Origin of the sequence: Actinophytocola xanthii (genome assembly GCF_001921205.1) — a bacterium.
Lineage (GTDB): Bacteria > Actinomycetota > Actinomycetes > Mycobacteriales > Pseudonocardiaceae > Actinophytocola > Actinophytocola xanthii.
The window spans coordinates 1-57425 of record NZ_MSIE01000053.1 but is presented as its reverse complement, the minus strand read 5'-3'; the positions used below and the strand labels follow the sequence as shown (position 1 = coordinate 57425).

At 71.3% G+C, this 57425-nt stretch carries 54 protein-coding genes and 1 pseudogene (1 of these 55 running past the window's edge); 36 read left to right on the top strand and 19 right to left on the bottom strand.

Annotated elements, in window-relative coordinates; translation table 11 throughout:
• On the bottom strand, positions 1-239 hold the 5' portion of the coding sequence (locus BU204_RS40260; protein WP_075128482.1) for a hypothetical protein. It extends 160 nt beyond the left edge of the window; only the first 239 of its 399 coding nucleotides appear in the window; its start codon is at positions 237-239; its stop codon lies beyond the left edge, outside the window.
• Between BU204_RS40260 and BU204_RS40255 the strand changes: the two genes are divergently transcribed.
• A complete protein-coding gene (locus BU204_RS40255; protein WP_075128481.1) occupies positions 238-534 on the top strand; it encodes a pentapeptide repeat-containing protein in 297 nt (98 codons plus the stop codon). The two genes, BU204_RS40260 and BU204_RS40255, sit on opposite strands and share 2 nt — an antisense overlap.
• 94 nt (positions 535-628) lie before the next feature.
• On the opposite strand, the gene BU204_RS26550 is transcribed toward BU204_RS40255, so the two are convergent.
• Entirely contained in the window at positions 629-1915 is a 1287-nt protein-coding gene (locus BU204_RS26550; RefSeq protein WP_075128480.1) for a S1 family peptidase, read from the bottom strand.
• Positions 1916-2024: 109 nt separating this feature from the next.
• On the opposite strand from BU204_RS26550, the gene BU204_RS26545 reads away from it, so the two are divergent.
• Entirely contained in the window at positions 2025-2444 is a 420-nt protein-coding gene (locus BU204_RS26545) for a universal stress protein (RefSeq protein ID WP_083661659.1), read from the top strand.
• Here the strand turns inward: BU204_RS26545 and BU204_RS26540 are convergent, their stop codons facing one another.
• Complete coding sequence (locus tag BU204_RS26540) at positions 2445-2906, bottom strand: hypothetical protein (protein ID WP_075128479.1); 462 nt, start codon at positions 2904-2906, stop codon at positions 2445-2447.
• Positions 2907-3294: 388 nt separating this feature from the next.
• Here BU204_RS26540 and BU204_RS26535 point away from each other — a divergent pair, with 388 nt between their 5' ends.
• Complete coding sequence (locus BU204_RS26535) at positions 3295-3903, top strand: pentapeptide repeat-containing protein (protein ID WP_075128478.1); 609 nt, start codon at positions 3295-3297, stop codon at positions 3901-3903.
• 59 nt (positions 3904-3962) lie between these two features.
• On the opposite strand, the gene BU204_RS41500 is transcribed toward BU204_RS26535, so the two are convergent.
• A complete protein-coding gene (locus tag BU204_RS41500) occupies positions 3963-6839 on the bottom strand; it encodes a glycohydrolase toxin TNT-related protein (protein ID WP_233160632.1) in 2877 nt (958 codons plus the stop codon).
• Between the two features lie 133 nt (positions 6840-6972).
• On the opposite strand from BU204_RS41500, the gene BU204_RS26525 reads away from it, so the two are divergent.
• From BU204_RS26525 to BU204_RS26515, 3 genes are read left to right on the top strand one after another with little or no spacing between them, the layout of a single operon-like run.
• Positions 6973-7848: a DMT family transporter gene (locus tag BU204_RS26525; protein ID WP_233160642.1), complete on the top strand. Its 876-nt coding sequence runs from the start codon at positions 6973-6975 to the stop codon at positions 7846-7848.
• A 13-nt stretch (positions 7849-7861) separates the two neighbouring features.
• Positions 7862-8716, top strand: coding sequence for a bifunctional methylenetetrahydrofolate dehydrogenase/methenyltetrahydrofolate cyclohydrolase (locus BU204_RS26520; RefSeq protein WP_198943006.1), 855 nt, complete (start codon positions 7862-7864; stop codon positions 8714-8716).
• A complete protein-coding gene (locus tag BU204_RS26515; RefSeq protein WP_075128475.1) occupies positions 8713-9009 on the top strand; it encodes a DUF3017 domain-containing protein in 297 nt (98 codons plus the stop codon). Before BU204_RS26520 ends, BU204_RS26515 begins: the two co-directional genes overlap by 4 nt.
• Here the strand turns inward: BU204_RS26515 and BU204_RS26510 are convergent.
• Complete coding sequence (locus BU204_RS26510; protein WP_332888592.1) at positions 8940-9086, bottom strand: DUF397 domain-containing protein; 147 nt, start codon at positions 9084-9086, stop codon at positions 8940-8942. The genes BU204_RS26515 and BU204_RS26510 overlap by 70 nt on opposite strands.
• A 53-nt stretch (positions 9087-9139) precedes the next feature.
• A pseudogene (locus tag BU204_RS26505) lies at positions 9140-9987 on the bottom strand (helix-turn-helix domain-containing protein).
• Between the two features lie 172 nt (positions 9988-10159).
• Between BU204_RS26505 and BU204_RS26500 the strand changes: the two are divergent.
• The 3 genes from BU204_RS26500 (at position 10160) to BU204_RS26490 (ending at position 12727) form a co-directional block, all read left to right on the top strand.
• Positions 10160-11143 (top strand): malate dehydrogenase, encoded by a 984-nt coding sequence (locus BU204_RS26500; RefSeq protein WP_075128473.1) that lies wholly within the window; start codon positions 10160-10162, stop codon positions 11141-11143.
• Positions 11144-11283: 140 nt separating this feature from the next.
• Positions 11284-11685 (top strand): SsgA family sporulation/cell division regulator, encoded by a 402-nt coding sequence (locus BU204_RS26495; protein ID WP_075128472.1) that lies wholly within the window; start codon positions 11284-11286, stop codon positions 11683-11685.
• A 139-nt stretch (positions 11686-11824) separates the two neighbouring features.
• A complete protein-coding gene (locus BU204_RS26490) occupies positions 11825-12727 on the top strand; it encodes an extracellular catalytic domain type 1 short-chain-length polyhydroxyalkanoate depolymerase (protein WP_075128508.1) in 903 nt (300 codons plus the stop codon).
• Here BU204_RS26490 and BU204_RS26485 read toward each other — a convergent pair.
• Positions 12711-12920 carry a DUF1918 domain-containing protein gene (locus BU204_RS26485; RefSeq protein WP_075128471.1) on the bottom strand — a complete coding sequence of 70 codons (210 nt, stop codon included), beginning with the start codon at positions 12918-12920 and terminating at the stop codon, positions 12711-12713. The genes BU204_RS26490 and BU204_RS26485 overlap by 17 nt on opposite strands.
• Before the next feature lie 50 nt (positions 12921-12970).
• Here BU204_RS26485 and BU204_RS26480 point away from each other — a divergent pair, with 50 nt between their 5' ends.
• From BU204_RS26480 to BU204_RS26465, 4 genes are all read left to right on the top strand, one after another.
• Positions 12971-13654, top strand: a complete 684-nt coding sequence (locus tag BU204_RS26480) for a spermine/spermidine synthase domain-containing protein (protein WP_075128470.1) — start codon at positions 12971-12973, stop codon at positions 13652-13654.
• A gap of 75 nt (positions 13655-13729) precedes the next feature.
• On the top strand, positions 13730-13945 hold the full coding sequence (locus BU204_RS26475; RefSeq protein ID WP_075128469.1) for a hypothetical protein: 216 nt from the start codon (positions 13730-13732) through the stop codon (positions 13943-13945).
• 88 nt (positions 13946-14033) lie between these two features.
• Positions 14034-14882, top strand: a complete 849-nt coding sequence (locus tag BU204_RS26470; protein WP_075128468.1) for an SAM-dependent methyltransferase — start codon at positions 14034-14036, stop codon at positions 14880-14882.
• Between the two features lie 51 nt (positions 14883-14933).
• Entirely contained in the window at positions 14934-15713 is a 780-nt protein-coding gene (locus BU204_RS26465) for a hypothetical protein (protein ID WP_143229755.1), read from the top strand.
• Between the two features lie 13 nt (positions 15714-15726).
• Here BU204_RS26465 and BU204_RS26460 read toward each other — a convergent pair whose 3' ends face one another.
• From BU204_RS26460 to BU204_RS26445, 4 genes are read right to left on the bottom strand one after another with little or no spacing between them, the layout of a single operon-like run.
• Positions 15727-16398 (bottom strand): RraA family protein, encoded by a 672-nt coding sequence (locus BU204_RS26460; protein WP_075128466.1) that lies wholly within the window; start codon positions 16396-16398, stop codon positions 15727-15729.
• Complete coding sequence (locus tag BU204_RS26455; protein WP_075128465.1) at positions 16399-16734, bottom strand: DUF4387 domain-containing protein; 336 nt, start codon at positions 16732-16734, stop codon at positions 16399-16401.
• A complete protein-coding gene (locus BU204_RS26450) occupies positions 16727-18106 on the bottom strand; it encodes an acyclic terpene utilization AtuA family protein (RefSeq protein WP_075128464.1) in 1380 nt (459 codons plus the stop codon). The genes BU204_RS26455 and BU204_RS26450 overlap by 8 nt, the downstream gene beginning before the upstream one ends.
• Positions 18103-19389 (bottom strand): MFS transporter, encoded by a 1287-nt coding sequence (locus BU204_RS26445; RefSeq protein ID WP_075128463.1) that lies wholly within the window; start codon positions 19387-19389, stop codon positions 18103-18105. Before BU204_RS26445 ends, BU204_RS26450 begins: the two co-directional genes overlap by 4 nt.
• Before the next feature lie 80 nt (positions 19390-19469).
• On the opposite strand from BU204_RS26445, the gene BU204_RS26440 reads away from it, so the two are divergent.
• Complete coding sequence (locus BU204_RS26440) at positions 19470-20213, top strand: GntR family transcriptional regulator (RefSeq protein WP_075128507.1); 744 nt, start codon at positions 19470-19472, stop codon at positions 20211-20213.
• On the opposite strand, the gene BU204_RS26435 is transcribed toward BU204_RS26440, so the two are convergent.
• Positions 20177-21391: an MFS transporter gene (locus BU204_RS26435; RefSeq protein WP_075128462.1), complete on the bottom strand. Its 1215-nt coding sequence runs from the start codon at positions 21389-21391 to the stop codon at positions 20177-20179. The two genes, BU204_RS26440 and BU204_RS26435, sit on opposite strands and share 37 nt — an antisense overlap.
• A gap of 80 nt (positions 21392-21471) precedes the next feature.
• Here BU204_RS26435 and BU204_RS26430 point away from each other — a divergent pair, with 80 nt between their 5' ends.
• Both BU204_RS26430 and argS read left to right on the top strand, forming a co-directional pair.
• Positions 21472-22416 (top strand): LysR family transcriptional regulator, encoded by a 945-nt coding sequence (locus BU204_RS26430; protein WP_075128461.1) that lies wholly within the window; start codon positions 21472-21474, stop codon positions 22414-22416.
• Between the two features lie 35 nt (positions 22417-22451).
• The gene (argS, locus tag BU204_RS26425; protein ID WP_075128460.1) at positions 22452-24152 is read left to right on the top strand and encodes an arginine--tRNA ligase; all 1701 of its coding nucleotides are present in this window, start codon (positions 22452-22454) and stop codon (positions 24150-24152) included.
• On the opposite strand, the gene BU204_RS26420 is transcribed toward argS, so the two are convergent.
• The 6 genes from BU204_RS26420 to BU204_RS26395 all read right to left on the bottom strand — a co-directional run bounded on the left by BU204_RS26420 (position 24153) and on the right by BU204_RS26395 (position 29250).
• The gene (locus BU204_RS26420) at positions 24153-24515 is read right to left on the bottom strand and encodes a VOC family protein (protein WP_075128459.1); all 363 of its coding nucleotides are present in this window, start codon (positions 24513-24515) and stop codon (positions 24153-24155) included.
• Between the two features lie 24 nt (positions 24516-24539).
• Positions 24540-25136 (bottom strand): GTP-binding protein, encoded by a 597-nt coding sequence (locus BU204_RS26415; protein ID WP_075128458.1) that lies wholly within the window; start codon positions 25134-25136, stop codon positions 24540-24542.
• The gene (locus BU204_RS26410) at positions 25117-25485 is read right to left on the bottom strand and encodes a DUF742 domain-containing protein (protein WP_075128457.1); all 369 of its coding nucleotides are present in this window, start codon (positions 25483-25485) and stop codon (positions 25117-25119) included. The genes BU204_RS26415 and BU204_RS26410 overlap by 20 nt, the downstream gene beginning before the upstream one ends.
• Positions 25482-25895 (bottom strand): roadblock/LC7 domain-containing protein, encoded by a 414-nt coding sequence (locus tag BU204_RS26405; protein WP_075128456.1) that lies wholly within the window; start codon positions 25893-25895, stop codon positions 25482-25484. Before BU204_RS26405 ends, BU204_RS26410 begins: the two co-directional genes overlap by 4 nt.
• Positions 25873-28428: a sensor histidine kinase gene (locus BU204_RS26400; RefSeq protein WP_075128455.1), complete on the bottom strand. Its 2556-nt coding sequence runs from the start codon at positions 28426-28428 to the stop codon at positions 25873-25875. The genes BU204_RS26405 and BU204_RS26400 overlap by 23 nt, the downstream gene beginning before the upstream one ends.
• A gap of 246 nt (positions 28429-28674) precedes the next feature.
• Positions 28675-29250, bottom strand: a complete 576-nt coding sequence (locus tag BU204_RS26395; protein ID WP_198943005.1) for an HhH-GPD-type base excision DNA repair protein — start codon at positions 29248-29250, stop codon at positions 28675-28677.
• A 257-nt stretch (positions 29251-29507) separates the two neighbouring features.
• Between BU204_RS26395 and BU204_RS26390 the strand changes: the two genes are divergently transcribed.
• The 10 genes from BU204_RS26390 to yhjD all read left to right on the top strand — a co-directional run bounded on the left by BU204_RS26390 (position 29508) and on the right by yhjD (position 40295).
• The gene (locus tag BU204_RS26390; protein ID WP_075128454.1) at positions 29508-30071 is read left to right on the top strand and encodes a GNAT family N-acetyltransferase; all 564 of its coding nucleotides are present in this window, start codon (positions 29508-29510) and stop codon (positions 30069-30071) included.
• 80 nt (positions 30072-30151) lie between these two features.
• On the top strand, positions 30152-31318 hold the full coding sequence (locus BU204_RS26385) for a serine hydrolase domain-containing protein (RefSeq protein ID WP_083661657.1): 1167 nt from the start codon (positions 30152-30154) through the stop codon (positions 31316-31318).
• Positions 31319-31378: 60 nt separating this feature from the next.
• Positions 31379-32599, top strand: coding sequence for an NADP-dependent isocitrate dehydrogenase (locus tag BU204_RS26380; protein ID WP_075128453.1), 1221 nt, complete (start codon positions 31379-31381; stop codon positions 32597-32599).
• 196 nt (positions 32600-32795) lie between these two features.
• The gene (locus BU204_RS26375) at positions 32796-33146 is read left to right on the top strand and encodes an SH3 domain-containing protein (protein WP_075128452.1); all 351 of its coding nucleotides are present in this window, start codon (positions 32796-32798) and stop codon (positions 33144-33146) included.
• Between the two features lie 87 nt (positions 33147-33233).
• Positions 33234-33524 (top strand): hypothetical protein, encoded by a 291-nt coding sequence (locus tag BU204_RS26370; RefSeq protein WP_075128451.1) that lies wholly within the window; start codon positions 33234-33236, stop codon positions 33522-33524.
• A 147-nt stretch (positions 33525-33671) separates the two neighbouring features.
• On the top strand, positions 33672-36896 hold the full coding sequence (locus tag BU204_RS26365) for a S8 family serine peptidase (protein WP_075128450.1): 3225 nt from the start codon (positions 33672-33674) through the stop codon (positions 36894-36896).
• Positions 36897-36964: 68 nt separating this feature from the next.
• Positions 36965-37615 carry an HD domain-containing protein gene (locus BU204_RS26360; protein ID WP_083661656.1) on the top strand — a complete coding sequence of 217 codons (651 nt, stop codon included), beginning with the start codon at positions 36965-36967 and terminating at the stop codon, positions 37613-37615.
• 207 nt (positions 37616-37822) lie between these two features.
• Positions 37823-38188 (top strand): hypothetical protein, encoded by a 366-nt coding sequence (locus tag BU204_RS26355; protein ID WP_075128449.1) that lies wholly within the window; start codon positions 37823-37825, stop codon positions 38186-38188.
• Positions 38189-38225: 37 nt separating this feature from the next.
• Positions 38226-39251 carry a tryptophan--tRNA ligase gene (gene trpS, locus BU204_RS26350; RefSeq protein WP_075128448.1) on the top strand — a complete coding sequence of 342 codons (1026 nt, stop codon included), beginning with the start codon at positions 38226-38228 and terminating at the stop codon, positions 39249-39251.
• A gap of 36 nt (positions 39252-39287) precedes the next feature.
• Positions 39288-40295: an inner membrane protein YhjD gene (yhjD, locus tag BU204_RS26345; RefSeq protein ID WP_075128447.1), complete on the top strand. Its 1008-nt coding sequence runs from the start codon at positions 39288-39290 to the stop codon at positions 40293-40295.
• Positions 40296-40303: 8 nt separating this feature from the next.
• Here the strand turns inward: yhjD and BU204_RS26340 are convergent, their stop codons facing one another.
• Positions 40304-41641 carry a D-alanyl-D-alanine carboxypeptidase family protein gene (locus BU204_RS26340; protein WP_075128446.1) on the bottom strand — a complete coding sequence of 446 codons (1338 nt, stop codon included), beginning with the start codon at positions 41639-41641 and terminating at the stop codon, positions 40304-40306.
• 197 nt (positions 41642-41838) lie between these two features.
• Between BU204_RS26340 and BU204_RS26335 the strand changes: the two genes are divergently transcribed.
• The 10 genes from BU204_RS26335 to BU204_RS26290 all read left to right on the top strand — a co-directional run.
• Entirely contained in the window at positions 41839-43038 is a 1200-nt protein-coding gene (locus BU204_RS26335; protein ID WP_075128445.1) for an ROK family transcriptional regulator, read from the top strand.
• Positions 43039-43374: 336 nt separating this feature from the next.
• Positions 43375-44625 (top strand): ROK family transcriptional regulator, encoded by a 1251-nt coding sequence (locus BU204_RS26330; protein WP_233160628.1) that lies wholly within the window; start codon positions 43375-43377, stop codon positions 44623-44625.
• A gap of 26 nt (positions 44626-44651) precedes the next feature.
• Positions 44652-46142: a sugar ABC transporter ATP-binding protein gene (locus BU204_RS26325; RefSeq protein ID WP_075128503.1), complete on the top strand. Its 1491-nt coding sequence runs from the start codon at positions 44652-44654 to the stop codon at positions 46140-46142.
• 80 nt (positions 46143-46222) lie between these two features.
• A complete protein-coding gene (locus BU204_RS26320) occupies positions 46223-47200 on the top strand; it encodes an ABC transporter permease (RefSeq protein WP_075128502.1) in 978 nt (325 codons plus the stop codon).
• Between the two features lie 65 nt (positions 47201-47265).
• Positions 47266-48321, top strand: coding sequence for a substrate-binding domain-containing protein (locus BU204_RS26315; RefSeq protein ID WP_075128443.1), 1056 nt, complete (start codon positions 47266-47268; stop codon positions 48319-48321).
• Between the two features lie 52 nt (positions 48322-48373).
• Positions 48374-49537 (top strand): Gfo/Idh/MocA family protein, encoded by a 1164-nt coding sequence (locus BU204_RS26310; protein WP_075128442.1) that lies wholly within the window; start codon positions 48374-48376, stop codon positions 49535-49537.
• Entirely contained in the window at positions 49534-50691 is a 1158-nt protein-coding gene (gene xylA, locus BU204_RS26305) for a xylose isomerase (RefSeq protein WP_233160626.1), read from the top strand. Before BU204_RS26310 ends, xylA begins: the two co-directional genes overlap by 4 nt.
• Before the next feature lie 158 nt (positions 50692-50849).
• A complete protein-coding gene (locus BU204_RS26300) occupies positions 50850-55415 on the top strand; it encodes a ThuA domain-containing protein (RefSeq protein ID WP_075128440.1) in 4566 nt (1521 codons plus the stop codon).
• A gap of 79 nt (positions 55416-55494) precedes the next feature.
• Complete coding sequence (locus tag BU204_RS26295) at positions 55495-56805, top strand: inositol-3-phosphate synthase (RefSeq protein ID WP_083661655.1); 1311 nt, start codon at positions 55495-55497, stop codon at positions 56803-56805.
• On the top strand, positions 56802-57425 hold a 624-nt coding region (locus tag BU204_RS26290; protein ID WP_075128439.1), incomplete at its 3' end, for an SCO3242 family prenyltransferase. The genes BU204_RS26295 and BU204_RS26290, both read left to right, overlap by 4 nt.

The window sequence follows — 57425 nt, the reverse complement described above, 5'->3', positions numbered from 1 at the left end:
ACCGCGACCAGGCCGTGCTCGACGACCACCGAAAACGAGTGCAGGAGCGTGAGGTCCGGCTCACCGCCCAACGCCTCCTCGCCGACCACCTCAAGCGCGGCGAGGACAAGTACGCGCCCCCAACCACCTTCTGGGAGGAAATCGACCTCGACCTCACCGGCGCCACCCCTCATCAACTTCACCCTCGAAGGCTGCACGCTCCGCAAAGCTGGTTTCTCCTCGGCGACCTTCACCGGCATGGCCAACTTCCGCTCGGCGAGGTTCGACGAACACGCCTTCTTCGAATCGACTGCCTTCAGCACGGACATCGTCTTCGAGGCGACGACGTTCACCGGCACGCCCCACTTCCAATCGGCGTTCTTCGCTGCCACCGGCATCCTCAGCAACTTCCGAGAAGCCACCTTCGTGGGGCGCGCCTACTTCGAAGAGGCCACCTTCGCCGGCGCCGCCGATTTCTGGCACGCCACGTTTGCTCACGGCGTCCCCCCGGAGGTTGCGTCCTACTGGTCCCTCGAGAAGAACCGCGAGCCGTGACCGGCTGCGTCCGGCCGCCCGAGGACGTGCCCTAGCCCGGTGCGCGACGACGCCGCACTGTCCAGACCGGACAGTGCGGCGTAAGCTGAAACCGCTACACCGTCCAGAGCGACACGCCGAAGATGAGCCCGTAGGCGGTCAGCGGCTCGCTGATCGGGGTGAACCACGACCTGTTCGGGATGCCGAAGACCTCACCGCAGCGCAGGTTTCCGTTCACGTCCAGAAACAGCTCCGAACCGATCGTCACGCCCTCGGCGCCGATGCCGGGCTGGAGCGCGTCCGGGCTGAACGCCGGGGAACCGGAGTCGCCCGGCTGCGCGCAGGACGAGGTCCGAGTCAGGCCACCGACCACGTTCCCCTCGAAGTTCACCGTCTCGTTGGTCGCCCCCACGAGGCCGCAGGTGACCCCCGAACCGATACCGGACTTGCAGATCAGACCGCCGGGCGCCGACGCACGGCTGCCGGTGACCGGGAAGATCTGGTTCGGGTCGGCCTCGTAGGCCTCCACCCACGGCCCCTGGACCCAGTAGCCCGGGTTGTCGTTGGCGATGATCGCGTGGTCCCGGTTGGGGAAGTTCCTGCCGACGACGGGGCCGATGAAGGTGCCGTCGGATCCGACGACCTGGCTGCTGTTGCCGAACACCGCGCAGTGCCCCGCGGTCAGCAGGTAGCCCCGGTTCCCGCTGCGGAGGTTGAACCCGGACGAGCAGGGGGTGTGGCCGATCCTGATGAGGTCGCCGGCGTCCAGGAAGCCGGCGGTGAGCCGCGGCGCCGTCGCGCCCAGCTCGACCCGAACCGCCTCACCGTGTCGGGCGACCGACCGCGGCACCGCGGCCTTCGAGTGTCCGGACACGACGGACACGACCACCGAGTTGCTCGGCTGGTCGACGTGCCAGGAGGCAAGGCCGGCAACGGCGTTCTCGTCATCGCTCGCGAGACGGTCCAACTCGCCCTTGATGGCGTTCAGCGTGTCCAGGCTGTGTCGTACGACCTTCGGCGTCGCCCCGGCCGAGCGCACCTGCGCGGCTCGGTCACCCCTGGTGACGCCGACGACGAGCGTGCCGGTGCCCTCGTCGATCCACAGGCCGCCGAAATCGGCCCCCAACTGCTTCCGCAGCGCGTCCCCGCGCTGCTCGCTGAGCCGCTGGCTGGCGAGCCGGCTCACCACCTGGTCCTTGCTCAGGCCGAGATCTTGCTGGACAACCGAGATGAGGTAGTCGTAACCGTTGCGCACGGGCGGCCGGTCCGCCTCGTCCGCCGGTCCTGACGCTGTCGCTGTCGCTGGCGCCGACAGCAGCGCCAGCAGACCGACGAGCGCGGCCGACAACACCCGCAACCGGGTGCGGCGCCGCCGGCTGTCCGTGATGAGTGGAGCTGACATGAGTCCTCCCCTGCCGACGATGGGACCGGCTCACGCTCGTCCGGCCGACTGGACGCCTACTGAACAGCGATTGGACGGCGTTCTCCGTGGAAGGACCTAAGATCCGAGCATGCCCGACTTCGAGATCGGGAAGGACGGGCTCGCCGTCATCGTGGTGGGCATCGACGGTGGCGAGCGCGCCCGCAACGCCGCCGCGTGGGCCACCGGCCTGGCCCGGCGCGAGCGAGCACGTCTCGTGCTCGTCTACGTTGAGCCGATCACCGGCCCCGCCTACTGGTCGCCGATCGGCATGGCGACGGCCGCGGAGGCCGCCTCGGAGTTCGTGCGTGAGCTGCGCGAGGACGCGGCCGCCTACCTCGACGCCTCGGGCGTCCGCTGGGAGCTCGTCCACTACCGCGGCGACCCCGCCCACGGCATCGAGGCCGTCGCCGAGGACCGCCGCGCCGACTGCATCGTCGTCGGCCGCGGCGGCGGGGTGCCGAAGACCCTGGTGAACGAGGCCCGCCGGCCGGTCGTGGTCGTTCCCTGACTACGGCGCGGCAGGCAGCAGGCCGTGGCGGACGAGGCGGCGCCAGCGGCGTTGGCGGTAGCGGTAGAGCAGCAGCGCGATGTTCGCGACCAGCGGGGTGATCCGGCCGGCGCCGATCTCGACGATGTCGCTGTAGCGGCAACGCCGTTCACCGAGCGACTCGACCCGCAGGGTGTGGTTCCAGGTGGTGATGAGCCCGCCGCGCTCCCGGGAGCGCATCGTGCGGGTCCGCGGGTCGACCTCGACGAGGTGGATCCGATGCCGCCACGCCGGGACCGCGTGGAAGAGCCAGAGCCGCGCGGTGACCACCTCGTCCTGCTGGAAGGGCTCTGTTCGCCCCGCCAGCGCCGGTATGCCGATGAGGCCCCGGATCACGTAGGTGAACGAGACCGGATGCCGCATGGCCCGCCAGACCTGCTCGGCGTTGGTGGGAAGCTCGGTCTGGACGTGGATCGTCCGCATCCTCGGCCTCTCGTGATCACTCGGGAGCCCCAGTGTGCGCGAACAGCCCGAGCCGTGCCACCGGTTTCCGGGCATCCGCCAGCACGGGCGACGCCACCTGCAATACGGCATCCGACTCGTCCAGGCCCACCGGGACGAGCGGGTTGCGCTCCCCGTCTCCACATCCAGCGCGGAATGGCGGCGCTCGCTGTCCTTCCGGCACACCGACAGACAAGTTTGGTCTACATTGGACGTGACGACGCCGTGGTGTCGGCACTGCTCGCGAGGGCCGCGGCGTTGGGAACGCTGGGGGGTGCTCATGCTCGAGTTCGTGCTCCCGCGCGTGGTCCGGTCGGAGGAGCCCACCACGACCTCGTCCGGCGCTGAGCTCGCCGCATAGGGTGCGGGTATGACGACCGAGACCGGAGAGGACTACCGCGACGCCGTCCTACCGGGCGTGCGGTGGAGCGATCGGCGCTTCGTGGGGTGCGCGTTCGTCGAGGCCGACCTGCGGGGGATGGTCACCAGCGGCTGCACGTTCGAGGACTGCGACTTCACCCGCGCCGACCTCGGCGAGTCGCGGCACACGTCGACGGCGTTCCGCAACTGCCTGTTCCGCCGCGCGACGCTGACCGACAGCGCGTTCACCGCGTGCAGCCTCCTCGGCAGCACGTTCGTCGAGGCCCGCTTCCGGCCGTGGACGATCACCGACAGCGACCTGACGCTGGCGAGCCTGACCGAGGCCGACCTGCGCGACACGGACCTGAGCGGCCTGCGCCTGCGGGAGACCAACCTGATGGGAGCGGACCTGCGCAAGACCGACCTCCGCGGAGCCGACCTGCGCGGTGCGCGCCTACAAGACGCCCGGTTCGACGGCGCCGACCTGCGCGGAGCGCGGCTCGACGCGACCGGCCTGACCCACGGCAAGCTCGCGGGTGCGCTGGTCGACCTGGACACGGCGATCGCCTTCGCGGCTGCGCACGGTCTGCGGGTGGGTTCCGCGGACCAGACCGCCTGAGTGCGGGCCGAGATCCGCGCCACCTCGTCCGAGCGGGTGGCGCGGGCGCCGGGCCCTCGTCAGGCGGGTGGGCGTTCGCGGCCGCTGATCTCGGCGATCTGCCCGCCGGCGAGGAGCTCGCCGACGGAGTCCGGGAGCAGGTACGCGGTGCCGCCGCCGGGCTGGTCGAACCAGGGGATCGCCGTGCCGATCAGCACCTGCACGGGCTGGCGCACCCGGTAGGCGTGGTACGGACGCTCCACCCAGTCCGGCACCAGCGAACGCTCCTGGAACGGCGTGCCCAGCGCGTACACCAGGTTCCCGTCGTCCTCGCCGAAGCGGTCGAACTCGGTGCCCGGCTCCAGCTCGACCATCCGCTTGCCCCGGAACAGGGTGAGCGGGGGCTCGCCCTGCATCGGGGTGATCGGCCACTCCTGGTTGGGCGGAGCGGCCGCCGGCGGCCTGGCGGCGGGGGCGACGAGGGTCGGTGCCGGTGCGGGCTTGGGCGGGGTGAACGACGGCCCGGGCGAGTCGGCGCGGTGGCGCTCCGACCGCGGGACGAAGCCCGCGTCCGCGGGGGATGAGTCGGGTGCCACGTCGGCGTCCTGGCGGGCTGCGCGGCGGCCCAGGCCGGGCTCCTCCTCGAACGTGGGCTCGTGCCGGGCGGCGCGGCGGCCTTCCGGACGGTCGAGGGCCGGGTCGGGCTGGTCGCCGTGGCGGCCGTTGGTGCCGTCGAAGCCCGGGTCCGGGTGGTCACCTGGGGTGAACGCCGGTCGGGCGCCGTGCACGCCGTTGGTGCGGTCGTGCCGGGGTTCGAACCCGCCCTCGGGGGCGGCGGCGCGGCGGCCGGCGGCGGGGCGGTCGGTGTCTGGGCCGCCTGCGGGCCGGCGGAACTCTCCCTCGCCCGGGCGGCCGAAGGCCGGGTCGGGGGCGTCGCCGTGGGGGGCGAAGCTGGGGTGGGCGCCGTCGTCGGAGCTGCCGCCGGGGCGGCCGAAGGGGGAGTCGGGGCGGCCGTAACCGGCGCCGGGGGCCTCCCCGCGGCGGGCCGGTGGCGAGTCGGGTCCGCCGCCGGGGCGGCGGAACCCGCCGTCGCGGCCTTCGCTCGGGCCGCCGAACGGGGTGTCGGAGCCGTCGGTGCGGCCGTAGCCGACGTCGGGGCCGCCGAACGCCGTGCTGGGGCCACCGGGGCGGCGGAACTCGCCGTCGCGGCCTTCGCCTGGGGTGCCGTACGCGGCGTCGGAGCCGTCGTGGCGGGCGAAGCCGGGGTCGGCTGGGGCGTCGGGGCGGGCGAAGCCGCCCTCGCCGGGCCCGGCGAAGGCCGTGTCGGGGCCGCCGCCTGGGCGGGCGAAGCCGCCTTCGGCGGAGGCGCTCTCGCGGCGGGGGAAGCCGGCGTCGGGGGCCGGGTGGCCCAGCTCCACCTCCGGACGGGAGTCGGCCGGGCGGCCGTTTCGGGGCTCGAAGCCCTCGTCCGGGAACGGGGAGTCGGGGCGACTGCCACCCCGGCGCGGGAAGCCCGCCTCGCGCTCCGGCCTGCCGTTGAACGCCGCCGGGGCCACCGGGGAGTCGATCCGCGCGCCACCGTTCGGCGCGGTCAGCTGGTAGGTGGGCATCGGGTCCGGCTCGGGGGTCTCCGCCAGGCCCGGGGTGAACTGGGTCTCCTCCAGTCCCGGCGAGCGCTGGCCCGGGGGCACGAACGCCTCCGCGGGATCACTCGCCAGGGCGAAGTCCGCGGGGTTCGCCGGCGCCGGCGGGACCGGGGCGGGCGCAACGGGCATCCCTGCCGCCTGCCAGCGGTCGGCGTCGAGCAGCAGCTTGCCCAGCAGGAACGCCGAGGCGTCGGCCACGTCCTCGAACATCGCGGGCGCGACGAACTCACGGTCGAACCAACCCACGCGCCAGCCGTCCTCGGTCTGGTCCATCGTCCAGGCCCGGCCCGCGGGCGGGCCGATGCGGTACGCCGTCGGCGGGATGCCCAGGTCGTTCAGGCGTGCCCGCAGGGTCTCCACGATCCGACCGGGCGGGCCGCTCGACGGTAGGGCGGCGGGTGGCGGAGCGGGCTGGCCCGGCGGCGGGGGAACGGGCATCGCGGCCGTCGGGGGGACGGGCATCGCCCTGGTCGCCGGGGCCGGAGGCACGCGAGGGGGCGGTGGGGCGCCGCCGCCGAGGAACGCGGCCGCGGCGGCGCGGGTGGGCTCGTCGACCGGCGGAACCTGGAAGTGGGACCTCGCGATGTGGTCGACCAACTCCGGCTCCGGCGGGACCTCGTGCTCACGCAGGTAGTAGTTCACCGCCGCCGGCCAGATCCAGGTGCCGTCGGTGTGGAACGCCACCGGCACCGCCGGCCGGCCCTCCGGGTCGAGGCGGTCGACGTCGTAGCCGCGGACGGGGCCCACCAGCGGGGCGTTGTCCAGGTAGGCGAGCACGTCGGCGGCGTCGGCAGGGGACAGCGGCGGGCGGTTGACCGAGGGGCGGCCGCCGTCACCGGGGCCGTCGAAGATGCGGGCGACGCGGAACCGCGGCGCGGGAGCGGCGGCCAGCCTGCGGCGCAGCCACTCGGGGACGTTGTCCTCGGTGCGCGGGAACAGCCGCATGTCGTCCGGGTAGGCCTGCGGCGGGGGCGGCTTCTCCCACGCCGGCTCCTCCCGGTCGTACTCGAGGTTATAACTGGACGGGTGATCGAGGCGGTACCTGGCGTTGAACCAGGTGCCCCGCCCGTCCCGGTACATCCCCCCACGCAGGCGCGCGAACAGCCCCTGCAGGTCGGGCGGCATCGTCCACGCCTCGCTACCGCCGTCGGCGTAGACGACCCGGCCGGTCGCCTCCGAGTAGCGTCCGACCGCCCGGTAGTCGACGGTCAGCTGCTCCCAGTTGTCGGGCGCGACCCGCAGCATGGCCAGCCCGATCTGCTTGACCAGGGCATCCTGCTCAGTCGGGGTTAGCTGGGTCGGTGGTGCCACGCTCACATCTTCCCTTGTCGGTCCGACAGCGGCTCAGCAAGCGCCGTGGGTGAGGATGTCGACAGTGATCTCCTCACCACATCCGCCCGCACATGTACGGGTGGCGGGTGCCGCCCTCGCCGCGCTCGGCGGGGTGGCGCTCGCCGTTCAGGGCCGAATCAACGGCCAACTCGGACATCTCATCCACGACGGCGTGTTCGCCGCTCTCATCTCCTTCGGGACCGGTACGATTCTGCTGGTCGCGGCCGTCTCCTCGACCCCGTCCGCCCGTGCCGGTCTGCGTCGACTCCGATCCAGCGTACGTGGTGGTCGACTGCGCGTCTGGCAGTGCCTCGGCGGCGCATGCGGAGCTTTCCTGGTGACAACCCAGGGCCTCACCGTGTCAATTCTCGGCGTCGCCGTGTTCACCGTGGCAGTGGTGGCCGGACAGGTCGTCGCGAGCCTGGTGGTGGACCGGCAGGGCGTCGGTCCGGGCGGTCCGCAGCCGGTCACCCCGCCCCGCGCGGTCGGGGCGCTCCTCGCGGTGGTGGCGGTGGTCATCGCGGTGTCCGACCACGGAGCGATCGAGGACGCGGGCGGGTTGTGGTGGGCCCTGCTGCCGGCGGTCGCCGGGCTCGGTCTGGCCTGGCAGCTCGCGGTGAACGGCCTGGTGCGGGTGGCGGCGGATCACGTGGTGGTGCCCACCCTGGTCAACTTCTCGGTCGGCACGATCGTCCTGCTGCTCGCGGCCGCGGTGGACGCGCTGGTCAGAGGTCTGCCGGCGGCGCTGCCGGGCGACTGGTGGCTCTACGTGGGCGGACCGCTCGGGATCGTCACCGTGCTCACCGCGGTCAGCGCGGTGCGGTTCACCGGGGTGCTGCTGCTCGGGCTCAGCTCGGTGGCCGGCCAGCTGCTCGGCGCCGTACTGCTCGACCTGGTCGTTCCGACCACCGGGGGGCTGACCGTCGCCGGGGCGGTGGGGACCGCGCTGACCATGGTGGCGGTGGGTATCGCCGCGATCCGCCGATGAGATGATGGCCCCCGTGACCGCGACGATCCTGGACGGCAAGGCCACCCGCGACGCCATCTTCACCGACCTGCGCAAGCGCGTGGAGGCGCTGGCCGCGCAGGGGGTGGTGCCCGGCCTGGGGACAGTGCTCGTCGGCGACGACCCGGGGTCGCACTCCTACGTCCGGGGCAAGCACCGGGCCTGCGAGAAGGTCGGCATCCGGTCGATCCGGCGCGACCTGCCGGCCGACATCGACCAGGCGCGGCTGCACGAGGTCATCGACGAGCTGAACGCCGACCCGGACTGCACCGGCTACCTGATCCAGCTCCCGCTGCCCGGACACCTCGACGCCGGGGCTGCGCTGGAGCGGGTCGACCCGGCCAAGGACTCCGACGGCCTGCACCCGACCAACCTCGGCAAGCTGGTGCTCGGCGAGACCGGGCCGCTGCCGTGCACGCCGACCGGGATCATCGAGCTGCTCAAGCGGTATGACGTGCCGGTCGCGGGGGCGAGCGCCACGGTCGTCGGGCGCGGGGTGACGGTGGGCCGTCCGCTGGGCCTGCTGCTCACCCGGCGCAGCGAGAACGCGACGGTCACCCTCTGCCACACCGGGACGAAGGACCTCGCCGCCGAGGTCCGCCGGGCCGACATCGTGGTGGCGGCGGCCGGCAACCCCGCGCTGATCACGCCGGACATGGTCAAGCCCGGCGCCGCCGTCCTCGACGTGGGCATCACGCGCACCGACCAGGGCCTGGTCGGCGACGTCCACCCGGACGTGCGGGAGGTCGCCGGCTACCTCGCGCCGATGCCGGGCGGCGTCGGCCCGATGACGGTCGCGATGCTGCTGACGAACACGGTCGCCGCCGCCGAACGGAGCTTGCTGGCATGACGACGCCGCACCGCCGCCGCCACCCCGTTCTTGCTCACATGCCGTTCGCCCTGGTCCTGGCGGTGGTGGCGCTGGGGTTAGTGCGGATCATCCTGTATCACTGGCGGCAGGGGACGGTGCTGATCGGCGCGGCGCTCATCCTCGCGGCCGGCCTGCGGGCGCTGCTGCGGGACGAGCAGGCGGGGCTGATCATGATCAGGGGTCGGGGAGTGGACGTGCTGACCTACACGGCCTTCGGCCTATGCATGATCTCGGTCGCCCTGACGATCGAGGGCGGCCCACTCGGCGACTGAGCTAATGTGAGCACGGGCCCGTTCGGCACTTTCGAGTCCCGCACGAGAAACCCGGTTCGGGTACACGCAATCTCCACGCAATTTTCTTGTGTTGAGTAGCTGCTCTTTTTCCACGCTGGATAACTCACCGTCACTCCAAGGCTATAGCCATCTCGGCTACCAACCTTACAGAGTTCTCCTCGGTCATGGCTACGCTGAGCAACTCCACGAGCACGCGGTCATAGACGGCAACCTCGGTCGGATCTTCAAGGAAGAGACTCGACGTTCGCCCTTCGATGAAGACACCCCCGGCCTATCGGAGAATTGCAGCCGCAGGAACGGCCCGTCAAGACCAGGGTGGCCGCCCACGGCGGTAGGGATCACGCGCAACGAGATGTTCGAACGTTCAGCAGCCTCGACGAGGTAGCGAAGTTGCTCGCGCATCACCTCTCGCCCACCGATCATGCTTCGTAGAGCGGTCTCCGCCACGATCGCGATGACAGTCGGACCGTTGACCCGGCGAAGGGCGCGCTGGCGATGAATGCGTCCTATCGATCGTTTCTTCGCCATTTCTGGAGGCGAGAGCAAATTGACCTCCTGGCAAAGTGCCTGGGCGTAGGGCATCGTCTGCAGGATGCCGGGGACCACCAATGCTTCGAAGCTCGCCAGAGCAGTGGCGCGGGACTCGAGAACCTTCAGCGTCGCGAGGCGGTCCTCGAAGGTCCCCTGGCGCTGCCACAGGCCTGGCTGTCCCGACTTCTTGGCCAGCGCGAGCAGCTCCAGCCGCTCCTCACCCCGCACCCGGTACAGCGTCAGCAGCGACGCCACGTCCTCGATCTTCCCCGGCCGTCGACCCATCTCGATCTTCGACAGGTGTCCCTGGCTGATCCCGATCCGGTCCACCACCTGGTTCAGCGTCATCCCCGCCGCCTCGCGCAGCCGACGCAGCTCCTCGCCCAGGACCTCGATCCGAACCGTTGACTCGTTGAGCGTCGTCATCATGCGGACATGATTCCGGCGCAAGCGCTCGCGGGAAGGCCCCGCGAGCAACTCCACCCGATGGTTGCGCACGTTGCCACGTCGGCAAACCCACAGTGGCAGGGCATCGCGCGCGAACGGTTGCTAGCCTCCAGGCACCGGTTTTCTCTTCTCAGTCGGGAGGATCTTCCCCGTGGCAAGCAAGGCTGCCGTCAAGGTCACCGTCACCGGTGCCGCCGGCCAGATCGGTTACGCACTGCTGTTCCGCATCGCCTCCGGGCAGCTGCTCGGGCCGGACACACCTGTCCGCCTCTCCCTGCTGGAGATCCCCCCGGCCCTCAAGGCCGCCGAGGGCACCGCCATGGAGCTCGACGACTGCGCCTTCCCGCTGCTCGCCGGCATCGACATCACCGACGACGCCAAGCGTGCCTTCGACGGCGTCAACGTCGCCCTGCTCGTCGGCGCCCGGCCCCGCACCAAGGGCATGGAGCGCGGCGACCTGCTCGAGGCCAACGGCGGCATCTTCAAGCCCCAGGGTGAGGCCATCAACGCCGGCGCCGCCGAGGACGTCAAGGTGCTCGTGGTGGGCAACCCGGCCAACACCAACGCGCTGATCGCCCGCTCGCACGCCCCCGACGTCCCCGCCGACCGCTTCACCGCCATGACCCGGCTCGACCACAACCGGGCCCTGTCCCAGCTCGCCGCCAAGCTCGGCGTCTCGGTGACCGAGATCTCCCAGATGACCATCTGGGGTAACCACTCCGCGACCCAGTACCCCGACCTGTTCCACGCCCAGGTCGGCGGTCGCTCCGCCGCCGAGGCGGTCGGCGACGACGCGTGGCTGCGCGACACCTTCATCCCCACGGTGGCCAAGCGCGGCGCGGCCATCATCGAGTCCAGGGGCGCCTCCTCGGCGGCCTCGGCGGCCAACGCGGCGGTCGACCACGTCCACGACTGGGTGCACGGCACCGAGTGGACCTCGATGGCCGTGGCCTCCGACGGCTCCTACGGCGTGCCCGAGGGCATCATCTCCTCGTTCCCGGTCCGGTGCGCCGACGGGCGGTGGGAGATCGTCCAGGGTCTGGACATCGACGAGTTCTCCCGGGAGCGGATCGACGCCTCGGTGGCCGAGCTCGTGGAGGAGCGGGACGCGGTCCGGAGCCTCGGGCTCATCTGATTCCCAGGTCGCGCATTAGCGTTTTGGGTCGGATAGCACCAGATAGCATGAACGTGGACTTACTTCACGTTACGTCGGCCCGTCATCGTCGATCTCATCCTCGACCGACCCGCACCAGCGGATCGAAGGAGGAGGGCCAGATGACTACCGAAGTAATCCACGCCGAGATCGTGTCGCTGTACGAAGGCACGACCCCGGTTCGTTCGCGCTGGTCCTACCGCGCCGACCAGCCGTACACCGTCACCGCCGCGTTCCAGACCGATCGCGACCGCTGGGTCGAGTGGGTGTTCTCCCGCGACCTGCTCGTCGAGGGGCTGAGCGGCCCGGCGGGTGTCGGCGACGTCCGGTTGCAGCCGGAGGCCGACGACGAGCTGTACCTGCTGGTGCTGGAGATCGAGTCCCCCGAGGGCTACGCCCGGCTCGAGCTGGACCACGACCGCGTCTCCGGCTTCCTCGCCGCGACGACCCGCATCGTCGCCCTCGGTGAGGAGTCCTCGCACTTCGACGTGGACGGGCTGATCGACGAGCTGACCAAGGTCTGAGCACCGAACCCCCCCCGGTACGAGGGAGCCTTCCGGGCCTGGACGCCCGGAAGGCTCCGTCGTGTCCGGACACGTTCGGGTCGTGTTCGGATCGGGTAAGGACGCACCGGCGCTGCCGCCCGAGTGGTACCCAGTGATCATGCGCAATCTCGTCGCCGTCCTGGTCACCGCCCTGCTCGCGGCCGGGTGCTCGGGGGCGCCCGCCCCGAGGCAGGCCGCCGCCGATGAGCACATGCTGACCGTCGACGGTCGGGAACGCGGCTACCTGCTGCACGTCCCGCCCGGAGCCGAGGGTCGGCTGCCGGTGCTGCTCGTGCTGCACGGCGGGGGTGGGAACGCCCGGCAGGTCGCCGGCCAGACCGGCTTGTCCGACCTGGCCGACGAGGCGGGCTTCCTCGTCGTCTACCCGAACGGCTCCGGCCGCACCTCGCTGCTGACCTGGAACGCCGGCGCCTGCTGCGGCTACGCCCAGCGCCAGGGGATCGACGACGTCGCGTTCCTCTCCGCGCTGCTCGACGAGGTGCTGGCCGACCAGCTGGCCGATCCGGAGCGGGTCTTCGTCACCGGCATGTCCAACGGCGCGATGATGTCCTACCGGCTGGCCTGCGAGCTCTCCGACCGCATCACCGGGATCGCCCCGGTGGCGGGCGCGCTGAACGTGACGCCCTGCCGCCCGACGCGTCCGGTGTCCGTCCTGGCCGTGCACGGCACCGCGGACGAGCTGGTGCCCTACGACGGCGGGCCGCCGGCCCAGCCCGCGCCGGGCAACGAGAGCTGGGTGAACGCCTCGGTGGCGGACTCGGTGGGCTTCTGGGTCGACCACGACGGGTGCCGGCGGCCGGCCACCGAACGCACCGAGGGCGCGGTGACCACGGCGACCTACGCGGGATGCGCCGAGGGCAGCGAGGTCGTGTTGCACACGGTGGCCGGCGGCGGGCATGCCTGGCCGGGCGGGCGTCGCTCGCGCTCGGAGGCCGACCCGGTGCCGCCCGAGCCCGACGCGTCCCGCCTGGTCGCCGAGTTCGTCACCCGGGTTCGGTGACGTTCCCGTCCGCCTCGTGCTCGACGACGCAGTCGGGACCGGGGAACACGAGGGTCTCCCGGCCGTCCGGGAAGCGGACCAGGTAGGGCGGTGTCCCGTCCTGCCCCCGAACCTCGACGATCTTCCCCCGCTGGTCGGGGATACCTACGTTGCGACCGTGGACGTGGAGTCGGTCGCCTACCTGCGCGTGCATCTGAGGACCACCTCCGTGAGCCAAGGGTAACTCTCCCTAGGCTGACTGTGATGAGCCAAGAAGTCGAACAAGCCCCAGTTGTCCTGGATCGGGTGAACGGCGTGTGCGGCGAGTTGGTGCTGCGGCGCGTCGGCGCGGATTTCGAGATCATCGCCAACGGGGTGTTCCTGATGGACACCCGCAACGGCGAGTCCGAGCGCCTGATGGTGGACGCGGCGGCGGAGCGCATGCCGGCCGGGGGGCGGCTGCTGGTGGGTGGGCTGGGTGTCGGGTTCTCGCTGCGGGCCGCGCTGGACCACCCGCGCGTCGGCGAGGTGGTGGTCGTCGAGCGGGAACCGACCGTGATCGAGTGGAACCGCGGGCCGCTGCGTGAGCGGCACGGGAACGCGCTCGCGGACCCGCGCGTGCGTTGTGTGGCGGCGGACCTGCTGGAGTGGCTGCCCAGGTCCGGCCAGCGGTTCGCCGGACTCTGCCTCGACATCGACAATGGTCCTGACTGGACGGTCACGGACGGCAACGCGACGCTCTACGGCGACGCCGGGCTCGACATGCTGGCCGGCGCGCTGGCGCCGGGCGGGGTGCTCGCAGTGTGGAGCGCCGGTGCGAGCGAGCCGTTCGCGAAGCGGCTCGAAACCCGGTTCGGTGCCGTGGAGGCGTTGCCGGTTTCCGTACCGCGAGGTGAGCCTGATGTGGTTTACCTCACCCGAAATGGTGTGACCAGCCGGGTGATCTGATCGATATCCCGAGTGCGGTAACTCGAATCGGGCGTGCGGCGACATTCCTGGGGTAACGGAGTGGAGGTGCGATCGATGCTTCGACGCCGACCGCACCGGACCGCGCGCAGCGTCCTGCTGCATCCGGCGACCGGCTGGCTTACCCTGGCAGTGTTGTACTTCACCGCGGCGGTGCTGAACGTGCTGCTGGCGGTGAACACAAACCGGCTGTGGCCGCTCTTGCTGGCGACGGTACTGGGGGTCGTGTCCGCTGGGTGCGCGTTGTGCGCCGGGCGGAGCCTGCGCGGGTGACTCACGCGGGCCACGCCCGCGTGCACACCCCGTTACTCGGGGTCAGTAGTGTTGGTGCGGTCCGCCGTGTCGACACAACGAGGTGCTGATGTCCGAAGTCCCCGGAAACGGGTCGCGCCTCGGGCCTCCAGGGGTCCAGCGGCGGGCCAACATCGCGCGGGTGAACGACGCCGCGCTCGGGGGCAAGGACAACTACGAGATCGACCGCGAGGTCCTCGCGCAGGCTCGGCGGGTCGCCCCGGAGGTGGCCGACCTCGCCGTCTCCAACCGGAAGTTCCTTCTCCGGGTCGTGCGGTTCCTCGTGGACCGGTGCGGGATCCGCCAGGTCGTCGACTGCGGGGCCGGGTTGCCGACCACCGAGAACACCCATCAGGTGGCCCAGCGCGTCGCTCCGGACACCGTGGTCGTGTACGTCAACAGCGACCCCGTCGTGTTCGCGCACGGCCAGGCCCTGCTCACCGAGAACGAGCTCACCCACTTCATCTCCGCGAACATCTTCCGGCCGGACGAGGTGCTCGGCCACGAGGTCGTGTACAAGCACCTCGACCTCACCGAGCCGGTCGCCCTGCTCCAGGTGGGCACGCTGCACCACTACCTCGGCAGCGACGGCGGCGAGCTGATGAGGCAGTACGTCGAGGCGCTGCCGTCGGGGAGCTACGTGGCGGTGTCGCACTTCTTCGACCCGGAGACGCCCGAGCTCACCCCGTTGGCGCGGGGTCTGGAGGAGTCGTTCCTGACCGGGCCGATGGCGTCGGGCCGGTTCCGCACCCGGGCCGAGCTCTCGGAGTTCCTGCCCGGACTGGAGATCATCCCGCCCGGGCCCGGCAAGCCGGCCGACTGGGAGCTGAGCGACCTCTGGTGGCCGGAGGGCCCGCGACTGCGCCCGCTCAACGCCGTGCAGCAGTGCATCGCCGCCGCGGTAGCCCGCAAACCCTGACTAGGACAGGGCTTTCCTGGCCACTACGATCGCCGCGTGACGGTCAGCCCGATGGCAGAACCACGTCGTCCCGTTCTGTTGCGTCCCTGGCAGCGGTGGACCGCCGCGGTCGGCGGCGCCGCGCTGGGGGTGGCCGGTGGCCTGGCCGTGTTCGTCACCGACAACGAGGTGGGTGCCACGGCGCTGCTGTTCCTGGGTGGGTTGGCACTGCTGATGAGCCTCACCGGCCGCGTACCGGACCGGATCGGCAAGGAGGGGATGTCCTACGAGGTGGTCGGCCCGGTCGAGCAGGCCGTGAAGAACGTCCTCGCCGACGAGGCCGTCCCGATCGCCACGCGGGAGGTGGTGGCCGAGGCCGTCCGCTACGAGTTCGACCACCGGGTGACGTCGAAACCGGCCCCCGGGCGGCAGCTCGAACTGTCCACTCGGGTCAACGCCGTCCTGCTGGAGTCCAAGGTCCTGCGCGCCCTGGAAGCCGTGGTGCCGAACGGAAAGGTCGTCGACCGCGGCGTGCCGGTGGCCGGGCTGGAGGTCGACGCGGTGGTGCGCGACGAGGGCGCCGCGGACCTCACCGGCGCGGTGTTCTTCGACATCTCCCCGAGCTTCGACGAGCGGCACGTGATGCGCACGATCGACCTGCTCCTGCCCGGGTCGCCGAGGACACTCGTGTTCGTGGAAGGCGCCTCCGGCGTGGCCTCGCCCGCCCTGCGGGACGCGGTCGCGCGGCGGGCCGCGGAGCGCTTTCCCGGGCGGGACCTCAGGTTCCTCACCGTCGACGAGAGCGGCGCGAGCGGCGAGCTGGAGCGGGAGATCGCCGCGGTGCTCGCCTAGGCCGTGCCCCAGTTCAGTGCCGGACCCGACGCAACGCCAGCAGCCCTTCCGGGGAGAACTCGTCGGACCGGGCCCAGGTCACGATCGCCTGCTCCTCCTCGCGGATCTCGGCGGCCAGGTCGGGAAGCCCGGCCGCCAGCTCGACGGGGATCCGCAGGACGCCGTGCTGGTCGCCGTGCAGGAGGTCGCCGGGGGCGACGTCGAGGCCGGCCACCCGGACGGGCACCCCGACCGCCGTCAGTCGCATGTGGGCACGGGCCACGCACAGGCCGGCGGCGTGCACGGCGAACCCCATCCCGCGCAGGTCCGCCTCGTCCCGCACCCGGCCGTTGGTGAGGAAACCGGAGATCCCGAGCGCCGAGAGCAGCGTCCCGTTGACCTCGCCGAGAAAGGCGCCGGCGCCGGGCACCTCGTCCAGGTCCTGGACCACCACGACGACCGGCCCCGGGACGGCCAGGACCGCCCGGTGCAGGTCCGCGACCGGCACCGAGTCCTCGCCCGGCTCTCGCGCCCGCATCGCCGCGGTGACCGCGGTGCCGACCAGCGTGCCGCCGGCGAGGCGGTGGACCGACCCGTCGGTGTATCGCTGCCCGTCGGCGCCGGCCGGCGTGCGGCGGAGCGCATTGCTCAGGGCCGGGGTGTCCCACGCCGCGAGCCGGGCGTGGTCGATCTCGCTCTCGGCCACCTAGCTCGTCCCCTCGGGAACGGGGAGGAGCGCGAGCGGCACGTGGTGCTGGCCCGCGTGCATGTCGCGGTCGTGGAGGGAGCCCTGCGGCACCGGCCGGGGGAAGGAGATCTTGACGACGTTGAGCGAGGGGATGCGGAACATGCGGACGTCGTCCGCGGCGACCCGGTACAGGTCGGCGACGACTGTCTCGTTGAGGAAGGCGGGGTCGGCGACGATCCGGTAGCCCGCGGCGTCCCGCATGAACAGCTCCATCGTGACCCAGAACGGGCCCGCGTTCTTCGACCGGACCTCGGCGGCGAGGTCGCCGATCGAGGGCGTGGCGCGGTCAGGCATGGGCGTGGTCTCCGTGTTCGGTCCGGAACATCGCCGTCGGGTCGCTGTCGACGACGTGGTTGAGCACGAACTCGTAGGCGGGGCCGCGCTCGACCTCGGCCGGCGAGGTGGCGAAGGCGAAGCTGGGGAGGTAGGGCAGCCCGGGGGTGGGCAGGTGCAGCATGAGCGGGTTCGCGACCTTGGCCACGGCGGTGGCGGTGGTCTGGGTAGACGCGTTCACCAGCAGCATGACGCCGACCTCGCGGGGCGGGGGGCCGCCCGGCTCGAGCTCACCCAGCACCGCGTTGTGGCCGTACAGGCGGAGGTCGAAGGCGTACTCGTCGGACCCGAGACCGAGCGTCTGCCGGACCCGCTCGATGATCATCGCGCGGAGGAACTCGGCCCAGGCGTCGAGCTCGGCCAGGATGCCGGGGTCGCGGATGGCCGAGAACGACATCGTCTCGTAGCCGGCGGCCCGCGCGCCCTCCAGCTTGATCGTGTGCTGGTCGGCGGGGTGGAACCGCGAGCCCTCGACCCGGACCCGGCGGTCGTCGAGCGCGACGTAGGTGGCGTCCCGGACGTCGATGGTGCCGGCGGGCTCGCGCATCAGGTACGGGTCGACGGTTTCGTAGAGCATGTGCGCCGCGACCGAGATCGGCGTACAGGCCGCCTCGGGGGCGAGCGGCTCGATCGTGAAACCCGTCGTGTCGACGGTGGCCAGCACCCCGCCGGCGACCGGGTTCGTGGTGCACTGCCCACCGCACTCGACGATCTTGGCGGCGTGCCAGGACGGGCCGGCCGGCATGCCCCGCATCAGCGGGTAGGCCGCGGCCACGGCCGTGTCGGTGGCGCGCCCGCAGAGCACGACCCGGGCACCCGCGGCCAGCGCCTCGACGATGGGCTCGTGGCCCATCATCCCGACGATGTGCTGACAGCTCTCGATCACCTCGGCGCCCAGCTGGCCGGAGGGGGCCAGCGGGTGGACCCGGCCCGCCCGCAGGTGCTCCTTGAGCTCGGCCGGGTCCTGCTCGCTGTAGATCCGCGCCACCGGCAGGGAGAGGTTCTCCTCCGCCTGGAGGTCCGCGACGATGCCGGCGACCCAGTCGACGCCCGCGTCGGTCCCGGCGGTGCCGCAGGACCCGACGACCAGCGGGATGTCGGCCCTGGCCGCGGCGGTCAACAGGATGCGGAGGTCCCTGGCCACGGCCGCGGCCGTCGTCTTGGCGGTGGCCGAGCCGAGGTAGTACGGGCCGGAGTCGGTCGAGCCGCCGTCGACGCTGATCACGTCGGCGCCGAGGGCGAGCCCGCGCTCGACGGTGGCCTCGCTGAAGCCGGCGCCGAGCATCCCGGTCGGCGCCAGAACCCGGACCGCCTCGAGGGGCTGGTTGCTCATGAATTCCCTTCCGTGGTCGGTGCGGCACGGCGCCCCTGGAGGACGAGGATGCGGCTGACGATGGCGATCGCGAGCAGCGTGACCAGCGCGACGTCGACCAGCATCAGCCGCCAGCCGGTCACGTCGACCATCGCGCCGACGACCGTCGGGCCGAGGAAGCCGCCCATCGCCCAGCTGACGTTGTAGAGACCGGCGTAGGTGCCCAGGACACGGGCGGACGGGGCGAGGTTCCACAGCACTACCGCCGCGTTGATGATGAACCCGCCCGCGCCGACGGCGGCGACCGACAACGCGACGATCGTGCCGAGCTGGGTCTGCAGCACCGTCCCGGCGACCAGGGCCGCGCAGAACACGCCCATCCCGGCCAGGATCACCTTCAGCCGTCCGACGCGTTCGGCGAGCATGGCGAGGGGGTAGGCGAGGAGGATGTAGGCGATCCCGCTGACCAGGGTCAGCCCCCCGGCCTCACCGCGGGACAGGTCGAGCGCGTTCATCCCGTAGGGGGTGACCAGCGAGCGGGAGGCGGCCCAGGCGCCGCCGAACGCCGCGATCGCGAGGATGACCAGCAGCCGGCTGCGGTCGCTGTCGCGGAGGATGTCGCGCATGGCGTCGCGAGCCCGGATCCGCCCGCTGCCGGCGGAGCTCGGGTCCGCGTCCTCGGCCAGCGCGGCCTGGTACCCCGGAGACCTGCTGTCCCGGACGGTGCAGCCCAACACCAGCACCGCCGCCAGCATCATCGCCGAGGGGATGAAGAACGCGCCGGTGGGATGATCGTCGACCACCAGCAGGCTGAGCACCGCGGCGACCACGATCGTCAGCGCCGAGGCGATCTTGACCACGGCGTTGGCGCGGCTGCGCCGCTCCGGTCGGACGAAGTCGGGCACCAGGGCTTCGGCGACCGGCCGGAACGAGTTCACGACCAGCGCGTAGCCGAACATGACCGCGACGAGCAGCGGCAACGACGCGGCGGCGAACGGGATCAGCAGGAAGATCCCCGCGGCGAGCGGCATCCCGACCATGAGGTAGGGCATCCGCCTGCCCCAGGAGGTCCGGGTGTTGTCCGATCGGCTGCCGATCCAGGGCTGGACGAACACCCCCAGGATGTTGTCCATACCCATCAGCAGGCCGACCACGGCCGCGCTGCCCAGCTGCGCCGTGAGCAGCGGCGGCACCTGGGCGTCGTAGAAGTTCCAGGTCACCTCCTGGGCGAACACCGCGAGGGCGACCAGGAAGGTGATCCGCCGTCCGGTGCCGGCGCTCTGCGTCGTCGCAGTGGGGCGCATGAGCGAGACCGTAGTTACGCTATAGCAAAACTGTCAAGAGAAGCATAAATCGCTCGCCATGGCTCCGGTATCCTGTGACGGTGGCCGACGACCCGCTCTCGACGCTCAGGAGCGACACGCTCGCCGACCGCGCCTACCGGGCCATCCGCGACGCGATCGTCACCGGGACGCTGCGCGCCGGGGAGAAGGTCACCGAGCGCGGTCTGGCCACCCAGCTCTCGGTCAGCCCGACACCGGTGCGCGAGGCCATCCGCCGCCTCGAGCAGGACGGCCTGCTGGTGCGCAAGGGCCCCCGGACCGTGGCAGTGTCGGCCATCGGCGACACCGCGCTGCAGGACCTGACCGAGGTGGAGATCGGCCTGCGCGGCATGGTCGCCCGCTTCGCCGCCCGCCACGCCACACCCGACCAGCTCGACGGCCTCGACGCGATCCTCGACGAGGCCGACGACCTGCTGATCCTCATCGTCCAGCGCAAGCAGGCCGGTGAGATCCCGCAGCGGCACCTCACCCAGCTGATGGACACGATGCAGCGGTTCAACGACACGCTCGAGGCGTGCGCCGGCAACCCGGTGCTGTCCCGCCTGCTGGACCAGGTCCGGGTGTTCTCCCAGGCCGAGCGGCGGGCCCTACGGCTGGAGCGGATCGCCCGTGACCCCACGTTCGGGCTGGACCGCTACGCCAGCCACCGCGCGCTCGTCCGCGCCCTCCGCGCCGGTGACCCGGCGGCCGCCGAGTCCATCCTGCTGGCCGACGCCCGCGGCGGCCTGAGCGATCTCCTCTACGCCCCTCAGCCGGCCGACGAATCCTCGCTGCCGACCTCCTGAGGCAGCAGGAGCGGGGTGGCGAGCAGAAGGACGCCGGAGAGCGTGATCGCGGCGAGAGGGCTGGTGAGCGTCGCGAGGACACCCCAGACCACCGTAAGCGCCGCCTGGGTGAGCCTGGCGCTGACGGTCCAGGCGCTGAGCACCCGCACGGTGTGCGTGGGCGGCGTGCGGCGCAGGCGTTCGGTCGCGTAGATCGGGTTGAACACGCCCATACCGGTGATCAGCAGGCTCTCCACGACGATCACCGTCAGGAGCCCGGGGATGCCGGGACCGGTGAAGGCGAGGCCGAGCGGGAAGACCGAGCGCAGCCAGCCGGAGACGACCAGCACCCGGTGCCGCCCGTACCGGGCGACCAGGCGCGCGGACAGGCGGGCGCCGAGGAGGCCACCGAGGGCGGGCACCCCGAACGCGAGACCGTACTGCCAGGCCGGGAACCCGTACTCACCCAGCAGGAGCACCGCCAGCAGCGGCGCCGTGGCCATGATCAACCCGCCGACCGCGACGGAGTTGAGGAACAGGCGTCGCAGGACGGGTTCGTGGCGGATGAACCGCCAGCCGGCGAGGAGGTCCACGCCGCGCATCCGGCCGGCGCTGGGCGAGGCGACGTCGCCGCCGCGGATGCGGAGCACCGCGAGCGCGGACACCAGGTAGCTGAGGGCGTTCGCGGCGACCGTGATGACCGGGCCGAGCAGCCCGATCAGCGCTCCGCCGAGCGGTGGGCCCGCCGCGGTCGCCGCCCACGTCGTGGCCTCGAGCCTGCCGTTCGCGACGAGCAGCCGGTCCCCGCGGACCAGGTGCTTGAGGTAGGCGCCCGACGCGGCGCCGAAGGCGATGGCAGCGGTTCCGGACACCACCGAGACCACCAGCAGTTGGGCATAGGACAGCAGGCCCAGCGGGTACGCGACCGGGACGCTCGCCACCGCGAGGAAGCGGACCAGGTCCATCGCGACCATCACCGGGCGCTTGGCCCGGTGCTCGACCCACGGGCCCAGCGGCACCGCGACGAGCGCCGCGACGGCGAGCCCGGCGGCCTCGAGCAGCGAGACGGCGAGCGTCGGCGCGTCCAGGACGGCGACCGCGAGGAGCGGGAACGCGCCGAAGGCGAGCCAGGTGCCGTACGTGCTCACCGCGTGGGCCGACCACAGCCAGTCGAACCCGGCCTCCAGTCTCGTGCTCACCCGCGCAGCAGATCAGTGGATGAGGCGAGAGATCAAACAACCGAGCCACAACGACCGGTTGTGGGATCTACGCTGGACAGGTGGACACCGAGGCGGTGCGCTCGTTCGTCCTGGCCGCCGAGCTCGGACAGCTGCAACATGCCGCCGACGAGCTGGGGGTGACCCAGCAGGCGGTCTCGAAGCGGATCGCCGCCCTGGAGCGTGAGCTGGCTGTCCGCCTGTTCACCCGTACCGCTCGCGGCGTGGAGCTGACGCTCGACGGCCAGGCGTTCCTCCCACACGCCCGGACGGTCGTCGCCGGGGTCGACCGCGGCATCGCCGCGGTCAGGCCGGAGGCTCGCGCCCTGCGGATCGACGTCCTGGGGTTCCGGACCGGACAGGCGGTGGTCCTGCACGACTACTGGTTGTCCCATCCCGGCACCGAGCTGGACGTGGTGGCCGTGAAGGCCGGCGACCCGCGGGAGGCGGTCGCCGCCGTCCGGGCAGGTGAGGTCGACGCCTCCTTCCGCACCGTCACCGACCCGGCCGCGCTGCCGCCCGACGTCGAGATGGTCCACGTGACCGACTTCCCGGTGGAGCTCCTCGTGGGTCCGCGGCATCCGCTCGCCGTAGCGCGCACGCTGACCCCGGCCCGGCTGCGCGGGCACCGGATCTGGGTGCCCGGCATCGCACCCCGCAGTGAGTGGGCGGAGTTCTACGACCAGCTCGCCGCCGACCTCGGCCTCCGCGTCGACGGGACCGGACCGAACTTCGGCATCGAGGTGCTCCTGGACACGCTCGCGGACTCCGCGGACGTCGCCACCCTCGTCGGCACCCGCGACCGCCTGGTCTGGCCGGCCAGCTACGACCTGCGGCGCATCCCAGTGGTGAACCCGACGATCGCCTACCCGCAGTCGCTGATCTTCCGCCGAACGAACCCGCACCCCGGGCTCGCGGCAGTCATCGACCACTTCGCCGGTCTGGCACCGCCGCGGGAGCCGACCTGGCTGCCGTCCTGGCCCAGGACCCCCGCTCGCCGAGGGTGAGGAAATTCGCTGGTGTCCGTCGCTACTGTCGCGGCATGACCGGCCTCCTCGCGATCCTCCAGCAGCGTCTCGGTGCCGCCTTCTCCGCGGTCGCCGCCGAACCGGTGGATCCCGCGGTGCGACGATCGCAGCGGGCCGACTTCCAGGCCGACGCCGCGCTCGCGCTGGGGCGTCGCCTGGGGCGCGTGCCGAGGGAGGTGGCGCAGGCCGTCCTCGCCCAGGACCCGCTGGAGGACCTGTGCTCGGCGACCGAGGTGGCCGGCCCCGGGTTCGTCAACCTCACCCTCCGCGACGACGTGCTGGCCGACCTGGTCGAGGCGATGCGCGCGGACGAGCGGTTGGGGGTGCCGAGCGTCGAGCCGGAGACCGTCGTCATCGACTACTCCTCGCCCAACGCCGCCAAGGAGATGCACGTCGGGCATCTGCGCTCGACGATCATCGGGGACGCCGCGGCGCGCCTGCTCGAGTGGCTCGGCCACCGGGTGGTCCGGCAGAACCACCTCGGCGACTGGGGCACCCCGTTCGGCATGCTCGTCGAGCAGCTGCTCGACGAGGAGTCCGCCGACCACTCCATCCGCGACCTCAACGCCTTCTACCAGGAGGCCAGGCGCAAGTTCGACGCCGACGACGGGTTCCGCGAGCGGGCCCGCCGTCGGGTGGTCGCCCTGCAGGCCGGGGACGAGACGACGCTGCGGCTGTGGCGCACGGTCGTCGGCCTGTCGGTGCGGTACTTCGAGGAGGTATACGAGCGGCTCGGCGTCACGCTCACCGCGGCGGACCTCGCCGGTGAGAGCCGGTACCAGCCCGTGCTCGGCGCGGTCGCCGACGAGCTCGACCGGCTCGGCCTGCTCCGCCGCAGCGACGGCGCGGACTGCGTCTTCCCGGCCGGCTTCACCAACCGGGACGGCGAGCCGCTGCCGCTCATCGTGCGCAAGGCCGACGGCGGCTACGGCTACGACACCACCGACCTCGCGGCGATCCGACACCGCATCCTCGACCTCCGGGCCACCCGCCTGCTGTACGTGGTCGGCACCCCGCAGCGTGAGCACTTCCAGATGGTCTTCCAGGCCGCTCGGGAGGCGGGCTGGCTCACCGACGAGGTCCGCGCCGAGCACGTCGGCTTCGGCTCGGTGCTCGGCGAGGACGGGCGCATGCTGCGCACCCGCGCCGGGGAGAACGTCCGGCTCACCGAGCTGCTGGACGAGGCCGTGGCCCGGGCGGGCGAGCAGGTCCGGCAGCGGCACACGGAGGGCACCGACGGGGTCGACCTCGACGCGGTGGCGAGGGCGGTGGGGATCGGCGCGGTGAAGTACGCCGACCTCGCCACCGACCGCATGAAGGACTACACGTTCGACTACGACCGCATGCTCGCCTTCGACGGCAACACCGCGCCCTACCTGCAGTACGCCCACGCCCGCGGCAGGGCGATCGCCCGGCGCACCGAGGACGCCCCGGGTGCGGTACGGGTGACCGAGCCGGCCGAGCGGGAGCTGGCGATCACATTGCTCGGCCTGGCCGACGTGCTCACCGATCTGGCCGAGACGCTCGAGCCCCACCGGCTCTGCGCCTACCTCTACGGCGTGGCCACCGCGTTCACCGCGTTCTACGAGCGCTGCCCGGTCCTGCGAGCCGAGCCCGCGACACGGGCGAGCCGGCTGGCGCTGTGCGAGCTGACCACCCGAGTGCTCGCGCTCGGGCTCGACCTGCTCGGAATCGCGGCACCGGACCGGATGTGATCAGACCTGGATGACCGACAGGACGTTGCCGGCGGGGTCGCGGAACCAGGCGATCGGCGGCCCCTCGGCGCGGAACACGCCCTTCTCGTCCAACTCCGGGTAGCGCTCGAACCGCACGCCGAGCGCGGTGAGCTGGTCCACCGCCGCCTCGACGTCCTCGACGACGAAGTTGAGCGTGGTGTACTCGGCCGGCCGGTGGTCGGGCTTCGGGTAGACGAGGGTCTCCCGCCCGTCCGGGAGGTGCAGCGTGAGCATGCCGTTCGCCTCGGTCACCCGCACCCCCAGCGTGTCCGCGTAGAACGCGCGGGCCGCGGGGATGTCGTCGACCGAGAACCCGCTGAACGCCCTGGTGAAGGTGAACACACTGCTCCTTCTCGTCGTGCCGGCTCAGCGGCCGGAGGCCGCTCCGGTCAGGCCGGCCCGGGACATCACGTGCTGCATCAGCGTGATCAGCACCTGCTTGGTCGACTCGCGGCCGCGGGCGTCGCAGAGCAGGACCGGGACGCTCGGGTCGAGGTCCAGCGCCATGCGGACCTCGTCCACCGTGTAGTGGTAGGCGTCGTCGAAGCAGTTGACGCCGACCACGAACGGGAGGCCGCGGCGCTCGAAGAAGTCGACGGCCGGGAAGCAGCTGTCCAGCCGGCGGGTGTCGGCGAGCACGACCGCGCCCAGCGCTCCTCGGGCCAGCTCGTCCCACATGAACCAGAAGCGGTCCTGACCGGGCGTGCCGAACAGGTACAGGATCAGCTGCGGGTTGATGGTGATCCGGCCGAAGTCCAGCGCCACGGTCGTCGTGTGCTTGGACTCCACGCCGGACAGGTCGTCGACCCCCGCGGAGGCCTCGGTGATGAGCTCCTCGGTCCGCAGCGGCGGGACCTCGCTCACCGAGCCCACCATCGTGGTCTTGCCCACCCCGAACCCGCCCGCGATGACGATCTTGACCGCCGCCGCGGAGACGTTGCGTTCAGAGTTTCCGGATTCCATCGAGAACCGCCTGGAGGACGTGGGGGCTGGGTGCCTGGGTCGTCGTCTGCATGGCCGACCGGTAGATCATGAGGTTCTGGGTGATCAGGTCGCTCAGGAGCACCTTCACCACCTGCAGGGGCAGGTTCACCGCCGCCGCGACCTCGACGACCGAGATCGGCTTCTGGGAGACCTGCAGGATCCGGAGCGACTCCGGCTCCAGGTGGTCGGCGTGCTCGCGCACGGCCACCACGAGCGTGATGAGGTCGAGCCCGATCGTGTCGGACCTGGTCCGCCCGCCGGTGACGGCGTAGGGACGGACCAGCGGTCCGGCAGCATCGTCGAACCACGCCTCCTGGTCGGCGGTCATGGCACCGCGCGACCCATTGCCTCACGCGGCCGGGCGGTGAGCACCGCGCCGACCCGCTTGACCATCAGGTTCATCTCGTAGGCGACCATCCCCACGTCCGCGGACTCCTCGGCCAGCAGTGCCAGGCACGCGCCCTGCCCCGCGGCGGTGACGAACAGGTACGCGTGGTCCATCTCCACCAGGGTCTGCCGCACGTGCCCGCCGCCGAAGTGGCGGCCGGTTCCGCGGGCGAGGCTCTGGAACGCCGAGGCGACCGCCGAGAGGTGCTCGGCGTCGGCCTCGCTGAGGTTGCCCGATCTGCCGATCAGCAGGCCGTCGGCGGACAGGACGACCGCCCGGTCGACGCCCGCGACCCGCTTGACGAGGTCGTTGAGCAGCCAGTCCAGCTCATTCAGCGCGGTGTTGGCCATTGCGCACGCTCCCCACAGTGTTCTCGCGGTTGGTCTCGCCGTTTCCGTCAGCTTCCCCCGGAGCCGGCTCCGCGCGACCCCGTCTCGTGCCCTGGACGAACGCCGACAGCCGGCTGCGGGCAGCGTCCGGGCTGTCCTCGGTCGGCTCCGGTTCCGACCAGGCCGCCACCGGTTCCTCCCGCAGCTGCGGCACCAGGTTCTGCTGGCGACGCCGCTGCGGAAGCGGCGGTCGGCCGGGCGTCGCCGGTGGCGCCGCCACCGGCTCCGGGGTCGGCACGACCGACGCCGGCGGGACGAACGACGGCATGGGTGTGGGCACCGGTGGGGTGGGCGGCTCCGGCTCGGCCACGGGCCAGGGCCTCGGAGGGGGGATCGGTTGGGAGGACTCCAGCGTTTCTTCCACCGGCCGTTGCGGCCGGAACAGGTCCTCGCCGGGCTTCGCCGCGACGACCGGGAACTCCGGCAGCGACTGGAGGAACGACGTGGGCATCGGCAGGACCGTCGCCGAGGGACCGGAGCGCTCGGCCGAGGTCTCGGCCGGCGTCGGCACCGGCACGACGGGTGCCGTCGGGGCCGTCCTGGGACCGGTGGTCGGTCCTGTCCGCGGGCCGGCGGCCTCGGGTGAGGGTGCCTCGGTCAGCAGGTCGGCGCGGACCAGCACGATCGCCCGGGTGCCGCCGTAGGCGGACTCGCGCAGGGTCACCGAGATCCCGTGCCGGGCGGCCAGCCGGGCCACCACGAACAGGCCCAGCCGGGGCTCGGTGGACAGCGCCATGATCCCGAAGTCCGGCGGCTGTTGCAGCATCTGGTTCAGCGACTCGATCCGGCCGCCCTCGATGCCCAGCCCCTGGTCCTCGATCTCCAGTGCGACGCCCCGGCCGACGACGTTGCCTCGGACCTCCACCCGGGACTCGGGCGGCGAGAACGACGTCGCGTTGTCGATCAGCTCGGCGAGCAGGTGCACGAGGTCACCGACCACCGGCCCGTTCACCGCGACCTGCGGCAACTTGGTGATCTTGACTCGGGCGAAGTCCTCGGTCTCCGCCGCGGCGCCGCGGGTCAGCTCGGTGAGGCTGACCGGGTTGCGCCACCGGCGCCCGGGCTGGCCCCCACCGAGGATGATCAGGTTCTCCGCGTTGCGGCGGGCGCGTGTGGAGAGGTGGTCGAGCTGGAAGAGCATCTCCAGCTGCTCGGGGTCCTCCTGCCGGCGCTCGGCCTCGTCGAGCACCTTGAGCTGGCGGTGCACGATGACCTGGCTGCGGTGGGCGATGTTGAGGAACACCGTCTTGGTGCCCTCCCTGGTCTTCGCCTCCTGCACGGCGGCGGCGACGGCCGTCTGCTGTGCCTTGTTGAACGCGTCGGCCACCTCGCCGATCTCGTCGGCGCCGTGGCCGGAGAGGCGGATCGAGTCGTCGACGGCGACGTCAGCGCCGGTCCGCACCTTCTCCACCAGCTCGGGCAGCTTCTTCTCGGCCAGCTGCAGCGTCTCGCCGCGCAGGCGGGTGAGCCGCTCGATGAGCCGCCGGGAGAGCCGGAACGCGAACAGCGACACCGCCGCCGCCAGCAGCAGGACGAGCGCACCGGCGATGATCGAGCGGACCAGTGTGGTGTCCACCCGGTCGACCGCGTTGGCGATGGTCGCGCGGGCCTGGGTGGTGAGCAGCCCCATGAGGTTGGTCGAGACCTCCTGGGCGGCGCCACGCCACAGGTCCTCGGAGATCGGGATCTGCGACCCGCCGCGCAGCAGGGTGTTCTCCACCGACACCAGGCGCTGCCAGGCCGGGCTCCCCTTGAGCACCGTGTACTGCCCGCGTGCCGCCGGCTCGACCAGCTTCATGCTGTTCTCGAGCTGGAGGTGGTAGGCGCTGACCAGCGACTGGTAGATGCGGAAGTCGTCGTCGGAGAGCCCGCCGCCGGCCGTGTTGGCCGAGGCCAGGGCGTCCGCGCGCTGCATCTGGTCGGCCGCGGTGAGCAGTGGACCGACGGTGATCCCCAGTTGGTGCACCGACTCGGCGTCCGGGCCGAACTGGGCCAGGCCCTGGGTGCCCTCGATGAACTGGTCGATGATCTGGTTGTAGAAGTCGAACGACTCGTCGATGCCGATCTGGGCACCGTCCACGCGTAGGCGCAGCTGCGGCAGCTGGGCGATGAGCGCGGCGAACTGGGTGGCGTTGCGCCGGACCGACTCGGGGGCGATGTCGCCGAGCTCGGTGAGCGGTCTGGTCACCTGCCCTACCAGCGCGTCCGTCTGGCCGCGCTGCTTGATCAGGTCGGCCTGGAACGTACCGAGGCTGGCCAGGTGCCGCAGGGTGAGCCGGCGCTCCTCCTGCAAGGAGATGATCAACGGGAGGGACGCCCGCTGGGTCTCGCTGGCCAGGGAGAAGTAGTTCCGCTTCGTCGCCGCGTCGTAGATCAGGTATCCCGCGCCCAGGCCGCCGGCCAGCAGGAATACGAGACACGGCACCAGTGCGATGGCCAGTACCCGCGTACGAATGGACAGGGTCCGGCCACGCCGGATGGAGGTCTTCTTCACCGCGGACCGCTTTCCGTTAAATCTGGCATTCGTTAGCTGGGCGCCGCACCGGAGTCATCCTCCCGACCCGCGGGGAACGGTAAACACCACACAGTCAGCAGTCAAATATGCGTTGTGACAAGTTACCCAACAGTAAGTCGGTGAGACCAAATACTCACCAAAATCGCGGAATAACCCGAGAGAGCAGTCTCTGTCCGTGTCTGAACAGCTGCCCAGGGTAGTGATCTGGCCCGGAGATGTGAGCAATCAGGCCTTGCGCGCCTTGGCGGCGGCCTTCATTTCCTTTTTGTGGGCCCGGACCTCGAGCAGCGAAGCCTGGTCGGTGATGTCGGCTACAGACAGGAACGTGCCCGCGCTGGCGTAGTCGCCGGCCGCCTGCTGCCAGCCGGGTGCCGCCAGGCCGCGCTGCTTGCCCAGCAGCGCGAGGAAGATCTTGGCCTTGCCGTCGCCGAAGCCCGGCAGCGCCTTGAGCCGGCGGAGCACCTCGGCGCCGTCCGGGTCGCCGGTGGTCCAGACCGCCTCGGCCCTGCCGTCGTAGGAGTCCACGAGCTCCTGGCAGAGGGCCTGGACGCGCTTGGCCATCGACCCCGGGAAGCGGTGGATCGCGGGTGGCGTGGAGCAGGCGGCGGCGAACTTCTCCGGGTCGTACTCGGCGATCACCCGCGCGTCCAGCGAGCCGATCCGGTCCAGGATCTTCCTCGGGCCGGCGAACGCGGTCTCGATCGGCACCTGCTGGTCCAGGAGCATCCCGATGAGCAGCGCCAACGGCTCGCGGTCGAGCAGCTCGTTCGACTCGGAGTCCGTGGTCAGCCAGGTCGCCATGCGGCTCATCATGGCACGCGGGCCGCGGGTGGATACGACGGCGAGAGTAGGCCGCCGGCGTGGTCTACGCCACAGGGTGCAGCGTGGATGTCGCGTTCGCGTTGACGACTTCACGAGCGCCGGCCCGCATGCTGACAGGCATGAGATTCCTGGTCTCCTTGCTGGTCGGTTCGCTGTCCATCCGGGTCACCCGGAACGTCCTGCGGCGCAACCGCCGCCTGCGCAGGCTGCTTTACCTGCCGCGATAGGTTTCCCGGGTGCTGCGACCTGCCTACCCGATCGAGACCGTCCGCCTGACCCTGCGCCCGTTCGTCGCCGAGGACCTCGACGCCCTACACGCCTACCAGAAGCTCCCCGAGGTGGCTCGCTACCTCTACAACGACCCTCGGGACCTCGCGGCCTCCCGGGAGGCGCTCAAGCGCCGGATGGCGGTGACGGCACTGGAGAAGCCGGGCGAGGTCCTGGTGCTGGCGGTGGTGCTCCGAGAGACCGGCGAGCTGGTCGGCGAGGTCAACCTCGGTTGGCACTCCGCGGAGCACCGTCAGGGCGAGTTCGGCTTCGTGTTCAACCCGGCCTTCCACGGCAACGGCTACGCCGGGGAGGCCGCGGTCGAGATGCTCCGCCTCGGCTTCGAGGGCCTCGGCCTGCACCGCATCGTCGGCCGCTGCGACGGTCGCAACACCTCCTCGGCGAAGCTCATGGCCAGGCTCGGGCTGCGCCGGGAGGCCCACTTCGTGCAGAACGAGATCGTCAAGGGCCAGTGGACGGACGAGATCGTCTACGCGATGCTCGAGGAGGAGTGGGCCGGGGCGCGCCCCTGACCCGCTCTCCGGGGTGGCTCCGGGGCCGGGACAGGGCTTTCCCGGATGGCCGCCCCACCCGCCGCCGCCAGGCTTGCGGCATGAGAAGAACGATCATCACGCTCACCGTCGCCGCCGCGCTCGCCGTCACCGGTGCCGGCGCGGCAGGGGCGGACACCACGCCGCCGCCGCCGCTGGACCCCGACGCGCTGACCGAGGCGATCGAGGGCCTGCCCAACGACGAGGCGAGCGGGGCGCTCCTGCAGGTTCGGGGTTCCGCGGGCCAGTGGGAGGGCACCTCCGGGGTGGCGAACATCCACACTGGTTCGCCGGTGCCGATCCGCGGGCGGTTCCGGATCGGCAGCATGACCAAGACCTTCGTCGCGACAGCGGCGCTCCAGCTCGTCGCCAAGCGCCGGCTCTCCCTTGACCGCACCGTGCAGAGCTACCTCCCCGACCTGCTGCCCGCCGACTACGCGCCGGTCACCGTGCGACAGCTGTTGACCTACACCTCGGGCCTGCCGGGTGTGCCGATCGACCACAAGGACCCCGACTGGTTCCTCGCCAACCGCTTCCGCACCTGGACCCCAGCCGAACTGTTCGACCTCGCGTTCACCGGCCGCGACATGCTCTTCGAGCCCGGCACAGAGCAGCGCTACGGCAACATCGACTACCTGGTGCTCGGCGCGGTCATCGAGCGGGTGACCGGCCGGCCCTACGGGGACGCGGTCCGGGACGGGATCATCCGGCCACTCGGCCTCACCGGCACCGTCGTGCCTGGCACCGACACGCAGATCCATGGTCCGCATGCCCGAGGTTACGAGGAGAACGACGGGACCTACACCGACATCACCGAGGCCAACCCGACCTTCCAGTGGGCGGCCGCCGAGATGATCTCCAACGCGCCCGACCTCGACCGGTTCCTGGTCGCACTGTTCTCCGGGCGGCTGCTGCCCCCGGCGCAGACCGCGCTGTTGTTCGAGGTCCCAAACGTGCCGGCCTACGACGGGGACACCAACCCTGCCAACAACCCGCGCGCCCACCTGGGGCACGGCCTGGCCAAGTTCGTCATGGGCAAGGTCGAGTTCTGGGGCAAGACCGGCGACCGGCCTGGCTACAACAACGGTATGGCGGCGACCCGCGACCTGTCCCGGCGCGCGGTGTTCTCGGTCAACACCCTGCACATGGGCGGCGAGGTGCAGCCGGAGATCACGGAGCGGATCATCGCGGCCGTGGCCGGCTTGGCGCGGCCGGCGGAGCAGCGATAGCAGTACGCGTGTACCGTTTGGTTGACTAGGGGCGAGGACGCGAGAGGAGCATCCCGGCACATGGCCAAGATCAAGGTCCAGGGGACGGTCGTCGAGCTCGACGGCGACGAGATGACCCGCATCATCTGGCAGTTCATCAAGGACAAGCTGATCCACCCGTACCTGGACGTCAACCTGGACTACTACGACCTGGGCATCGAGCACCGGGACGCCACCGACGACCAGGTCACGGTCGACGCGGCGAACGCCATCGCACGGCACGGGGTCGGCGTCAAGTGCGCCACGATCACCCCGGACGAGGCGCGGGTCGAGGAGTTCGGGCTGAAGAAGATGTGGCGGAGCCCCAACGGCACCATCCGCAACATCCTCGGCGGCGTGATCTTCCGTGAGCCGATCGTCATCTCGAACATCCCGCGGCTGGTGCCCGGGTGGACCAAGCCGATCATCATCGGCCGTCACGCCCACGGCGACCAGTACAAGGCGACGGACTTCAAGGTTCCCGGCCCCGGCACCCTGACCGTCACCTACACCCCGGCCGACGGGGGTGAGCCGATGGAGTTCGAGGTCGCGAACTTCCCCGAGGGGGGCGGTGTCGCGGTCGGCATGTACAACTACCGCAAGTCGATCGAGGACTTCGCCCGCGCATCCCTGCGCTACGGCCTCGAGCGCGGCTTCCCGGTCTACATGTCGACGAAGAACACGATTCTCAAGGCCTACGACGGCATGTTCAAGGACGTGTTCGCCGAGATCTTCGAGAACGAGTTCAAGTCGGAGTTCGACGCCAAGGGCCTGACCTACGAGCACCGGCTCATCGACGACATGGTCGCCGCCGCGCTCAAGTGGGAGGGCGGCTACGTCTGGGCGTGCAAGAACTACGACGGCGACGTGCAGTCCGACACGGTGGCGCAGGGCTTCGGCTCGCTCGGCCTGATGACCTCGGTGCTGATGACCCCGGACGGCAAGGTCGAGGCCGAGGCCGCACACGGCACGGTGACCAGGCACTACCGCCAGCACCAGGCCGGCAAGCCGACCTCGACCAACCCGATCGCGTCGATCTTCGCCTGGACCCGCGGCCTCGACGCCCGGGGCAAGCAGGACGGCACGCCCGAGGTCTCCGGCTTCGCGCACACGCTCGAGCAGGTGATCATCGAGACCGTCGAGAGCGGCAAGATGACCAAGGACCTGGCCCTGCTGGTCGGCAAGGACCAGGAGTTCCAGACCACCGAGGAGTTCCTCGCGACGCTGGACGAGAACCTGCAGAAGAAGATGGCCTCCGCCTGAGGCTTGAGCTGGACACGGACGGCGCCACCGCCAGCGGTGGCGCCGTCCGTGCGTCTGCACGTGCCGTGACGGAACGTCGCTTCCCGGCCGGGCCGTTGCATCCTGCGAGTGGTTCACGGCCCCGCTCGTTTCGGACCCGAGCGCCCTGGGCTATATCTGTGGCAGGCGCTGACGACGTCCGTTGGGAGCGGGTTCCATGAAGGTGCTGAACGTGAAGTGGAACGCCAAGCGGGTCCTGATCGCGTTGGCGCTCGGACTGTTCGTCTGGATGCTCTACGTGCAGGGCTCCGAGCAACGCGCCGTCCAGAGCAACGCCGAACCGGCCTCGGACACCGGCTCGGCCCCCTGCCGGGTGGAGGCCACCGTCGCCGACCTGAACGTGCGCTCCGCGCCCGCGGAGAACCCGGCCAACGTGGTGGACCAGCTCGCCGAGGGCGAGGAGGTCGACGCGACCACCGTCGTCCAGGACGGCTTCCGCAAGCTCACCGACGGCCGCTGGGTCTTCGCCGAGTACGTCCGAGCGGTGGACGGCACCGACTGCGGCTGACTCCGCCGGGCAACCCGGTAAGCCCCACTCCGCGTTCTGTCAGTAGGTGGTGGTCACGAGGGTCGCCACGTGGACCGCGGAGGACGAATGAACCCCAAGCTTGCCCGGGCGATGGTCGTGAGCCTGGCCGTCGGCGCAATCACCAGTGCCGCCATCGCCATCGGCGGAGGTTCTGCCGCCGCGCAGCCGCGGTCGGTGCCACCAGGGGAAGGCCCGGCGACGCCCACCTTCGAGCCCGGTAACGGGCCGTTGGTCCGCGAGTTCGTCGACGCGACCGGACGCGTGGTGGTGCGGGTGATACATGCCGACGGGGTGGTCGACGGCTCGGAGCTGATGTTCGAACTGGACGGGCTCGTCGAACGCCTGCCCGCCCGCTGAAGCCCGGTCCCACGAGGTCAGAACGCGAGCAGGTGCGGCCGGACGGCGTCGAACGTCGTCCGGCCAGACAGCTCACGGGCTCCCACGGACAGCGTGTGTCACCGGTCCCGGTCACGGCGGCCGCAACCACTCACAGGGGGAGGACGAATGTTCCACAGGCATGCCCGCACACTGGTCGCGGGTCTGGTCATCGTGGTGGCCACGAGCGCCGCCACGTTCGGTGGGAACCCGGCCTCGGCCGAACCGCGGGCGTTGCCGCAGCGAGGGGAACCCGAGGCGACGGTCACGTTGGTCACCGGTGACGTGGTGACCATGGGCGGCCCGCGAGGTGTCGACGTGCGGGCGGCGAAGGGGCGGGAGCACATCGTGTTCCACTCGCGCACCGATCCGGACGGGCACGTGCACGTGGTGCCGGGTGACGTGCTGGCCGACATCTCCTCAGGGCGGGTGGACGAGCGGTTGTTCGACGTGACCGGGCTCGTCGAGGCCGAGTACGACGACGCTCACCGCGACCGGTTGCCGCTGATCGTGGACTATCCCGGGCGGACGCCGCGGGCGGCGGGCGCGAGAACGGTTCGCGAGCTGCCGGCGGTGAGCGCCGTCGCCGTCGAGGCGGACCCGAACGCGGCGCTGTGGAACGGAGCCCTGGCGACGGCGAGGAAGATCTGGCTCGACGCACCGGTCCGCGCCTCGCTGGATTACAGCGTGCCGCAGATCGGTGCGCCCGAGGCGTGGGAGGCGGGGTTCACCGGCGCCGGCACGACGGTCGCGGTGCTGGACACCGGCATCGACGTCACGCACCCGGACCTGGCCGACGCGGTGGTCGGGGCGCAGGACTTCACCGGTGGCGAGAGCGGCACGGACGACCGATTCGGCCACGGTACCCACGTCGCGTCGATCGTCACCGGCGCGGGCGAGCGGTATCGGGGGGTGGCACCGGACGCCGCGCTGCTGAACGGCAAGGTGCTGGACGACGTCGGCGGCGGCTACGAGTCGTGGGCTATCGCGGGAATGGAGTGGGCCGCCCGCAGTGGCGTTGACGTGGTCAACATGAGCCTCGGCTCCAGCGGGTCGAGCGACGGCAGCGACCCGATGTCGCAGGCGATCAACTCCCTCACCGCGGAGACCGGAACGCTGTTCGTGGTCGCGTCGGGCAACACGGGCCTGAGCAACATCGGCAGCCCGGCCGCCGCGGACGCCGCACTGACCGTTGGTGCGGTGGACCGGGAGGACCAGCTCGCGGACTTCTCCAGCCGTGGTCCCCGCTCCGACGGCGCGATCAAGCCGGACCTCACCGCACCCGGGGTGGACATCGTGGCCGCGAGGGCCGCGAACAGCCAGATCGGCACCCCCGTCGGCGACCGCCACGTGTCGCTGTCCGGGACGTCCATGGCCGTTCCGCACGCGGCCGGCGCGGCGGCGATCCTCGCCGGGCGGCACCCGGACTTGTCCCCGGAGGCACTGAAGTCCGGGCTGATGGCCACGGCCGTGCCGAACCCCGACCGGCCGGCGGTCGACCAGGGCGCCGGGCGGGTGGACCTCGCCGCGGCGATGCGCAACCCCGTGGTGGTCTCCCCGCCGAGCATCGGCCTCGGCACGGTCCTGTGGCCGCACAACGACGACGAGCCGATCACCAGAACGATCACCTACCGCAACACCGGAACCGAGCCCGTGACGCTGAACGTGGCGGTGGAGGTCGAGGACGCCAACGGCGGGCCGGCCCCCGCGGGCATGTTCACCCTGTCCCACGACCAGGTGACCCTCGCCCCAGGGGGAAGTGCCGAGGTCGTGCTGACCGCTGACACCCGGGTCGGCACGGTGGACGGCGGCTACGACGGTGCCGTCGTCGCGTCGGTCGGGCAGCTCGCCCTGCGCACCCCGGTCACGGTCACGCGAGAGGTGGAGAGCTACGAGGTGACGCTGAGCTTCCTGGACGAGAACGGTGCGCCGACGAGCGACTACCTGGCCAGGTTGGTGGACCTCGACAACCAGACGGCGAGCTGGGTCCCCCTGGACGAGTCGGGCCCGGTGACTGTCCGGCTGCCCGTCGGCCGCTACTCCCTGGACGGAAGCATCAGTCGAGCTGATGGTGCGGCCGCCGTCCTCGTCGCGGAGCCGGGGATCAACGTGACGGGACCCGGCCGGTACGTCTTCGACCTCCGGGACGCCGTGCGACCGGGGATCACCGTGGACCGGCCGGAGGCTCGCTCGTTCGCGGCGAAGCTGTCGACGGAGGTCACGGCGGACTGGGGAACGGTCGGCGAACAACTGGTCGCCACGAGCCTCGACAAGATCGCCGTACTCCCGTCGAGAACCAGTGCGCCGGGACGGTTCAACGTGGCCCTCGAGACCCAGCTGGCCAGGCCCGACAGCTCGGGGCAGGGCTTCCACGCCAGTCCGTACCTGTACAACGTGCGGCACCGCGATCGGAGCGGTGGTGTCCCGGCGGACCTCACGACGCACGTGGGCGACCGGGAGCTGGCCACGGTGCGCGGGGAGTACGCCGTGGGACTGCCCCACTACACCGGCCGCCGGGAGTTCTACGTCACCATGAACTTGCCGGCGACGCTCACCGAGTACTACTCACCGAACGAGCCGTGGTACCCGTACTTCGAGGAGCTCGCCCCCGACTCGTTCAGTACCGACACGGTCTTCCGGGCCACCACGCCCGTCGTGTACCGGCGGGGCAGGACCGTGACCGAACGCTGGAACGTCGGTGTCTTCGGGCCCAGCCAGCCGCCGATGGCGAAACCCGCCGAGGCGTCGTGGCGACAGGGCGACGCCATCCAGCTCAGCATCGGGTTGCACAGCGACCAGGACCCCAGGCGGGAGGGTTGGTCGGTTCTCGGCTCGGGCTCGACCCAGGTGTACCGGGGGGACGAGCTGATCCACGAGGAGGGCTGGCACGGGTACGCGGTGTTCCTCGTGCCGCCGGGGGAGTCGCGCTACACGGTCAGAATGGTCGACGAACGTCCGAGCACCTTGTCCACCAAGATGAGTTCGGAGTGGACGTTCACCTCGGACACCACGCCGGCCACGGAGTTCACGCCGCTCCCATTGCTCGCGGTGCGGTTCGCGCCGAACCTGGACGACCACAACGCGGCGAAGGCGGGCAAGCGGTTCCGGTTCCCCGTCTACGTCCAGCGCAACGGCTCCGCCACCCCGGACGGGGTGAACAGGCCCGCGGTCGAGGTCTCCTACGACGACGGCGCCACCTGGAAGCCGGTGCGGTTGTCCGCCGACCGGAGCCAGTGGGTGGCCGAGGTCGACCACCCGAAGGGCGCGACGTTCGCGTCGCTGCGGGCGTCGGTGTCCGACGCCGACGGCAACACCGCCAAGCACACGATCATCCGTGCCTACGCGCTGAAGTAGTCGGCGCGCGCCGGGGCGGGCGGGCAAATCGCCTTGCCCCGGCGCCGGTCACCTGCGAGGGTCCGGGCGTGGACGACGCGCTGCTCACCGACCTGCTCACCGCCAGCAACCCGCTGCCCGAGGAACTCGACGAGCGGCTCGCCGCCCAGCTCGCCTTCGTCGTCGAGGTCGATCGGCTCAAGACCGTGCTGCGGCAGTCGCCGCTCGCCGCCGCGGCGCGCCGAGAGAACGACGCCGAGCACTCCTGGCACCTGGCGCTGATGGTGATCCTGCTCGCCGAGTACGCCGACGAGCCCATCGACGTCGGGCACACGATGGCGCTCGTCGTCGTGCACGACCTGGTCGAGATCTACGCGGGGGACACCCCGCTCTACGACACCGTGGGCGCGGCAACCCAGGAGGCTCGCGAGCGGGCGGCGGCGGACCGGCTGTTCGGGTTGCTGCCCGCCGACCAGGCGACGCTGCTGCGCGGGCTCTGGGACGAGTTCGAGGCCAAGAGCACGCCCGAGGCGCGCTTCGCCAAGGCCCTGGACCGGCTCGAGCCGCTGCTGCTCAACTGGATGGCCCGCGGCGGCACCTGGCGCACACCCGGGGTCACCGCGGCCGTCTCCCGCGCCCGGACCTCGGCGATCGCCGAGGCCTCGCGGGCCCTCGGGGCGGCCGCCGAAGCGATCATCGGCGAGGGCGAACGCCGTGGTTGGGTGGCCTCCGAGGCCTGACCTGGACGAGCTTGTAACAGCCGGCCCACAGCTGGGTTAAACCCGTGCCCCCAGGTGACGGTCGGCACACCGAGGGGATACGCTCCCTCGCGCAGTACCGATCGGACTAACGAGGCCCGGCACACCCACCACCGTCGGTAGGGTTTTGCCTGGTCTGGGCTTCCCGATCGGGCTACCTATACGGCGATGAGCGCAGGAGGCGCACCAGTGCGCGACCGAGTTGCCCGGAAGGTCATCCACCTGGCGGCTGTGACGAGCAGGCTGGTGCTGCCCGTCGTCCTGGTCCCGGTCGTCCTGGTGGCCGGTGCGGGTGCCGCCTCGGCGAACGCCACCGCGACGCCGGACGTCGCCGCGGCCAGTGTTCCCTTCGGTCTCGGTCCGGTCGGCATCGTCGCGGTCGTGCTCGGCTTCGGCGGACTGCTCGCCGGGCTGCTCCGGCACCGCCGCCGGGGCGGTGTCGTGCCCAGCGCGGTCACCGTGCCGGTCGACGCCAGCGGCACGCTGCCCGTGCTGGACCAGGCGCCCATGGTGGCGCCGACGGCCGAGCCCTCCGCCGGGGAGCGCGTGGGCTGACGCCCGCGTCGCGCGGCGGTTCTGGGAGAATTCGCCCGTGTCCACGCAACCAGAGCAGCGGCCGAGGGTCCTTTCCGGGATCCAGCCCACCGCCGACTCGTTCCACCTCGGCAACTACCTCGGCGCGGTGCGCCAGTGGGTCGCGCTCCAGGACACCCACGACGCGTTCTACTGCGTTGTCGACCTGCACGCGATCACCGTCGAGCACGACCCCAAGCTGCTGCGCAGGCGCACCCGGGTCTCGGCCGCCCAGCTGCTCGCGCTGGGGATCGACCCCGAGCGGGCCACCCTGTTCGTGCAGAGCCACGTGCCGGAGCACGCGCAGCTCGGCTGGGTCATGCAGTGCCTCACCGGCTTCGGTGAGGCGAGCCGGATGACCCAGTTCAAGGACAAGTCCGCCAAACAGCAGGCCGAGCGGATCACGCTCGGGCTGTTCGGCTACCCCGCGTTGCAGGCCGCGGACATCCTGGCCTACCAGGCCTCGCACGTGCCGGTGGGCGAGGACCAGCGCCAGCACCTCGAGCTGACCCGGGACCTGGCTCAGCGGTTCAACTCCCGGTTCGGCCGGACCTTCGTGTTGCCGGAGCCGTTCATCGTCAAGGACGCCGCCAAGATCTACGACCTGCAGGACCCGAGCGCGAAGATGAGCAAGTCCTCGTCCTCCCCGGGCGGCATCGTCGAGCTGCTGGACGACCCGAAGGTCTCGGCGAAGAAGATCCGCTCGGCGGTGACCGACACCGGGCGGGAGATCGTCTACGACCCGGAGAACAAGCCGGGCGTGTCGAACCTGCTGGTGATCTACGCTGCGCTGACCGGCCGTCCGGTGGGCGAGGTGGCCGACGAGTTCGCCGGTAAGGGCTACGGCGACCTGAAGAAGGCGGTCGGCGAGGTGCTGGTCGAGTTCGTGACGCCCATCCAGGCCCGGGTGCGCACCTATCTGGACGACACCGCCGAGCTGGACAAGATCCTGCGGCGGGGCGCGGAGCGGGCGCGCGAGGTGGCGTCGGTGACGCTCGCCCGTGCCTACGAGCGGCTCGGGTTCGTGGTCCCGGCCGCCGGCTGACCAGCGGGTGGGGATCAACCGGGCTAGCGTCTTCCCGTGGGAGACAACGACTCGTTCCTGAGCCGGCAGCGTTCCCGGCGGCGGTGGCTGGACCACCTGGTCCGGGCGGGTGAGGCGTACACCGAGCGGTACGGCAACCACTACGCCGCGGCGATCACGTACTTCAGCGTGCTGTCGCTGTTCCCGCTGCTGATGGTCGCGTTCTCCGTTCTGGGGTTCGTGCTGGTCGGCAACGACGCCCTGCTCACCGACCTGCGTGAGGGCATCGCGAAGGCCGTGCCGTCCGGCCTCGTCAAGACGATCAACGACGTGATCAACGAGTCCCTCAGGGAACGCAGTGCGATCGGCGTGTTCGGGCTGCTCGCCGCGCTCTACTCAGGCCTGGGCTGGATGAGCAACCTGCGCGACGCGCTCACCGCGCAGTGGGGCCAGGAGAACAAGCAGCGGCCGTTCCTGCGCACGATGGGCTCGGACCTGCTGTCGCTGCTGGGGCTGGGCCTCTCGCTCGTCGTCTCGTTCGGACTGACGCTGGCCGGGTCGGGCCTCGGCACGCTCGTGCTGGGCTGGCTGGGCCTCGACGACGACGCGTGGGCGCGGTTCCTGCTGACCGTGGCGACGGTCGTGCTGGCGCTCGCGGCGAACTGGCTGGTCTTCCTGTGGGTGATCGCCTACCTGCCCCGGGAGCGGGTCGGCACGAGGTCCGCCCTGCGCGGCGCGGCGGCGGCCGCGGTCGGGTTCGAGGTGTTGAAGCAGGCCTTCACCGTGTACCTGGCACTGGTGACCGAATCGCCGACGTTCACCGTCTTCGGCCCGATCATCGGTTTACTCGTGTTCGCGAACTTCGTGTCGCGGTACCTGCTGTTCATCACGGCCTGGACGGCGACGGCGTCGGACGCCCGCCGTGGGACGGTCGTGCCGGCGCCGCCCCCGGCCGTGATCAGCCCGGTGCTCGCCGTGCGCAAGGGGCCGACGGCGCGCGACGCGGCCACGCTGTTCGGCGCCGGAACCCTGTTCGGCCTGCTCTGGTGGCGCCGCCGCCGCTGAGCTCTCGCTCAGCCGGCCGCGGCGCGGTTGGCCCGCGCGATGCGGGCGCGCCGCCGGCGCAGCCACATGCCCGCGGTGACCAGGACCGCGACGCCCGCCAGGACCACCAGGGGGAGGCCGACGTTGCCGAACGCCGAGCGCTCGGCGTCGGCCTGGGGCGTCGACTCGGCCGCCGCCTGCTCGACCGGCTTGGTGACCTGCTCGGTCGCCTGCTGCCTCGCGTCGTCCGGGCTGGGGTCCTGCTTGGGCTGCACCTCGGGTGCCTTGTCGACCAGCTGGCCGACCGGACGGGCACCCGAGCCGGCCAGCGTGAAGCCGTAGTCGAGCAGCTTGCGGCCCTGCTCGGACAGCGGGTCGGGGTTGCGCTCGCCGCGCAGCAGGACCACCGCGAGCCTGCGCCCGTCACGCTCAGCGGCACCGACGTAGGTGTGGCGGGAGTCGTCGGTGAAGCCGGTCTTGCCGCCGAGGAAACCCTCGTAGCTGCCCAGCAGGTCGTTGTCGTTGTCGATCTGGAAGCCGCCGCGGCCGGCGTAGCCGGGGAACTGGATCGACGGCGTGGTCGCCGCCTTGGCGAACTCCTCGTACTTCATCGCCGCGCGGAAGATCAGGCTCTGGTCGTAGGCGGAGGTGGTCATGCCCGGACCGTCCAGCCCCGACGGGGTCGCCGCGCGGGTGTCCAGGGCGCCCAGCTCGGCCGCCACCGCGTTCATCTTCTGCAGCGCGACGTCCACACCGCCCAGCGCGCGGGCGAGCGCCCAGGCGGCGTCGTTGCCCGAACGCATGATCAACGCGTGCAGCAGCTGGTCCACGGTGTACTGCCCGCCGGGACCGATGCCGACCTTCGTGCCCTCCTGGTCCGCGTCCTCCTGCGTGCCGGCGACCTTGGTCTCCGGCCGCAGCTCGCGGATGACCACGATCGCCAGCAGGTTCTTGACCAGCGACGCCGGCCGCTCGCGTGCGTGGGGGTCCTTGGCGGCGAGCACGTCGCCGGACTCCAGGTCGGCGATCACCCACGTCGCGGCGTTGATCCCGCCCGGAGGGTTCGGTGCGCCGTCCGGCTGGACGATGCCGCAGTCACCCATTCGAGGTCCCCCGACCGGGTCGTCGGGGATCGGCAGGGGCTCGGGGGACGGGCTGCCGGGTGGCGGCTCCTCCGACGTGTCGATCGGCGGCGGGGGAAGCGGGCGGGCCTGGCAGGCCCCGCGCTGCTCCTCGCTCTCCGGCTGCGCCTTGCGGGCCTGCCGCGCCGAGGCCGATGCGCCTGGCGTGGTCACCAGCGCAGCGATGACCAGGGCCAACAGCGACACGACGAAGGCGGGGACGAACCTGGCGGTTGCGTGACGCACGGGGGCAGCCTAAGCCCCGAGTCGACGCCCCCTGCCGCCGACCCTCCGGGCGGTCACGACCGGGAAGAACGACGCGAATCCCTCCTCAGGGTGAATCGTAGGTCGCTCGAGGCGGGTGCGGCGAAGGTTGACATCCCCGTCCGAAAAGGGGGGCCCTGGGGATAAATTGGTTCGAGCACCAGCCACAGGGAGCCGCTATGAGCGCACAGGGTGCCGGACAGCAGCAGGGCGCGAGGTCCCGCCAGCAGTCACGGCTGTTGGCACTGCTGCGCGACGAGGGGCCGATGTCCCGGGTCGCCCTGGGGGAGCGCCTCGACCTGCCCCGGGCGAAGCTCGCCGGTGAGCTGGCCCGCCTCGTCGACACCGGCCTGGTCGAGATCGGCGGACCGGCGGCGAGCCGCGGCGGGCGTCGGTCCACGCTCGTCCACCTGTGCGACGACCTGCGGTTCGTCGCCGCCGACGTCGGCGCGACCTCGGTCAACGTGGCGGTGACCGACGGCCGGTGCGAGGTGCTGGCCAGCGAGAGCGAGGAGTGCGAGGTCCGGCTGGGACCCACGCCGGTCCTCGGGCTCGTCGTCGACCTGGCCGCCCGGGTCCTGGACAAGGTGCCGGGCCGGCTCGTCGGCGCGGGCATCGGCCTGCCCGGGCCGGTCAGCTTCCGCGACGGCATGCCGGTCGCGCCGCCGATCATGCCGGGCTGGGACCGCTACCCGGTGCGCGACGAGCTCGCCGGCAAGTGGGGCTGCCCGGTGACCGTCGACAACGACGTGAACGTGATGGCGCTCGGCGAGCGGCATGCCGGCGTGGCCCGCTCGCTCGACGACCTCATCTTCGTCAAGGTCGGCACCGGCATCGGCTGCGGGATCGTGCTCGGCGGGAAGGTCTACCGCGGGGTCGCCGGCACCGCGGGCGACATCGGCCACATCCGCCTGGACGACTACGGGCCGGCGTGCGCGTGCGGTGAGGTGGGCTGCCTGGAGGCGTACTTCGGCGGCGGGGCGCTCGCCCGGGACGCGCTGACCCTCGCCCGCAGCGGCCGCTCGGCGATGCTGGCGGAGGCGTTGGAGCAGCGCGGCAAGCTCACCGCCCAGGACGTCGGGGAGGCCGCGGTCGCGGGTGACTTCGCCGCCGCGAACCTGGTCCGCGAGGGCGGCCGGCGGCTGGGCCACGTCGTCGCGTCGCTGGTGAGCTTCCTCAACCCCGGCATGGTCGTGATCGGCGGCGGGGTGTCCCGACTCGGCCACCCCCTCCTCGCCGAGGTTCGCAGCTCGGTCTACCGCCGCTCCCTCCCGCTCGCTACCGGCAACCTCCCGATCGTCCTGTCCGAGCTGGGCGAGCTCGCCGGCGTCACCGGCGCCGCCTGGTCGGCCACTGACCGCGCCTTCAGCGTCTCCTGACCCTGTCTCCTGACCCCGTCTCCTGGCCTCATCGCACTCGAAGTCCTCGACGCATCGAAGCCGTCTGGTCACGCTGCGCACAACCTCCCGCCGCCGTGCCCCCCTCTCGGGTCGCCCGTCCCATTGGTCCAGACATCGGACACGTCTTCGCGGCCCTGCTTCGTATCGAAACAGCAACACTTTTGACTATCGCAGGCGAAAGATAAGCCTGGAGGTTGCGCCAAACGGCCTATTGCATCCCTTATGGGCCCTAAGAGACGCTTCCCTGTGAGTTAGAGCACCGACTTTAGATCGGGCCCTCAACGAAGTGGAGCACCGGTGGGCCATAGCCGCCCTGTGGACCAGGCTGGTCTGCGGCGAGGGAACCTCGCGTTGCTCGTGCGCACCCTCCGGGAGCACGGCGCGCTGTCCCGTGCCCAGCTCGCCGTCCGCTCCGGGCTCTCCAAGGCCACCGTCTCCAGCCTCGTCGCCGATCTCGAGCTCCGCGGGCTCGTGCACTCGACCGGGGTCTCGGCCGGCGGGCAGGGCCGGCCCGGCCAACTCGTCGACCTCCGGGCCACGAGCGCGTGCGGCATCGGCCTCGACGTCCACGTGGGTCACGTCGGCGCCCTGGTCACCGACCTCGCCGGCGACCCCATCTTCAGCCGCCGGGTCGCCTGTGACGTGCCGGCGATGGGTCCCGAACGGGCCGTGGACCAGCTCGCCGAGCTGGCCGGTCAGGCGCTCGCCGCGGCCGCTGGCACCGTCGGTCCGCCGGTCGGGGTCACGGTGTCGGTACCCGGCCTGGTCGACACCGGCACCGGCACGGTCACCTTCGCGCCCCGACTGCGCTGGCGCGACGTCGCGGTGGCCGACGGGCTCGCCGCGCGAACCGGGCTCCCGCTCGAGCGCATCGCCGTCGACAACGACGCGAACCTCGCCGCCCTCGCCGAGCTGGCCGCAATGAACGCCGAGCCAGGCGAGCACTCGGCCGACCCGGTGGCCGACCTCGTCTACCTCACCGGCGACTTCGGCATCGGCGGCGGCGTGATCTCCGGCGGTGTCCTGGTCCGCGGCTCGGTCGGGTTCGCCGGGGAGATCGGCCACATGGCGATGGACCCGCTCGGGCCCTACTGCTCGTGCGGGCGGCGCGGCTGCTGGGAGACCCAGGTCGGACTGGGGGCGCTGCTGCACGCCTGCGCCGACCCCGACGACCCGGTCCGCGACCCCACGCTCGACCTCGACCAGCGGATGCGGGTCATCCGCGCCCGGGCCGCCCAGAGCGACCAGCGGACGCTGGACGGCCTGCACCAGATCGGCTCGGCGCTCGGCGTGGGCGTCTCGATCCTGGTCAACCTGCTCAACCCGGCGGTCGTGGTGCTCGGCGGGTACTTCGCCGCGCTACCGGAGTGGCTGGTCGAGCCCATCCGCAACCAGGTCGTCGCCAGCGTGCTCGCGCCGGGCGCGGGCGGGGCGCGCGTGGTCGGCTCGCGTCTCGGCTTCACCGCGGCCACGGCGGGCGGCGCTCTGGTGGCGCTGCGCCGCGTGCTCGACGACCCCACTGTCGTACCGCCGACCCAGCGAGAGAACGAGGAGGCGCCCGCGTGAGTGAACCTGGCGACGTGCTGCTGACAATGACCGGGATCGTGAAGACGTTCCCGGGCGTGCGCGCGCTGGACGGCGTGGACCTGGAGGTGCGCGCCGGCGAGGTGCACTGTCTGCTCGGCCAGAACGGCGCGGGCAAGTCGACCCTGATCAAGGTGCTCGCGGGGGCGCACCAGCCCGACGGCGGTGAGATCACCTGGTTGGGCCAGCCGGCCACGCTTGGCTCGCCGGTGGCCGCGCTGCGGATCGGCATCGCGACCATGTACCAGGAGCTCGACCTGGTCGAGGGCCTGTCGGTGGCGGAGAACATCTTCCTCGGCCACGAGCCGAGCGCGTTCGGGTTCACCCGGCGCGGCCACATGCGCGCGGAGGCCCGCAAGCTCATGCGGCGCCTCGGGCACCCGGAGATCCCGCCCGGCCGGGAGGTCGGGGTGCTCTCGGCGGCCGGTCAGCAGCTGGTGTCGATGGCCCGTGCGCTCGCCCACGACGCCCGGCTGATCATCATGGACGAGCCGACCGCCGCGCTGGCCGCCGACGAGGTGGACAACCTGTTCCGCGTGGTCGCCGACCTGACCGCCGAGGGCGTGGCCGTGGTCTACATCTCCCACCGCCTCGAGGAGATCCGCCGCATCGGCCACCGGGTCACCGTGCTCAAGGACGGCAGGACCGTCGCGTCCAACCTGGACGCCGCGACGACGCCGACCTCCGAGCTGGTCAACCTGATGTCCGGGCGGATGGTGGAGACCGTCTTCCCGACCCGGGAGGAGAGCGCCGACCGGGGCACCGAGGTGCTCCGGGTCGAGGGACTGACCAGGGCCAGCGAGTTCGCCGACGTCAGCTTCACGGTGAACGCCGGCGAGATCGTCGGGATCGCGGGCCTGGTCGGCGCCGGGCGCAGCGAGGTCCTGGAGACCGTGTTCGGCGCGCGCAAGGCCGACAGCGGCACGGTCACCGTGAACGGCAAGCGGCTCAGGCCGGGCAGCGTGACCGCCGCGGTCCAGGCCGGGATCGGGCTCGCCCCCGAGGAGCGCAAGAGCCAGGCGCTGCTGCTCGACCAGTCGGTGGCGAGCAACGTGATCCTGGCCAGCCTGCCCGAGTACGCCCGGATCGGGTTCACCGACCGCGGGCGGGCGCTGCGTGACTCGCGGTCCACCCTGGAGCGTCTCGACCTGCGGCCGGCCGATCCCCGGCGCGAGGTCCGCACGCTCTCGGGCGGCAACCAGCAGAAGGCCGTCGTGGCCCGCTGGCTGGTCCGCGAGTGCAAGGTGTTGCTGCTGGACGAGCCCACCCGCGGCGTCGACGTCGGGGCGCGGGCAGAGCTCTACCGGCTGATCCACGAGCTGGCCGCCGCCGGGGTGGCGGTACTGCTGGTGTCCAGCGAGGTTCCGGAGGTGCTCGGTCTGTCCGACCGGGTGCTCGTGATGCGTGAGGGCCGCCTGCTCGCCGAGGCGCCGGCGAGCGAACTCACCGAGGCGGCCGTGCTCGACATGGTCATGGAAGGTAGCGAGGTGATGGCGTGAGCGACGTCGGTGAGAAGTCCACAGTGGAGAAGGTGGACCCGCCGGACAACGCGGGTGGGCCGCTGGCCGGTCAGGAGCCGGTGACCACCGGGCCGACCTCCGGTGCGCGCACCCCGAGCGGGCTGCGGCTGGACATCAGGCTCACGATCCTGATCGGGGTGTTGATCGCCCTGTGCGTGGTCGGCTACGTCAGCCAGCCGGAGACGTTCCTGTCCGAGAGCAACATCTCCACGATGCTGCGCCTCGCGGCGGCGATCGGCGTGGTCAGCGTCGGCATGACCTTCGTGATCATCTCGGGCGGGATCGACCTGTCGGTCGGCTCGATGGTGGCACTCGCCAGCGTGTGGATGACGACGCTGGCTACCCAGTCCTACGGGCCGTTCGTGATGGTGGTCTGCGCGCTGGCGGTCGGCGTCGGCGCGGGTCTGATCAACGGCCTGCTGATCGCCTACGGGCGGCTGGTGCCGTTCATCGCCACGCTGGCGATGTACGCCTCGGCCAGGGGGCTCGCCGAGCGGCTCTCCGGCCGCAGTACCCAGGTCGTCACCCAGCAGGGGTACCTCGACTTCTTCCGCGGCGACTTCCTCGGCATCCCCGTGCTGATCTGGATGCTCGCCCTGGTGTTCGCGGTCGGCTGGGTGCTGCTCAACCGGACCACGTTCGGCCGGCGCACGTTCGCCGTCGGCGGCAACGCCGAGGCCGCTCGCCTCGCCGGCATCAACGTCAAGCGGCACACCGCGATGGTGTACGCCATCGCCGGGCTGTGCTGCGGAATCGCCGCGCTGATGGTGGTCGCCCGCACGACATCGGGTGCATCGACCAACGGCATGTTCTACGAGCTGGACGCGATCGCCGCGGTCGTCATCGGCGGAACGCTCCTCTCGGGCGGACGCGGCACCCTGATCGGCACCCTGATCGGCGTGCTGATCTTCACCGTGGTGAACAGCATCTTCACCCAGAACAACCTCGAGACCGACATCCAGAACATCGCCAAGGGCGTGATCATCGTGGTGGCGGTGCTGCTGCAGTACGGCACGACCCGCACCAGGAAGACCTGACCTTCCGCCCGTTCCCATCCCCCGATCGTCCGCACCGGACTTGAAGAAAGTACAAGGGAGTACCCATGACCGACCCGTCCCTGGCTCGCCGCCGGTTCCTCTTCGGTGCCTCCGCGCTCGGCGCGGGCGCCCTGGTCGTCGGCTGCACGTCCAACGAGCCCGCCAACGCGGGCAACCAGCAGCAGGTGGCCGGCGGTGGCGGCGACAACGCCCAGCCCGGCAAGGAGGTCACGATCGGCTTCTCCGCGCCGGCCGCCGACCACGGCTGGATCGCCGCGATCACCAAGAACGCCCAGGCGCAGGCCGACGCCTTCGAGGACGTCACGCTGAAGGCGACCGAGGGCACGAACGACGTCAACCAGCAGATCGCGCAGGTCGAGACGCTGCTGAACAGCGATGTCGACGTGCTGGTGATCCTTCCCCACGACGGCAAGGCGCTGACCTCGGCCGGCCAGCAGGCCATGGACCAGGGCATCCCGGTGATCAACCTGGACAGGATCTTCGACAGCCCGCTCGCGTACCGCACCTGGATCGGCGGCGACAACTACCGGATGGGTGTCAACGCGGGCAACTACATCGCCGAGCAGATGAAGGCGAAGAACATCTCCAACCCGGTCATCGGCGAGGTGGCCGGGATGGACAACCTGCCGTTGACCCAGGAGCGGAGCAAGGGATTCAAGGACGCGTTGCAGCGTCAGGGATTCCGGGTCGGTCCGCGGGTCGCGGCGCAGTTCACCGCGGAGACCGGGGAGGCCCAGACGGCGAACCTCCTGCAGGGCAACCGGAAGCTGGACGCCCTGTGGAACCACGACGACGACCAGGGAATCGGTGTGCTGGCGGCTATCGAAGCGGTCAATCGCAGCGAGTTCATCATGGTCGGCGGGGCCGGCTCGAAGAACATGATGAACAACATCAAGTCGGACAGTGGCGTCGTCAAGGCGACCGTTCTCTACAGCCCCTCGATGGCCTCGACCGCGATCTCGCTCGCGCGGCTGCTGGGTCAGAACAAGGGTGTGGCGGACTTCGCCGAGCACGAGATCCCCGCGTCGATCACCACCTACTCCGCCGTGGTGACCAAGGAGAACGTCGACGACTACATGGACATCGGCTTCGACTCCTAGATCCCTGGCGGGACATCGGTGAGCGAGTGCGAGTGACAACGGAGGATTTGCGATGACAGAGGGCAGCGGTGGCACGATCGGGGTCGGGATGGTCGGCCACGCGTTCATGGGTGCGGTGCACTCCCACGCGTGGCGTTCGGCGCACCGGTTCTTCGACCTGCCGGTGGTTCCCCACCTTGCCGTCCTCGGCGGCCGTGACCTCGGCCGAACGAAGGCAGCAGCAGCCAAGTTCGGCTGGGCCAGCGTGCAGACCGACTGGCGCGAGCTGGTCAACTCGCCCGACGTGCAGGTGGTCGACATCTGCACGCCGGGTGACTCGCACTGCGAGATCGCCATCGCGGCCCTGGCCGCGGGCAAGCACGTGCTGTGCGAGAAGCCGCTGGCCAACACGGTGGCCGAGGCCGAGAAGATGGCCGCGGCCGCCGCTGACGCGTCCGCGAACGGGGTTCGCTCGATGGTGGCGTTCAACTACCGTCGGGTACCGGCCATCGCCTTCGCCCGCAAGCTCATCGAGGACGGCCGGATCGGCACGGTCCGGCACGTCCGCGCGGTCTACCTGCAGGACTGGCTCTCCGACGAGAGCGCGCCGATGACCTGGCGCCTGCGCAAGGACAAGGCAGGCTCCGGATCCCTCGGTGACCTCGGCGCCCACATCGTGGACGCCACGCAGTACCTGGTCGGCGACCTGCTCACCGGTGTCACCGCGGTCACGAACACCTTCGTCCACAAGCGACCGACCGAGGGCGGTGGCGACCTCGACGACGTCACCGTCGACGACGCGGCGCTGTTCCTCGGTCGGTTCGCGGGCGGCGCGCTCGCGAGCTACGAGGCCACCCGGTTCGCCCTCGGGCGGAAGAACGGGATGCGCGTGGAGATCAACGGCTCGCTGGGCAGCCTGGCCTTCGACTTCGAGTCGATGAACGAACTGTCCTTCTACGACGGTTCGGATGGCGAGGCGGCGGGGTTCCGGCGCATCCTGGTCACCGAACCGACCCACCCCTACGTGGGCGCGTGGTGGCCGCCCGGCCACCTCCTCGGCTACGAGCACACGTTCACCCACGAGGTGGTCGACTTCGTCCGTGCGATCGCGGACGGAACCGACCCGGCGCCGTCGTTCGCGGACGGCCTGCAGGTGCAGCGGGTGCTCGAGGCGGTCGAGCAGAGTGCCAACCAGGGCTCGGTATGGACGGACATTCCGACCGGAGGACTTTCGTGAACGACTACACACCGCGTCCCGAACACAAGTTCAGCTTTGGGCTCTGGACCGTCGGCTGGCCGGGCGTCGACCCGTTCGGCGTCGCCACCCGTGAGCCGCTGGACCCGGCCTACACCGTGGAGCGGCTCGCCGAGCTGGGCGCCTACGGCGTCACCTTCCACGACGACGACCTGATCCCGTTCGGCGCGGGTGACTCCGACCGATCCGCCCGGATCGCGAGCTTCCGCAAGGCGCTGGACAGCACCGGCCTGGTCGTGCCGATGGCCACGACCAACCTGTTCACCCACCCGGTGTTCAAGGACGGCGCGCTGACCTCGAACGACCGGGACATCCGGCGCTTCGCGCTGCGCAAGGTGCTGCGCAACATCGACCTCGCCGCTGAGCTCGGCGCCAAGACCTACGTCCTGTGGGGCGGTCGCGAGGGTGCGGAGTCCGGTGTCGCGAAGGACGTGCGCGCCGCGCTGGACCGCTACCGCGAGGCGCTGAACATCCTCTGCGGCTACGTGCGGGAGCAGGGCTACGACATCCGGTTCGCGCTGGAGCCGAAGCCGAACGAGCCGCGCGGGGACATCTTCCTGCCCACGATCGGGCACGCGATCGCGTTCATCGGTGAGCTGGACGAGCCGGACCGGGTCGGCCTCAACCCGGAGGTCGGCCACGAGCAGATGGCCGGCATGTCCGTGGTGCACGGGTACGCCCAGGCGCTGTGGCACGGCAAGCTGTTCCACATCGACCTGAATGGCCAGAACGGCCCGCGCTACGACCAGGACCTGCGGTTCGGCAACGGCGATGTGAAGAGCGCGTTCCTGCTCGTGGACCTGCTCGAGCACGGCGGCTACGACGGCCCCCGGCATTTCGACTTCAAGCCTGCGCGTACCGAGGACGAGTCCGGGGTCTGGTCCTCGGCGAAGTCCTGCATGCGGAACTACCTGATTCTCGCGGAGAAGGCCAGGGCGTTCCGGGCCGATCCCGAGGTGGCCGAGGCCCTGCGCGCCGCCCGGGTGGACCAGATGTCACTGCCGACGCTCGCTGATGGTGAGTCACTCGCCGACCTGCGCGCCGAGGAGCTCGACCTGGCCGAGGCGGCCGTTCGGGGAGCCAAGGTGGAGCAGCTGGACCAGCTGTTCCTCGAGCACCTCTACGGCACCCGCTGACTTGTTTGTGGCGGCGTCGCCTGACCGGCACGTCAGGCGACGCCGCGAACACGGAAAGGAGTTCTTCCCTTCTCGCGGTCCCCATTTCGGTGAGAACAAGGAGAAAAGTACCAGTGCGAGGGAACAGTCCGAGTAGGAATCAGTTAAAAACACCTGGGGTGAGACGAGGACTACGCGCCGTCTCGCGCGCCGCCGTCGCCGGTCTGGCTCTGGCCACCGGCCTCGGCCTCGCGGCCGCCCCTGCCGCCGCACATGAGGACCCCACCGTCCTGGTGTTCTCGAAGACCGCCGGCTTCCGGCACGACTCCATCCCCGCGGGCATCGCCGCGATCCGCGCGCTCGGCGCCCAGAACGGCTTCGCCGTCGAGGCGACCGAGGACGCGAACGCCTTCACCGCGGAGAACCTCGAGCACTACGCGGCCGTTGTCTGGCTGTCCACGACCGGCGACGTGCTGAACGCGGAGCAGCAGACCGCGTTCGAGAACTACATCGACGGCGGCGGCGGGTACGCGGGCGTGCACGCCGCTTCCGACACCGAGTACGACTGGCCGTGGTACGGCGAGCTGGTGGGTGCCTACTTCAAGTCGCACCCGGCCATCCAAGAGGCCACTGTGGACGTCGAGAGCCACGACCACCCCTCGACGGACGAGCTGCCGAGCACCTGGACGCGCACCGACGAGTGGTACAACTACCGCTCCAACCCGCGCGCGGACGTGAAGGTCCTGGCCACGCTGGACGAGTCCAGCTACGACCCGGGCGCTGACGCGATGGGTGACCACCCGATCATGTGGTGCCACACCCAGGGTGAGGGTCGCTCCTGGTACACCGGCGGTGGCCACACCCAGGCCTCCTACAGCGAGCCGGAGTTCCTGAACCACCTCGCGGGCGGCATCCGGTACGCGGCCGGCCTCGAGGAGGCCGACTGCACGCCGGGCACCGACCCGGAGGAGCCGCCGGTCGACGAGGACTTCGACCAGATCACGCTGGCCAAGGGCGAGGCGAGCACCGGCGAGCCGATCGCGATCGCCGTTCTGCCCGACCGCAGCGTCATCCACACCTCGCGTGACGGCCGGGTGTTCCTGACCACTCCGGACGCGAGCACCAAGCTCGCCGGGACGATCCCCGTCTACAACCACGACGAGGACGGCCTGCAGGGTGTGGCGGTCGACCCGAACTTCGCCGAGAACCGCTGGGTCTACCTGTACTACGCGCCGCCGCTGTCCACCCCGCCTGGCGACGCGCCGGAGAACGGGACGGCGGAGGACTTCGCGCCGTTCAAGGGCCACAACCAGCTGTCCCGGTTCAAGCTGACCGAGGAGGGCACGGTCGACCTGGCCAGCGAGCAGCAGATCATGCAGGTCGCGGCCGACCGGGGAATCTGCTGCCACGCCGGTGGTGAGATCGACTTCGACGGCGAGGGCAACCTGCTGCTGTCCACCGGGGACGACACCAACCCGTTCTTCTCCGACGGCTACACCCCGATCGACGAGCGGCCGGACCGCAACCCGGCGTTCGACGCGCGTCGTACCTCGGCCAACACGAACGACCTGCGCGGCAAGCTCCTGCGGATCACCGTCGGGGAGGACGGCAGCTACACGATCCCCGAGGGCAACCTGTTCGCGCCGGGCACCGAGAAGACCCGCCCGGAGATCTACGCGATGGGCTTCCGCAACCCGTTCCGGTTCGCAGTGGACCGGGAGACCGGCTGGATCTACCTGGGTGACTACGGGCCGGATGCCGGAGCGGCGAACCCGGGTCGTGGGCCGGGTGGCACGGTCGAGTTCAACCTGATCAAGGGACCGGGCAACTTCGGTTGGCCGCTGTGCGTCGGCGACAACGTGCCGTACGTCGACTACGACTTCGCCACCAGCACCTCCGGCGAGCCGTTCGACTGCGCCGCCCCGAAGAACGACAGCCGGCACAACACCGGCCTGGTCGACCTGCCTCCGGTGCAGCCGGCCTGGATCCCCTACGACGGCGCCTCGGTGCCCGAGTTCGCACCACACATCAGCGAGTCGCCGATGGGTGGACCGGTGTACCGCTTCGACCCGAACCTCGACTCGCCGACGAAGTTCCCGGAGTACTTCGACGGGAAGAACTTCGCCTACGAGTGGGGCCGCGGCTGGATCAAGACCATCGACGTCGGCCAGAACGGCGAGCGGGGCGCCATCAACCCGTTCTTCGACTCGATGGAGCTCTCCTGGCCGATGAACATCGAGTTCGGTCCGGACGGGTCGCTGTACGTGCTGGACTACGGCGACACCTGGTTCGGCGGCTCCGAGGCGTCCGCGCTGTACCGGATCGACTACACCAAGGGCAACCGCACGCCGCGGGTGGAGCTGACGGCGGACAGGACGTCGGGTCCGGCTCCGCTGACCGTCCGGTTCGACCCCGCCGGGACCTCCGACCCGGACGGCGGTGAGCTCACCTACGCCTGGGACTTCGACGGGGACGGCACCACCGACTCCACCGAGGAGGCTCCGGTCACCCACACCTACAGCGAGCCGGGCCAGTACACCGCCTCGCTGTCGGTGACCGACCAGAGCGGGCTCACCGGCGTGCGCAGCGTGGTGATCACCGCGGGCAACACGGCACCCACGGTCGAGCTGACCATCCCGGTGAACGGCGGCTTCTTCGGCTACGGGGACACCGTGCCGTTCGAGGTGACGGTGACCGACCCGGAGGACGCCTCGATCGACTGCTCGCGGGTCATCGTCGAGTACATCCTCGGCCACGACTCGCACGGCCACCCGCTGTCGCGGACGAGCGGGTGCGAGGGTGAGATCGTGACCCCGGCCGACGAGGGCCACGGGATGGACGCCAACGTGTTCGGGATCATCAACGCCCGCTACACCGACACCGGCACGCCCGGGGTGCCCGCCCTGACCGGCGACGACGAGGCGGTGCTCCAGCCGAAGCTGAAGCAGGCCGAGTTCTGGACCGAGAACAGCGGTACCCAGATCGTCGACCACGCCGGCGCCAGCGGCGGCAAGCGGGTCGGCCACATCGAGAACGGTGACTGGATCAAGTTCGACCCGGTGAACCTGACCGGTGTCGAGGCGATCGGCTACCGGGTCACCTCCGGCGGGGCCGGCGGCACCATCACCGTCCGCAAGGACGCGGTGGACGGCCCGGTGGTGCAGACCGTGCAGGTGGCCAACACCGGTGGGTGGGACACCTACGCGGACATCCCGCCGGCGCCGATCACCGACCCGGGTGGCTCCGGTCCGCTGTACCTGACGTTCTCCGGTGGTGGCGGCGGTCTGCTGGACCTCGACACGATCAACGTGGTCGGTCCCGGTGTCGCCGGCGGCGGCACCGACCCGGAGGAGTGCCAGCCGACCTCGCCGGAGGCGGGCTACCGCAGCCTGTTCGACGGCACCGCGGCCAGCCTGGAGAACTGGGTGCAGGCCGGGCCGGGCAGCTTCTCCCTCGAGGAGGACTGCACGATCAGGTCGACCGGCGGCATGGGGCTGCTCTCCTTCGACGAGGAGTTCAACGCCTACAGCCTGAAGCTGGACTGGAAGGTGTCCGGGGACGACAACTCGGGCATCTTCGTGGGTTACCCCGACCCGGGCAACGACCCGTGGGTCGCGGTGAACCAGGGCTACGAGATCCAGATCGACCCGACCGACGCGCCGGACCGCACGACGGGCTCGGTCTACTCGTTCCAGTCCGCCGACATCCCCGCCCGGGACGAGGCGCTCAAGCCAGCCGGCGAGTGGAACAGCTACGAGATCGTCGTGGTGGGGCAGACCATCCGGGTCTACCTCAACGGGGTGCTGATCAACGACTTCACCAGCACCGACCCGGCGCGGGACCTCACCCAGGGCTTCGTCGGGATCCAGAACCACGGCAACGGCGACGACGTGTGGTTCCGCGACATCCAGATCAAGGAGATCGTGGACCAGACCGCGCCGGTCACCACCGCCACCTTCGCCCCCGCCGGGCCGGGCGGCTGGCACCCGGGCACGGTCCCGGTCCAGCTGGCCGCGACCGACGAGGGCGGGCAGGGCGTCACCAAGATCGAGTACAAGCTCGACGGCGGCCCCTGGACCACCTACACCGGCACGGTCAACGTGACCGGCGACGGCCAGCACACGGTGCTGTACCGGGCAACGGACCGGGCCGGGAACGTGGAGGCCGAGAAGGCCGCCACGATCAAGATCGACGGCACGAAGCCGACGCTGATGGTGGCCGGGGTGGCGGACGGCCGGGTCTACGGCGACGCGACCGACCTGGTGCTGTCCTGGCACGCCGAGGACGCCACCTCGGGGCTGGGCACGGTCACCGGCGCACTGGACGGGGTGAGCATCCCGTCCGGGCGGGCGGTCGCGCTCTACCAGCTGCCGCTCGGGCTGCACGGGTTCTCGGTGTCGGCGACCGACGTCGCGGGCAACGTGCAGGCCCAGACGCTGTCGTTCGCCACGACGACGTCGCTGCGGGACATCGACCAGCTGATCACCCGGTTCCGGGTGACCAACCGGTTGACCCTTTCCGCGTACAACCAGCTGTCGAACCTGCTCACCAAGGCCCGCAAGGCCGAGGCGAACGGCAACGACGCCAAGGCGGTGCGCTTCCTGGGCACGTTCGTGCAGCTCGCCATCGACGAGACCCTCGTCGGTGACGCGGACGTGCGGGCGGTTCTCGAGCGCGACGCGGAGGCAGTCATCGACAGCATCGAAGGGGTGGCGGTGCTGCCCCAGGCGGTGAACGCACGATGACTGGGTGATCAATTCGGTGGGCCGGCGGTCCGCGCCGGCCCACCGATGCCACCCGTTCGTGGATGGAAAGGGTTTCGCAATGAGGGCGAACGAACCGACCGGACTGTGGTTGATCGGCGCACGGGGCTCGGTGGCTACCACGGCCGTGACCGGCCTGCTCGCCCTGCGCGCCGGGCTCGTCGAACCGACCGGCTGCGTCACCGAACGCGAGCCGTTCACCGAGATCGGCCTACCGAGCTGGGAGAACATCGTCGTGGGCGGCCACGACGTCGTGACGACGCCGCTGGCCAAACGCGCCGAGCAGTTGGCCGAGTCGGGCCTGATCCCACCCCGCGTCCTCGCCGCCGTCACGGCCGCCCTCGAGGCCGCCGACACCGAGATCCGCGACGGCTACCACCCCGCCACCCACACCGGCTCCCAGGCGGAGGCCGCCGCCCGGCTGACCGCCGACATCGAGTCCTTCCGGGACCGCAACGGCCTGGCCAGAGTGGTCGTCGTCAACGTGTCCTCGACCGAACCCCCTGTGCCCCCCGTGCCCGCACACGAGTCCTTACCCGCCCTGGAGGAGGCCCTGGCGGATCCCACCAGGACGGTCCTCCCGCCCAGTTCCCTCAACGCCTACGCGGCGTTACGCGCCGGCTGCCCCTTCGTGGACTTCACCCCGTCCCCCGGCATGCGCCTACCGGCCCTCCACGAGCTGGCCGAGGCCGCGGGTCTGCCCTACGCCGGCTCCGACGGCAAGACCGGCGAGACCCTCCTGCGGACGGTGCTGGCTCCCATGTTCACCGCGCGAGCGCTGCGGGTGCGGTCGTGGGCCGGCACCAACCTCCTCGGCGGCGGCGACGGCGCCAACCTGGCGGACCCCACGCAGGCCAGGGGCAAACTGGAGTCGAAGGCGCGTGGCCTCGCGGCCCTGCTCGGCGAGGGCGTGACAGCCCCGCTGCACATCGACAACGTGCCCGACCTGGGTGAGCAGAAGACAGCCTGGGACCACGTGTCGTTCGAGGGGTTCCTCGGCGCGCGGATGAGCCTCCAGCTGACGTGGACGGGCCTGGACTCCGCGCTGGCGGCTCCGCTGGTGCTGGACCTGGCCCGCCTCGCCGCCGCCGCCCACGCGGCGGGGGAGAGTGGCCCCCTGGGTGCCCTCGCGTTCTTCTTCAAGGACCCCATCGGCAGCGACGAACACCGCTTCGCCCAGCAGACCCAGCACCTGACCGACTGGGCCCAGTCCCTGACCCATCCACGACGGGACGAGCTGTCCACAACTGCCGGCGTAGCCGGAGCGGGTGAGAGCACAGGTACCGGGCAGCCGCCCGGGCCCGGGGGTGCGGCCGGGGACAGCCGGGAGCCCGGCGCCGGGCAGGACGAGCAGGCAGGGCCGGATCGGTGAACGCCCTCCTCCAGCTCGTCCGCGCGCCGGCGGCGCTGACCGTGCTCGGCGACACCGTCGCCGGGGCGGCGGCCGCCGGGCGGCCCCTGCGCGGGCGACGCCTGCTGCTCCCGCTGTCCTCGGCCGCCTTCTACTGGTCGGGCATGGCCCTCAACGACTGGGCCGACCGCAAGCTCGACGCCGAGGAACGGCCGGAACGGCCGATCCCGTCCGGGCGGGTCACCCCGCAGGGCGCGCTCGCGGTCGCCGGGGGGCTGACCGCGGCCGGGTTCGGGCTGGCCGCCGCGGGGGGCGGGCGTGACTCGGTCGCGCTCGCCCTCCCGCTGGCCGCCGCCGTGTGGACCTACGACACCCTGCTCAAGTCCACGGCCGCCGGCCCGCTCGGCATGGCGGCCTGCCGCACCTTCGACGTGCTGATGGGCGCCGGCGCCGCGGGGCTCCGCCCGGCGCTCCCGGCGGCGGTGGCGATGGGCACCCACACGCTCGGGGTCACCGCGCTCTCCCGCGGCGAGGTCCACGGCGGCTCCCCGGTCACCGCGGCGACGGCGCTCGCGGGGACGGCCGCTGCCACCGTCGCGGCCGTCGGTGGTCGGGCCCGGTCCGGGCGGCACCGGCTCGGC

Bases quoted from the DNA above. Each gene is read 5' to 3' on its own strand.
- BU204_RS26310 (WP_075128442.1), top strand. From the start codon at position 48,374: ATGACAGAGGGCAGCGGTGGCACGATCGGGGTCGGGATGGTCGGCCAC.
- BU204_RS26395 (WP_198943005.1), bottom strand. From the start codon at position 29,250: ATGGCGACCTGGCTGACCACGGACTCCGAGTCGAACGAGCTGCTCGAC.
- BU204_RS26385 (WP_083661657.1), top strand. From the start codon at position 30,152: ATGAGAAGAACGATCATCACGCTCACCGTCGCCGCCGCGCTCGCCGTC.
- BU204_RS26325 (WP_075128503.1), top strand. From the start codon at position 44,652: ATGACCGGGATCGTGAAGACGTTCCCGGGCGTGCGCGCGCTGGACGGC.
- BU204_RS26315 (WP_075128443.1), top strand. From the start codon at position 47,266: ATGACCGACCCGTCCCTGGCTCGCCGCCGGTTCCTCTTCGGTGCCTCC.
- BU204_RS26485 (WP_075128471.1), bottom strand. From the start codon at position 12,920: ATGCACGCGCAGGTAGGCGACCGACTCCACGTCCACGGTCGCAACGTA.
- BU204_RS26540 (WP_075128479.1), bottom strand. From the start codon at position 2,906: ATGCGGACGATCCACGTCCAGACCGAGCTTCCCACCAACGCCGAGCAG.
- BU204_RS26490 (WP_075128508.1), top strand. From the start codon at position 11,825: ATGCGCAATCTCGTCGCCGTCCTGGTCACCGCCCTGCTCGCGGCCGGG.
- BU204_RS40255 (WP_075128481.1), top strand. From the start codon at position 238: ATGGCCAACTTCCGCTCGGCGAGGTTCGACGAACACGCCTTCTTCGAA.
- BU204_RS26550 (WP_075128480.1), bottom strand. From the start codon at position 1,915: ATGTCAGCTCCACTCATCACGGACAGCCGGCGGCGCCGCACCCGGTTG.
- BU204_RS26405 (WP_075128456.1), bottom strand. From the start codon at position 25,895: ATGGCCAACACCGCGCTGAATGAGCTGGACTGGCTGCTCAACGACCTC.
- BU204_RS26365 (WP_075128450.1), top strand. From the start codon at position 33,672: ATGTTCCACAGGCATGCCCGCACACTGGTCGCGGGTCTGGTCATCGTG.
- BU204_RS26475 (WP_075128469.1), top strand. From the start codon at position 13,730: ATGCTTCGACGCCGACCGCACCGGACCGCGCGCAGCGTCCTGCTGCAT.
- BU204_RS26415 (WP_075128458.1), bottom strand. From the start codon at position 25,136: ATGGAATCCGGAAACTCTGAACGCAACGTCTCCGCGGCGGCGGTCAAG.
- BU204_RS26545 (WP_083661659.1), top strand. From the start codon at position 2,025: ATGCCCGACTTCGAGATCGGGAAGGACGGGCTCGCCGTCATCGTGGTG.
- BU204_RS26535 (WP_075128478.1), top strand. From the start codon at position 3,295: ATGACGACCGAGACCGGAGAGGACTACCGCGACGCCGTCCTACCGGGC.
- BU204_RS26335 (WP_075128445.1), top strand. From the start codon at position 41,839: ATGAGCGCACAGGGTGCCGGACAGCAGCAGGGCGCGAGGTCCCGCCAG.
- BU204_RS26480 (WP_075128470.1), top strand. From the start codon at position 12,971: ATGAGCCAAGAAGTCGAACAAGCCCCAGTTGTCCTGGATCGGGTGAAC.
- BU204_RS26295 (WP_083661655.1), top strand. From the start codon at position 55,495: ATGAGGGCGAACGAACCGACCGGACTGTGGTTGATCGGCGCACGGGGC.
- BU204_RS26470 (WP_075128468.1), top strand. From the start codon at position 14,034: ATGTCCGAAGTCCCCGGAAACGGGTCGCGCCTCGGGCCTCCAGGGGTC.
- BU204_RS26375 (WP_075128452.1), top strand. From the start codon at position 32,796: ATGAAGGTGCTGAACGTGAAGTGGAACGCCAAGCGGGTCCTGATCGCG.
- BU204_RS26515 (WP_075128475.1), top strand. From the start codon at position 8,713: ATGACGACGCCGCACCGCCGCCGCCACCCCGTTCTTGCTCACATGCCG.
- BU204_RS26380 (WP_075128453.1), top strand. From the start codon at position 31,379: ATGGCCAAGATCAAGGTCCAGGGGACGGTCGTCGAGCTCGACGGCGAC.
- BU204_RS26450 (WP_075128464.1), bottom strand. From the start codon at position 18,106: ATGAGCAACCAGCCCCTCGAGGCGGTCCGGGTTCTGGCGCCGACCGGG.
- BU204_RS26465 (WP_143229755.1), top strand. From the start codon at position 14,934: ATGGCAGAACCACGTCGTCCCGTTCTGTTGCGTCCCTGGCAGCGGTGG.
- argS (WP_075128460.1), top strand. From the start codon at position 22,452: ATGACCGGCCTCCTCGCGATCCTCCAGCAGCGTCTCGGTGCCGCCTTC.
- BU204_RS26410 (WP_075128457.1), bottom strand. From the start codon at position 25,485: ATGACCGCCGACCAGGAGGCGTGGTTCGACGATGCTGCCGGACCGCTG.
- BU204_RS26495 (WP_075128472.1), top strand. From the start codon at position 11,284: ATGACTACCGAAGTAATCCACGCCGAGATCGTGTCGCTGTACGAAGGC.
- BU204_RS26455 (WP_075128465.1), bottom strand. From the start codon at position 16,734: ATGCCTGACCGCGCCACGCCCTCGATCGGCGACCTCGCCGCCGAGGTC.
- BU204_RS26370 (WP_075128451.1), top strand. From the start codon at position 33,234: ATGAACCCCAAGCTTGCCCGGGCGATGGTCGTGAGCCTGGCCGTCGGC.
- BU204_RS26445 (WP_075128463.1), bottom strand. From the start codon at position 19,389: ATGCGCCCCACTGCGACGACGCAGAGCGCCGGCACCGGACGGCGGATC.